The organism is Rahnella sp. PAMC25617, from assembly GCF_050606005.1.
Classification (GTDB): domain Bacteria; phylum Pseudomonadota; class Gammaproteobacteria; order Enterobacterales; family Enterobacteriaceae; genus Rahnella; species Rahnella variigena.
In genome coordinates this window covers 57,672-115,342 of sequence record NZ_JBOCUM010000006.1, presented here as the reverse complement: position 1 = coordinate 115,342, position 57,671 = coordinate 57,672, and the positions used below count along the sequence as shown (strand labels likewise).

General features: G+C 51.1%; 51 protein-coding genes and 1 CRISPR repeat array (2 of these 52 cut by a window edge). Of the genes, 29 read left to right on the top strand and 22 right to left on the bottom strand.

The annotated features are described in order from the left end of the window. Positions 1–448 carry the 3' portion of a VOC family protein gene (locus tag ACM615_RS06495; RefSeq protein WP_431011666.1) on the top strand. The gene continues 113 nt to the left of window position 1, outside the view, so the window shows 448 of its 561 coding nt (coding positions 114–561); the start codon falls outside the window, past its left edge; it ends in the stop codon at positions 446–448. Here ACM615_RS06495 and ACM615_RS06490 read toward each other — a convergent pair. Next, a complete protein-coding gene (locus tag ACM615_RS06490; RefSeq protein ID WP_431011665.1) occupies positions 445–1,593 on the bottom strand; it encodes a MalY/PatB family protein in 1,149 nt (382 codons plus the stop codon). The two genes, ACM615_RS06495 and ACM615_RS06490, sit on opposite strands and share 4 nt — an antisense overlap. 113 nt (positions 1,594–1,706) lie before the next feature. Here ACM615_RS06490 and cutC point away from each other — a divergent pair, with 113 nt between their 5' ends. Continuing rightward, positions 1,707–2,465 (top strand): copper homeostasis protein CutC, encoded by a 759-nt coding sequence (cutC, locus tag ACM615_RS06485; RefSeq protein WP_112288240.1) that lies wholly within the window; start codon positions 1,707–1,709, stop codon positions 2,463–2,465. Positions 2,466–2,873: 408 nt separating this feature from the next. Here the strand turns inward: cutC and ACM615_RS06480 are convergent, their stop codons facing one another. From ACM615_RS06480 to ACM615_RS06455, 6 genes are all read right to left on the bottom strand, one after another. Next, complete coding sequence (locus tag ACM615_RS06480) at positions 2,874–3,077, bottom strand: hypothetical protein (protein ID WP_112288239.1); 204 nt, start codon at positions 3,075–3,077, stop codon at positions 2,874–2,876. 170 nt (positions 3,078–3,247) lie between these two features. Further along, a complete protein-coding gene (gene cmoB, locus ACM615_RS06475) occupies positions 3,248–4,219 on the bottom strand; it encodes a tRNA 5-methoxyuridine(34)/uridine 5-oxyacetic acid(34) synthase CmoB (protein WP_112288238.1) in 972 nt (323 codons plus the stop codon). Continuing rightward, positions 4,216–4,959, bottom strand: coding sequence for a carboxy-S-adenosyl-L-methionine synthase CmoA (gene cmoA, locus ACM615_RS06470; RefSeq protein WP_120162666.1), 744 nt, complete (start codon positions 4,957–4,959; stop codon positions 4,216–4,218). Before cmoA ends, cmoB begins: the two co-directional genes overlap by 4 nt. A 136-nt stretch (positions 4,960–5,095) precedes the next feature. After that, positions 5,096–5,491 (bottom strand): MAPEG family protein, encoded by a 396-nt coding sequence (locus ACM615_RS06465; RefSeq protein WP_431011664.1) that lies wholly within the window; start codon positions 5,489–5,491, stop codon positions 5,096–5,098. A 108-nt stretch (positions 5,492–5,599) separates the two neighbouring features. Next, positions 5,600–6,418 (bottom strand): DUF72 domain-containing protein, encoded by an 819-nt coding sequence (locus ACM615_RS06460; RefSeq protein ID WP_112288235.1) that lies wholly within the window; start codon positions 6,416–6,418, stop codon positions 5,600–5,602. Positions 6,419–6,505: 87 nt separating this feature from the next. Then, a complete protein-coding gene (locus ACM615_RS06455) occupies positions 6,506–7,081 on the bottom strand; it encodes a hydrolase (protein WP_112288234.1) in 576 nt (191 codons plus the stop codon). 335 nt (positions 7,082–7,416) lie between these two features. Between ACM615_RS06455 and aspS the strand changes: the two genes are divergently transcribed. The 6 genes from aspS to ruvB all read left to right on the top strand — a co-directional run bounded on the left by aspS (position 7,417) and on the right by ruvB (position 12,777). Beyond that, entirely contained in the window at positions 7,417–9,213 is a 1,797-nt protein-coding gene (gene aspS / locus ACM615_RS06450; RefSeq protein WP_112288233.1) for an aspartate--tRNA ligase, read from the top strand. After that, positions 9,213–9,659, top strand: coding sequence for a dihydroneopterin triphosphate diphosphatase (nudB, locus tag ACM615_RS06445; protein ID WP_120162670.1), 447 nt, complete (start codon positions 9,213–9,215; stop codon positions 9,657–9,659). The genes aspS and nudB overlap by 1 nt, the downstream gene beginning before the upstream one ends. A 25-nt stretch (positions 9,660–9,684) precedes the next feature. Then, positions 9,685–10,428 carry a YebC/PmpR family DNA-binding transcriptional regulator gene (locus tag ACM615_RS06440; protein ID WP_013575035.1) on the top strand — a complete coding sequence of 248 codons (744 nt, stop codon included), beginning with the start codon at positions 9,685–9,687 and terminating at the stop codon, positions 10,426–10,428. 109 nt (positions 10,429–10,537) lie between these two features. Next, the gene (gene ruvC / locus ACM615_RS06435; protein ID WP_015696865.1) at positions 10,538–11,059 is read left to right on the top strand and encodes a crossover junction endodeoxyribonuclease RuvC; all 522 of its coding nucleotides are present in this window, start codon (positions 10,538–10,540) and stop codon (positions 11,057–11,059) included. 87 nt (positions 11,060–11,146) lie between these two features. After that, complete coding sequence (gene ruvA / locus ACM615_RS06430; RefSeq protein ID WP_013575037.1) at positions 11,147–11,761, top strand: Holliday junction branch migration protein RuvA; 615 nt, start codon at positions 11,147–11,149, stop codon at positions 11,759–11,761. 8 nt (positions 11,762–11,769) lie between these two features. Continuing rightward, complete coding sequence (gene ruvB / locus ACM615_RS06425) at positions 11,770–12,777, top strand: Holliday junction branch migration DNA helicase RuvB (RefSeq protein ID WP_120162671.1); 1,008 nt, start codon at positions 11,770–11,772, stop codon at positions 12,775–12,777. A 65-nt stretch (positions 12,778–12,842) separates the two neighbouring features. Here ruvB and ACM615_RS06420 read toward each other — a convergent pair whose 3' ends face one another. Beyond that, the gene (locus tag ACM615_RS06420) at positions 12,843–15,221 is read right to left on the bottom strand and encodes a glycoside hydrolase family 3 N-terminal domain-containing protein (protein WP_431011663.1); all 2,379 of its coding nucleotides are present in this window, start codon (positions 15,219–15,221) and stop codon (positions 12,843–12,845) included. Positions 15,222–15,676: 455 nt separating this feature from the next. On the opposite strand from ACM615_RS06420, the gene bglF reads away from it, so the two are divergent. From bglF to ACM615_RS06385, 7 genes are all read left to right on the top strand, one after another. Beyond that, positions 15,677–17,551: a PTS beta-glucoside transporter subunit IIABC gene (gene bglF / locus ACM615_RS06415; protein WP_431011662.1), complete on the top strand. Its 1,875-nt coding sequence runs from the start codon at positions 15,677–15,679 to the stop codon at positions 17,549–17,551. A 22-nt stretch (positions 17,552–17,573) separates the two neighbouring features. Further along, on the top strand, positions 17,574–18,971 hold the full coding sequence (locus ACM615_RS06410) for a glycoside hydrolase family 1 protein (protein ID WP_132963882.1): 1,398 nt from the start codon (positions 17,574–17,576) through the stop codon (positions 18,969–18,971). A 122-nt stretch (positions 18,972–19,093) separates the two neighbouring features. Beyond that, entirely contained in the window at positions 19,094–20,500 is a 1,407-nt protein-coding gene (locus ACM615_RS06405; RefSeq protein WP_132963883.1) for a carbohydrate porin, read from the top strand. Positions 20,501–20,624: 124 nt separating this feature from the next. Beyond that, positions 20,625–21,473 carry a transcriptional antiterminator BglG gene (gene bglG / locus ACM615_RS06400; protein ID WP_112288226.1) on the top strand — a complete coding sequence of 283 codons (849 nt, stop codon included), beginning with the start codon at positions 20,625–20,627 and terminating at the stop codon, positions 21,471–21,473. A 231-nt stretch (positions 21,474–21,704) separates the two neighbouring features. Next, on the top strand, positions 21,705–23,186 hold the full coding sequence (gene ansP / locus ACM615_RS06395) for an L-asparagine permease (RefSeq protein ID WP_129638645.1): 1,482 nt from the start codon (positions 21,705–21,707) through the stop codon (positions 23,184–23,186). A 158-nt stretch (positions 23,187–23,344) separates the two neighbouring features. Next, a complete protein-coding gene (locus ACM615_RS06390) occupies positions 23,345–23,542 on the top strand; it encodes a hypothetical protein (RefSeq protein ID WP_112288224.1) in 198 nt (65 codons plus the stop codon). Further along, positions 23,542–24,348: a hypothetical protein gene (locus tag ACM615_RS06385; protein ID WP_129638646.1), complete on the top strand. Its 807-nt coding sequence runs from the start codon at positions 23,542–23,544 to the stop codon at positions 24,346–24,348. Before ACM615_RS06390 ends, ACM615_RS06385 begins: the two co-directional genes overlap by 1 nt. A gap of 20 nt (positions 24,349–24,368) precedes the next feature. Here the strand turns inward: ACM615_RS06385 and ACM615_RS06380 are convergent, their stop codons facing one another. Both ACM615_RS06380 and ACM615_RS06375 read right to left on the bottom strand, forming a co-directional pair. Beyond that, entirely contained in the window at positions 24,369–25,058 is a 690-nt protein-coding gene (locus tag ACM615_RS06380) for a fumarylacetoacetate hydrolase family protein (protein ID WP_129638647.1), read from the bottom strand. Positions 25,059–25,150: 92 nt separating this feature from the next. Next, positions 25,151–25,945: an SDR family NAD(P)-dependent oxidoreductase gene (locus ACM615_RS06375; protein WP_129638648.1), complete on the bottom strand. Its 795-nt coding sequence runs from the start codon at positions 25,943–25,945 to the stop codon at positions 25,151–25,153. Between the two features lie 100 nt (positions 25,946–26,045). Between ACM615_RS06375 and ACM615_RS06370 the strand changes: the two genes are divergently transcribed. From ACM615_RS06370 to ACM615_RS06360, 3 genes are all read left to right on the top strand, one after another. After that, the gene (locus ACM615_RS06370; RefSeq protein ID WP_129638649.1) at positions 26,046–26,492 is read left to right on the top strand and encodes a winged helix-turn-helix transcriptional regulator; all 447 of its coding nucleotides are present in this window, start codon (positions 26,046–26,048) and stop codon (positions 26,490–26,492) included. Between the two features lie 204 nt (positions 26,493–26,696). After that, a CRISPR array of direct repeats spans positions 26,697–27,144; the repeat unit is 28 nt; unit sequence GTTCACTGCCGTACAGGCAGCTTAGAAA. Between the two features lie 400 nt (positions 27,145–27,544). Further along, positions 27,545–27,937, top strand: a complete 393-nt coding sequence (locus tag ACM615_RS06365) for a hypothetical protein (RefSeq protein WP_431011661.1) — start codon at positions 27,545–27,547, stop codon at positions 27,935–27,937. Next, complete coding sequence (locus tag ACM615_RS06360) at positions 27,934–28,152, top strand: helix-turn-helix domain-containing protein (protein WP_120162682.1); 219 nt, start codon at positions 27,934–27,936, stop codon at positions 28,150–28,152. The genes ACM615_RS06365 and ACM615_RS06360 overlap by 4 nt, the downstream gene beginning before the upstream one ends. A 168-nt stretch (positions 28,153–28,320) precedes the next feature. Here the strand turns inward: ACM615_RS06360 and ACM615_RS06355 are convergent, their stop codons facing one another. From ACM615_RS06355 to ACM615_RS06335, 5 genes are read right to left on the bottom strand one after another with little or no spacing between them, the layout of a single operon-like run. After that, entirely contained in the window at positions 28,321–30,348 is a 2,028-nt protein-coding gene (locus ACM615_RS06355; RefSeq protein WP_431011660.1) for a CocE/NonD family hydrolase, read from the bottom strand. Continuing rightward, positions 30,345–31,988 (bottom strand): ABC transporter ATP-binding protein, encoded by a 1,644-nt coding sequence (locus ACM615_RS06350; protein WP_431011659.1) that lies wholly within the window; start codon positions 31,986–31,988, stop codon positions 30,345–30,347. Before ACM615_RS06350 ends, ACM615_RS06355 begins: the two co-directional genes overlap by 4 nt. Continuing rightward, on the bottom strand, positions 31,985–32,812 hold the full coding sequence (locus tag ACM615_RS06345) for an ABC transporter permease (RefSeq protein WP_120162685.1): 828 nt from the start codon (positions 32,810–32,812) through the stop codon (positions 31,985–31,987). Before ACM615_RS06345 ends, ACM615_RS06350 begins: the two co-directional genes overlap by 4 nt. A 12-nt stretch (positions 32,813–32,824) precedes the next feature. Further along, entirely contained in the window at positions 32,825–33,772 is a 948-nt protein-coding gene (locus tag ACM615_RS06340) for an ABC transporter permease (protein WP_431011658.1), read from the bottom strand. Further along, positions 33,772–35,355, bottom strand: coding sequence for an ABC transporter substrate-binding protein (locus ACM615_RS06335; RefSeq protein WP_431011657.1), 1,584 nt, complete (start codon positions 35,353–35,355; stop codon positions 33,772–33,774). Before ACM615_RS06335 ends, ACM615_RS06340 begins: the two co-directional genes overlap by 1 nt. Before the next feature lie 218 nt (positions 35,356–35,573). Between ACM615_RS06335 and ACM615_RS06330 the strand changes: the two genes are divergently transcribed. Next, complete coding sequence (locus ACM615_RS06330) at positions 35,574–35,855, top strand: CBU_0592 family membrane protein (protein WP_013575058.1); 282 nt, start codon at positions 35,574–35,576, stop codon at positions 35,853–35,855. 118 nt (positions 35,856–35,973) lie between these two features. On the opposite strand, the gene ACM615_RS06325 is transcribed toward ACM615_RS06330, so the two are convergent. Both ACM615_RS06325 and ACM615_RS06320 read right to left on the bottom strand, forming a co-directional pair. Further along, positions 35,974–36,864: a LysR substrate-binding domain-containing protein gene (locus tag ACM615_RS06325; RefSeq protein WP_132963889.1), complete on the bottom strand. Its 891-nt coding sequence runs from the start codon at positions 36,862–36,864 to the stop codon at positions 35,974–35,976. 24 nt (positions 36,865–36,888) lie between these two features. Beyond that, positions 36,889–38,307, bottom strand: coding sequence for a PLP-dependent aminotransferase family protein (locus ACM615_RS06320; RefSeq protein WP_112291991.1), 1,419 nt, complete (start codon positions 38,305–38,307; stop codon positions 36,889–36,891). Positions 38,308–38,475: 168 nt separating this feature from the next. Here ACM615_RS06320 and ACM615_RS06315 point away from each other — a divergent pair, with 168 nt between their 5' ends. Continuing rightward, complete coding sequence (locus ACM615_RS06315) at positions 38,476–38,748, top strand: DUF1127 domain-containing protein (RefSeq protein ID WP_132963890.1); 273 nt, start codon at positions 38,476–38,478, stop codon at positions 38,746–38,748. A gap of 202 nt (positions 38,749–38,950) precedes the next feature. On the opposite strand, the gene metG is transcribed toward ACM615_RS06315, so the two are convergent. After that, on the bottom strand, positions 38,951–41,023 hold the full coding sequence (metG, locus tag ACM615_RS06310) for a methionine--tRNA ligase (RefSeq protein ID WP_431011876.1): 2,073 nt from the start codon (positions 41,021–41,023) through the stop codon (positions 38,951–38,953). A gap of 111 nt (positions 41,024–41,134) precedes the next feature. On the opposite strand from metG, the gene apbC reads away from it, so the two are divergent. The 4 genes from apbC to asmA all read left to right on the top strand — a co-directional run bounded on the left by apbC (position 41,135) and on the right by asmA (position 45,551). Beyond that, entirely contained in the window at positions 41,135–42,247 is a 1,113-nt protein-coding gene (apbC, locus tag ACM615_RS06305) for an iron-sulfur cluster carrier protein ApbC (protein WP_120162691.1), read from the top strand. Positions 42,248–42,393: 146 nt separating this feature from the next. Continuing rightward, positions 42,394–43,035: a uridine kinase gene (udk, locus tag ACM615_RS06300; protein ID WP_431011656.1), complete on the top strand. Its 642-nt coding sequence runs from the start codon at positions 42,394–42,396 to the stop codon at positions 43,033–43,035. Positions 43,036–43,072: 37 nt separating this feature from the next. Further along, positions 43,073–43,654 carry a dCTP deaminase gene (gene dcd / locus ACM615_RS06295; protein ID WP_112290978.1) on the top strand — a complete coding sequence of 194 codons (582 nt, stop codon included), beginning with the start codon at positions 43,073–43,075 and terminating at the stop codon, positions 43,652–43,654. A 43-nt stretch (positions 43,655–43,697) separates the two neighbouring features. Next, complete coding sequence (gene asmA, locus ACM615_RS06290) at positions 43,698–45,551, top strand: outer membrane assembly protein AsmA (protein ID WP_129638657.1); 1,854 nt, start codon at positions 43,698–43,700, stop codon at positions 45,549–45,551. 90 nt (positions 45,552–45,641) lie between these two features. Here the strand turns inward: asmA and ACM615_RS06285 are convergent, their stop codons facing one another. Then, entirely contained in the window at positions 45,642–47,231 is a 1,590-nt protein-coding gene (locus ACM615_RS06285; RefSeq protein ID WP_431011655.1) for a TerC family protein, read from the bottom strand. A 461-nt stretch (positions 47,232–47,692) separates the two neighbouring features. Here ACM615_RS06285 and galU point away from each other — a divergent pair, with 461 nt between their 5' ends. After that, positions 47,693–48,580 carry a UTP--glucose-1-phosphate uridylyltransferase GalU gene (gene galU, locus ACM615_RS06280; protein ID WP_112290982.1) on the top strand — a complete coding sequence of 296 codons (888 nt, stop codon included), beginning with the start codon at positions 47,693–47,695 and terminating at the stop codon, positions 48,578–48,580. A 125-nt stretch (positions 48,581–48,705) separates the two neighbouring features. Here the strand turns inward: galU and rfbA are convergent, their stop codons facing one another. Then, positions 48,706–49,572 carry a glucose-1-phosphate thymidylyltransferase RfbA gene (rfbA, locus tag ACM615_RS06275; RefSeq protein ID WP_431011654.1) on the bottom strand — a complete coding sequence of 289 codons (867 nt, stop codon included), beginning with the start codon at positions 49,570–49,572 and terminating at the stop codon, positions 48,706–48,708. 20 nt (positions 49,573–49,592) lie between these two features. Then, positions 49,593–50,657 (bottom strand): dTDP-glucose 4,6-dehydratase, encoded by a 1,065-nt coding sequence (gene rfbB, locus ACM615_RS06270; RefSeq protein ID WP_431011653.1) that lies wholly within the window; start codon positions 50,655–50,657, stop codon positions 49,593–49,595. A gap of 583 nt (positions 50,658–51,240) precedes the next feature. Here rfbB and rfbC point away from each other — a divergent pair. From rfbC to ACM615_RS06250, 4 genes are all read left to right on the top strand, one after another. Next, on the top strand, positions 51,241–51,777 hold the full coding sequence (rfbC, locus tag ACM615_RS06265; RefSeq protein WP_431011652.1) for a dTDP-4-dehydrorhamnose 3,5-epimerase: 537 nt from the start codon (positions 51,241–51,243) through the stop codon (positions 51,775–51,777). Continuing rightward, positions 51,774–52,646 carry a dTDP-4-dehydrorhamnose reductase gene (gene rfbD / locus ACM615_RS06260; protein WP_431011651.1) on the top strand — a complete coding sequence of 291 codons (873 nt, stop codon included), beginning with the start codon at positions 51,774–51,776 and terminating at the stop codon, positions 52,644–52,646. The genes rfbC and rfbD overlap by 4 nt, the downstream gene beginning before the upstream one ends. 120 nt (positions 52,647–52,766) lie before the next feature. Next, a complete protein-coding gene (locus tag ACM615_RS06255; RefSeq protein WP_431011650.1) occupies positions 52,767–53,600 on the top strand; it encodes a glycosyltransferase in 834 nt (277 codons plus the stop codon). 49 nt (positions 53,601–53,649) lie between these two features. After that, entirely contained in the window at positions 53,650–54,546 is an 897-nt protein-coding gene (locus ACM615_RS06250; protein WP_431011649.1) for a glycosyltransferase family 2 protein, read from the top strand. Positions 54,547–54,611: 65 nt separating this feature from the next. On the opposite strand, the gene ACM615_RS06245 is transcribed toward ACM615_RS06250, so the two are convergent. Further along, positions 54,612–57,671 carry the 3' portion of a glycosyltransferase gene (locus ACM615_RS06245; RefSeq protein ID WP_431011648.1) on the bottom strand. It continues 573 nt past the right edge of the window, so 3,060 of the gene's 3,633 nt are visible here — the last part of the coding sequence; the start codon falls outside the window, past its right edge; its stop codon occupies positions 54,612–54,614.

Sequence of the window (57,671 nt, the reverse complement as noted above, 5' to 3'; positions counted from 1 at the left end):
TCATATTTCAGTGCGCTGTCACCAGAATACGACAGCGGACCGGTGGCGCGCCGGGCTGGAAAAATGCGGGCAACTGCTTAATGAAACGATGATTAACGGCAGGCCGATTTGCCTGTTTACTCTCAACGAGCCGCTGGTTGTCGGGCCGCTGAGTATCGATCTGGTGGAATTGCCATATCCGGGAGATAAGCGCTATCCGCATGAAGGCTGGGAGCACATTGAGATTGTCCTGGAAGGTGACGAGGACGATTTGTATACGCGGGCGCTGGCACTGATTGCCGACGAAGCGCTGATGACGCCCGGTATAAAACTGAAACAAAGTGCGCCAAAGGGCGAGAATGAGCGGTTGCCTAACCCGACGCTGGCGATCACCGACGGGTCAGTGACCATCAAATTCCATCCCCACAGCTTGCGCGATATTGTTGCCAGCGAGAAGGCTGAAGGCTAACGTTCGAGCGACTGCAAGGCGGCCTCCATGCGGTCCATTGCCTTTTCCAGCAATGCCCGCTGGCAACCGAAATTGATGCGCACAAAACCGGGAGCACCAAATGCTGCGCCGCCGGAAAATCCGACGCCAGCTTCTACAAAGAACCGGTACGGATCCTGAACCGGCAATGCGCTGGCATCAATCCAGCCGAGATACGTGCCTTCCGGTGGCAGCATGCGTAATCCCGGCATGGCGTTGATTCTGGCTGTCACTAATTCCCGGTTTACGCGCAAATAGTCGAGTTGTGCGCTGAGCCATTCTTCTCCATCACGGTAAGCGGCGGTCGCAGCGACATAGGCCAGAATATTGACGTGCGGAACGATGCCTTCGCTGGTATCGAGAAAGTTTTTCCGTAACTGAGGATTAGGGATGATGGCCATTGAGGCGCCGAGACCGGCCAGATTGAAGGTTTTCGACGGCGACAGCAGGGTAATGGAACGCTGTTCTGCATCGGCATTGAGCGAGGCAAACGGGATATGTTTCAGCCCCGGTTCGAGGATCAGGTCGCAGTGAATTTCATCGCAGCACACCACTAAGTTGTGGCGTCGGGCGAACTCCTGTTGTTCCAGCAACTCTTCGCGGCGATATACCGTTCCGCCCGGATTATACGGGTTACATAACATCAACAACTTTTCGCTGCCATCCATTTGATTTTCGGCAGCGGCGACATCGGCCACCCAACGCTGATTCTGCTCAATTACATTAACCGATTTAAACTGACGCCCTTCGGATTGCGCTGCCTGCATAAACGGCGGGTAAATCGGCGTGGGCATCAGGCTGGTCTCATGCTGACTCACGTTGGCGCGCACGGCGACGTTTAATCCGCACACCAGCCCTGGTAACCAGACAATCCATTCGGGCTCAATAGCCCAGCCATAACGTTCTGCCAGACGTTTTACCACTAAATCAATCAGTTCCGGCGGCGTAAAACCATAACCGAACACGCCTTCTGCCACGCGTTGCTGCAACTCTTTGATAACCTGAGGCGGAGAAGTGAAGTCGGTATCGGCTACCCAAAGTGGAATGACATCCTGATTATTGTATTTATTCCACTTAACGCTATCACTGTGACTGCGGTCTACCCATAAATCAAAATTGAGTGTCATAGTTAGCTTTCCTAAGCAAGCAGGTTGGGCGGGGATGCTCATCTCAAAGCCTACGCGACATGGCCGGTTACAGACAAGTGTTGTAGCATAATGCCGTAATCAGGAGAGATCACATGACTAAATTAGAAGTGTGTTGTTACAGCGTAGACTGTGCGTTGACAGCAGAACAAGCCGGAGCCGATCGCGTCGAATTATGTGCGAGTCAGGCTGACGGCGGGATTACGCCGAGTTACGGTACCCTTAAACTGGCGAGGGAAAAAGTGACAATCCCGGTACATCCGATTGTACGTCCAAGGGGGGGTGACTTTTGCTATAGCCAGAGCGAATTTGATGTGCTGAAAAGTGACATCGCCTGCATTCGTGATCTCGGTTTTCCGGGACTGGTCGTCGGTATGCTGGATGCGGAAGGGCATATCGATATGCCGAGAATGTGGGAAGTCATGGCGCTGTGCGGCGATATGGCCGTGACATTCCATCGCGCGTTCGATATGTGTCTCAATCCGAAGATTGCGTTAGAGCAGTTGACTCAGTTAGGGGTGGCGCGCATTCTGACTTCCGGACAGCAACAAAATGCAGAAGTAGGTTTACCGATGCTTCGGGAACTCAACCAGCTGACGCGTGGTCCAATCATTATGGCTGGCGCGGGCGTGCGACTGACCAATCTGCAAAAGTTTGTGGATATCGGGCTGACTGAATTGCACAGCTCGGCTGGACGTCAGGTGCCTTCTTCTATGCGTTACCGCAAAGCCGGTGTCACGATGAGTTCTGACACCGATTTTGATGAATTCAGTCGTTATTGCGTGGACGGCGATATTGTTGCCGCAATGAAAAGAACATTGCAGTTCGACGATGAAGTATCCCGCTCGGCGTAATAACTCTAAAGTTTAACCGGGTCACACGACCCTTATTGCGTCGCCCTGCGCAAGTACCAGGCCCCGTCACTTTGGCGGGGCTTTTTTTATTCTTCGTTCTTTATAAGTGCGGGATAACTGCGGGAGATTACAGTCGTCATTAACCGGAATGACTTCTCAGCCCCAGGTCAGCAATGCCACGCCAAACATCCCTGCTTTAACGACCAGACACATGACAAAAAGACCTAAAACAATAACGGCGCGGTCCATGAGGAAACGAATTCTTCTGCGCATTGATTTCTCCGCGAAATAATCGCGTACGGATAAATTGGTTGGCCGAATTTATACACGAAAAACTATCAATCAATCCAATGTTATAACGTCAAAACGCGAAGCTTTACAAAGGGCTTTGACAGAAGAGGGGAACCGCTACTTTTCGTAGAAGTTTTTAATCCTGATCGCGACGTCAATATTGGCCCAGTGTAATTCGTCCTCTTTATGCAGACTGCTGCTGCCATCTTCCCAGGAAACGAAATAGGACACGGTGCCTGTCTGTGATTCGAAGGTATTCATAATGCGACCTTTGATATCTCCGGATCTGTGTTTAACGATGCTGCCTTTAGGGAATTTCATACTTCCTCCCAATACGTTAACGACGATCTCTGTCAGAACAAACAGATAGCTTCAATAAAGGTTAGACCTTTTTACGGCGCGATGTACAGAGCCATGTGGCTGAAAGTGAGGGTAAAGTGTGAGCAATAAATTCCGCCAGACCGGAGGATGTCTGGCGGAGGAAGAGGGAGTTAAGGCTTGCGGGCGATAAGCAGGGCGCGACGCGGTGCCGGATAACCTTCGATGGTTTTGGTCGGGTCATTCGGATCGAGGAATTCAGCCAGTGACTCACTGGTCATCCAGTCAGTACGGCGTTGTTCTTCCAGCGTGGTGACGCTGACATCCGCAATGCGTACATCAACAAAGCCGCATTTGATCAGCCAGTTTTTCAGTGCTGCTGCAGAAGGGATGAAATAGATATTCCCCATCTGCGCGTAACGGTCGCCCGGTACCAGTACCTGCTCGCTGTCGCCTTCAATCACTAAGGTTTCCAGCACCAGTTCGCCTCCGCTGACCAGCTGATTTTTCAGCTGCAGAAGGTGATCCAGCGGCGAACGACGGTGATACAAAACGCCCATCGAGAACACCGTATCGAACGCGTTCAGCTCAGGTAATTGTTCGATACCCAGCGGCAAAAGGTGCGCGCGTTGATCGCCGCCCAGTAATTTACGTACGGCCTCGAACTGGCACAGGAACAGCTGCATCGGGTCGATACCCACGGCCAGATGCGCGCCTGCGCCAATCATGCGCCACATGTGGTATCCGCTGCCGCAGCCGACATCAAGAATAGTGCGGCCTGCCAGCGAAGAGATATGCGGCAGTACGCGATCCCATTTCCAGTCAGAACGCCATTCGGTATTGATTTCAACGTCGTACAGCGAAAATGGCCCTTTACGCCATGGCATCATATTGCGCAGCAGATTTTCAATCCCTTCGCGCTGACCGGCTGGCAAAGGCACTTCCATATTTGCGCTGACGCTATGCAGCAAATCCAGACGTTCTGGCTGCAACAGTGGCAAACGATCGACGGAGTTAAACCACAGTTTGAACTTGCCGTGCAGCGATTCTTTCTGCCATGCAGTCAGTTGCGATGGCAGGGTATTAAGCCACGGGCTCAGCGGCCCTTTGGCGATAACGCGATAAAAATCACCGAAATCAATCATTCTGCTTCTCCGGCTTTCAGCGCAATCAGTGAGCCGAAGTTAAAGCACTGGAACCAGACTTCTGTGTGCTGGAAACCGGCCTGGTGCAGGCGGGCTTTGTGAGTTTCAACCGAATCGGTCAGCATTACATTTTCGAGCATGCTGCGTTTCTGGCTGATTTCCAGCTCGCTGTAGCCGTTCGCACGTTTGAAATCGTGATGCATATTGAACAGCAGTTCGCCGACGTCTTTATCTTCAAAGCTGAATTTTTCAGACAGTACCAGCGCAGCACCCGGACGCATGCCCTGATACACCTGATTCAGCAAGCGCTGACGGTCAGCCGGTTCAAGGAATTGCAGCGTAAAGTTAAGCACCACCATCGAGGCATTTTTCAGCTCGATATCCAGAATGTCGGATTCAATCACGTTAACCGGCGTATCGGCACGGAAAGCATCAATGTGGCGGCGGCAGCGTTCCACCATGGCGGGAGAGTTATCGACAGCAATGATTTCGCAGCCCGGAACCTTGATGTTGCGACGCATCGACAGCGTGGCAGCACCCAGCGAACAGCCCAGATCGTAGACATTCGAGTCGGGCTGAACGAAGCGCTCGGCGAGCATACCAATCATCGAAATAATGTTGGAATAGCCCGGAACTGAGCGTTGGATCATGTCAGGGAAAACTTCAGCAACGCGTTCGTCGAACGTCCAGTCGCCCAGCTTATCTATTGGTGCAGAAAACAGCGTATCGTGGTTTGCCATAGCGGTGAGTCAGGCCAAAAAGAGTGTGGGTAAAAAGTTGAGGGCAGATTTTAGCAGATACTGGCGCAGGCAGATACCTGCGCGCTCGGGAGTTGTTTCAAAACTGCATCAAAACAGCCTGGGAAAAGCGGGGCGATCAGTCGAAGTTCAGAAATTGTGACCATGGCAGATAGATAATATTCACCACGACCATCAGCACCAGCGAGATATACGTCGCACCCATGCCGTTGCGGCGCCAGGCAAATTCGCGGTTCTTCAGCCCGTAATAATGGAATAACCGGCCCAGAATCAACAACAAACCGCAGGCGTGGACTGTCCAGATGGGCGAACCGTTCATTTCCATATACAGCAGCAGTAAACAGCCGATGGGCAGATATTCTACGGCGTTACCGTGGACACGGATGGCGGTTTGTAATTCATAGGAACCGCCGTCGCCGGTGGCAATGTGGTATTGCATCCGCAGGCGGACAACATCGAAAGAGAGTTTGATCAAAAGTATGGCAGCAAGCACGACATATAACGCGCTAATCATGATGACTTCCTTGGTTAATCCCTGTTTTCTGGCGGAACTAATGCCTTCCGCTTCGCCGCTATGATAACGGGCTGCCGTAAGACTGTCGTCAGAAAATCCTGAATATTCTCAGAACAAGGTGTCCTGTTCTGGCCAGTCAGGTGCGGGCTGAACAGAGGGCATCTGCCGGTGCAAATCCTGCCACAGGCTGCGCGCCTGCTGCGGAGCATCTGTGCAGTCAGGCGTATGAATAAACAGATACGGTGATAATCCCTGAGATTGCCAGTCGTCGAGTTTTTTAATCCACTGCCCGAACAGCGGACGGTTAGCGTCCAGACTGTCGCCGCCGATAAAACGCACAATGGGCCGGGATGATGTCGCCAGCGCGTGCAGCGGCAGAATCGGTTTTTTGCGTTTAGCTTCGAGCACTGCTTCAGTTGTGGATTTCGAACTGTGAACCGGACGGCTGTCGAGAATGGCGCGGTTAATTCCACGCTGATGTAAGCCCTGATTCAGCGCACGTTCTTCCCCGCCTTTGTTGAAAAAATCTTGATGGCGCACTTCAACGCCGTAATCGAAACCCGCGGGAAGGGCATCCAGAAATTGCCACAGTCGGTCGAGGTGAACGGGGGCAAACGTGGCAGGAAGTTGCAGCCAGAGCTGACCAATGCGTTCACCGAGCGGTTCGAGCGTGCGGTAAAACAAATCGACGTTTTCCTGACAATTCGTCAGTGCCGCTTTATGGCTGATGTCCGATGGGAATTTGAAACAAAAACGGAAAGATTCCGGCGTCATGTCGCGCCAGCGCATCACCACTTCCTGTTTGGGCAGGGCGTAAAAGGTGGTATTGCCTTCGACGCAATTGAAATACCGCGCGTAATCGGCCAGATCACGCAAACCGATTTTTGCCCAGGCGTTGTGGTGCCATTGCGGTAAACCAATATACATAATCATGCTCCCTGTTTTCTGAGCCGGAATTCCCAAATAAAACGCCGCCTCAGCGGGCGGCGTTCAGGCAAGAAATTCAGGGTAACGTTACTCCGGCAGAGCGGCAAGCACTTCGGCAGTTGAACGTACGCGACTGATACGCGGGAAGATAAATTGCACGCTGGACTGATGATGGTCATTGTTGTGCGCGCTGCAGGCGTCTTCAGCAATGACCAGTTCATAGCCGTGTTCCCAGGCGTTACGCGCAGTGGATTCCACGCCGATGTTAGTGGAGATACCGGCCAGCACGATGCTTTTGATGCCACGACGACGCAGTTGCAGATCCAGATCGGTGCCGTAGAACGCGCCCCACTGGCGCTTAATCACCAGCAGATCATTGTCGGTGACGCCCAGCTGTTCCGGGAATTCCCACCAGCTTGCGGGTAAACCGCCCTCCGGTGCAGCCGCAGGGATATCAACCGGTTGTTTCAGCGCTTCGTCAAAAGAATTTGACCAGCCCACGCGAACCATGACGACCGGCGCGCCCAGTTTACGAAAACGATTTGCCAGTTCAGTAGCATTATCCAGCACCTGCTGTGCGGTGTGCGGGCCACCAGCGAACGGTAAAATCCCTTTCTGTAAGTCGATCAATACCAGTGCGGTAGTTTTTGGGTCAAGTTTCATGTGTAGCTCCCGGTTTTCAATAGGGGTAATGAGAGAAAGGAATTATTTACTGCGTGTACAAAGGGGATGGCGCGAGTCTATTCTAACGGGCAGACTGAAATGAGATAATTTTGTTAAATTATGTGTAGCTTGCAACACGAATGAATTTCCGCGTCAGCGTTGACGTGTTCGTACTTATCCTTCGCCGGAAATTCCTTTATAATAGCCGCCTTTTTTCGACCTGAATAAAACCCATTCCGAGCGCTGCTGAGTTTTGCGGCGAGCGACCAGAGTCAATAACCGTTTCTGTGCCTGTGCGCCATGAGGCCGGGTAGTGGGATCAAAAGGATACCGTTATGCGTACTGTATATTGTGGAAAACTGAATGCGTCCAATGTGGGCCAGGAAGTAACATTGTGTGGCTGGGTTAACCGTCGCCGCGATTTGGGTGGTTTGATTTTCATCGATATGCGTGACCGCGAAGGCATCGTTCAGGTTTTCTTCGACCCGGATCAGGCTGAAGCCTACAAACTGGCGTCTGAACTGCGTAACGAATTCTGTATTCAGCTGACCGGTACCGTGCGTGCGCGTCCTGAAAGTCAGTTCAACAAAGACATGGCGACCGGCGAAGTGGAAGTGTTCGCCAGCAATCTGAACATCATCAACCGTTCTGAATCGCTGCCGCTGGACTCCAACCACGTCAACACTGAAGAAGCGCGTCTGAAATACCGCTATCTGGATCTGCGTCGTCCTGAAATGGCTAACCGCCTGAAAGCCCGTGCAAAAATTACCAGTTTTGTGCGCCGTTTCATGGACAGCCATGACTTCCTCGACATCGAAACTCCGATGCTCACCAAAGCCACGCCGGAAGGTGCGCGTGACTATCTGGTGCCGAGCCGTGTGCATAAAGGCAAGTTCTACGCCTTACCGCAGTCTCCTCAGCTGTTCAAACAGCTGCTGATGATGTCCGGTTTTGACCGTTACTATCAGATTGTTAAATGCTTCCGTGACGAAGATTTACGTGCTGACCGCCAGCCTGAATTCACCCAGATCGACGTGGAAACCTCCTTCATGAGCGCTGAACAAGTGCGTGAAGTGATGGAAAAACTGGCCCGCGAACTGTGGCAGGAAGTGAAAGGCGTGGATCTGGGCGATTTCCCGATCATGACTTTTGCAGAGGCTATGCGTCGTTTCGGCTCTGATAAACCGGACCTGCGTAACCCGATGGAAATGGTCGATGTGGCCGACCTGATGAAAAACATCGAGTTCAAAGTGTTTGCTGATCCGGCTAACGATCCAAAAGGCCGCGTGGCTGCGCTGCGTGTTCCGGGTGGTGCCTCCCTGAGCCGTAAGCAAATTGACGAATACGCAAAATTCATCGAAATCTACGGCGCGAAAGGTCTGGCATACATCAAAGTGAATGAAGTGGCGAAAGGTCTGGAAGGTATCCAGAGCCCGGTCGCGAAATTCCTTAACGAAGAACTGCTGGCAGCCCTGATCGAACGTACCGGTGCGCAAGATGGCGACATGATCTTCTTCGGCGCAGCCAGCGCGAAGATTGTGACTGATGCGATTGGCGCACTGCGTCTGAAAGTTGGCCGTGACCTGAAAATCACTAAAGAAGACATGTGGGCACCGCTGTGGGTTATTGACTTCCCGATGTTTGAAGACACCGACGAAGGCGGCCTGAGCGCCATGCACCACCCGTTCACTGCGCCAAAAGACATGACGGCAGAAGAACTGGCGGCTAACCCGGTTTCCGCTATCGCAAACGCCTACGACATGGTGATCAACGGCTACGAAGTGGGCGGCGGTTCTGTGCGTATTCACCGCAGCGAAATGCAGCAAACCGTGTTCAGCATTCTGGGTATTAACGAGCACGAACAGCGCGAGAAATTTGGCTTCCTGCTCGACGCCCTGAAATACGGTACGCCTCCTCATGCGGGTCTGGCATTTGGTCTGGATCGCCTGGTGATGTTGCTGACCGGTACCGACAATATCCGTGACGTGATCGCCTTCCCGAAAACTACCGCGGCTGCGTGTCTGATGACCGAAGCGCCAAGCTTTGCCAACCCGGCTTCACTGCTGGAACTGGGCATCGCAGTGGTGGCGAAAAAAGAAGTGACGCCAGACACAAATACAGAGAATAACTAATGAGCTATAAGCGTCCTGAGTCGATACTGTGCGTCATCTACGCCAGAAACACCGGCAGGGTGCTGATGCTCCAACGAAAGGATGACCCAAATTTCTGGCAGTCGGTGACCGGCAGTCTGGAAGGCGGGGAATCCCCGAATCAAACCACGCAGCGTGAAGTCATGGAAGAGGTCGGTATCGACATTGCAGGTGAAAACCTGACTCTGCAGGATTGCCAGCGCTGCGAGGACTTTGAAATATTTGCGCATTTGCGCCATCGCTATGCTCCCGGCGTGACCCGTAACAAAGAACATTGGTTCTGTCTGGCGTTACCCGACGAGCGTGATGTGGTTCTTACAGAACATCATGCGTACCGGTGGCTCGATAAATCCGCAGCGGCTGCGCTGACGGTGTCTCCGAGCAACCAGCAGGCGATTGAAGAATTTGTAAACTATTCGGTCTGTTAAGACTTTAGACTTTTTGGAGATATTTATGGCAGGTCACAGTAAGTGGGCCAACACCAAGCACCGCAAAGCGGCGCAAGATTCTAAACGCGGCAAAATTTTTACAAAAATCATTCGTGAGCTGGTGACAGCGGCACGTCTGGGCGGCGGCGATGCGGGTTCAAACCCACGTCTGCGTGCGGCAATTGATAAAGCGCTGTCGAACAACATGACCCGCGATACCCTCAACCGTGCTATCGCACGTGGCGTGGGCGGTGACGAAGACACCAACATGGAAACCATCATTTATGAAGGTTACGGTCCGGGTGGCTCAGCCATCATGGTTGAATGTCTGAGTGATAACCGCAACCGTACCGTGGCAGAAGTGCGTCATGCCTTCACCAAAACCGGTGGCAATCTGGGTACCGACGGTTCCGTGGCTTACCTGTTCTCCAAAAAAGGCGTGATTACTTTCGCTCCTGGCCTGGATGAAGACGTGCTGATGGAAGCCGCGCTGGAAGCGGGCGCTGAAGACATCATTTCTTACGATGACGGCGCTATTGATGTCTTCACTGCCTGGGAAAATCTGGGCGAAGTGAAAGATGCGCTGGAAGCTGCCGGTTACAAAGCTGATTCCGCTGAAGTTACCATGATCCCATCGACCAAAGCCGACATGGATGCAGAAACTGCACCTAAACTGTTGCGCCTGATCGACATGCTGGAAGATTGTGACGATGTGCAGGAGGTTTACCACAACGGTGAAATCTCCGACGAGATCGCAGAAACTCTGTAATCTCAGTGCCGCCGGTGGCTACCACCGGCTGGCTATCCTGTTGTGCCTCAGCAGTTTATACTCTCCCCCAACTTTCCAAAAAAGCGACAACACAAGGCGTTGACTGGCTATGGCTATTATTCTGGGGATCGACCCCGGTTCGCGTATTACCGGCTATGGCATTATCCGCCAGACAGGGCGTCAGCTCAGCTATCTCGGCAGCGGGTGCATCCGCACGGTGGTGGACGATATGCCGGGACGTCTGAAACTGATTTACGCCGGTGTGTCGGAAATCATTACCCAGTTTCAGCCTGATTTTTTTGCCATCGAATCGGTGTTTATGGCGAAGAATGCCGACTCGGCTTTAAAGCTCGGGCAGGCGCGTGGCGCGGCGATCGTGGCAGCGGTGAATCAGGATTTGCCGGTGTTTGAATACGCGGCGAGGCAAGTGAAACAGACTGTCGTGGGTACCGGTGCGGCTGAAAAATCGCAGGTTCAGCATATGGTGCGTTCAATCCTGAAATTACCGGCCAATCCCCAGGCGGATGCCGCCGATGCGCTGGCGATTGCGATTACACATTGCCACATGAGCCAGAACGCCATTCGTCTGAGCTCAGACAAATTACAGATGGCTCGCGGACGTATGCGATAGACGCCGCAAGTCCATTAGGCTGGATATTCATCCAGCCTTTTTTATGATATAAACATCGCTGCTTTTGACCTGATAAGGAAAATGAACGTGATAGGCAGACTACGAGGCATTATTCTGGAAAAACAGCCCCCTTTGGTGCTGCTTGAAACTAACGGCGTGGGCTATGAAGTGCATATGCCGATGACCTGTTTTTACGAATTGCCGGAGCTGGGTCAGGAAGCTATCATCTTCACGCAATTTATCGTCCGTGAAGATGCCCAGTTGCTCTACGGATTTAACGATAAACAAGAGCGCGCGCTGTTCCGTGAACTGATCAAGGTGAACGGTGTGGGGCCGAAGCTGGCGCTGGCGATCCTGTCAGGCATGTCGGCACAGCAGTTTGTCAGTGCGGTGGAAAAGGAAGAAATCACCGCATTAATCAAGTTACCTGGCGTCGGTAAGAAAACCGCAGAACGCCTGGTCGTTGAAATGAAAGACCGGTTTAAAGGATTAAACGGTGATCTATTTAACAATCATACTGATATCACGCTACCTGCATCGGCGTCGAAAGCTAAAGAATCTGATGCCGAAGGCGAAGCCGTTGCAGCCCTGATATCCCTCGGATACAAACCACCTGAAGCCAGCCGTATGATCAGCAAAGTGGCCAAGCCGGGTGCGGAATCTGAAACGTTGATTAGAGAAGCGTTGCGCGCAGCGCTGTGAGGTAAACGATGATTGAAGCTGACCGCCTGATTTCTTCCGAAGTTTTCAGTGAAGAAGAAGTCATTGACCGTGCGATACGCCCGAAGTTGCTCAGCGAATACGTCGGGCAACCGCATGTGCGTTCGCAAATGGAAATCTTTATTCAGGCGGCTAAGCAACGCAAAGATGCGCTCGATCACCTGCTGATTTTCGGCCCCCCTGGGCTGGGTAAAACCACGCTGGCCAATATCGTCGCTAACGAAATGGGCGTGAATCTGCGCACGACGTCGGGACCGGTGCTGGAAAAAGCCGGTGATCTGGCCGCGATGCTGACCAATCTTGAGCCGCACGACGTGCTGTTCATCGATGAAATCCACCGTCTGTCGCCGGTTGTTGAAGAAATTTTGTATCCGGCAATGGAAGATTATCAGCTGGATATCATGATTGGTGAAGGCCCGGCGGCGCGTTCCATCAAACTCGATTTACCCCCTTTTACCCTGATTGGTGCCACCACCCGCGCAGGTTCCCTGACGTCACCACTGCGTGACCGTTTTGGTATTGTGCAACGTCTGGAATTTTATCAGGTGGCAGATTTACAGCACATCGTCGGGCGCAGTGCGTCTTGTCTCGGGCTGGAATTGTCGGAGGAGGGCGCGCATCAGATAGCCCGCCGTTCACGCGGTACGCCGCGTATCGCTAACCGCCTGTTGCGCCGTGTGCGTGACTTCGCGGAAGTCAAAGGCGATGGCACCATTAACGGTGATGTGGCTAACGGCGCGCTGGACATGCTGGATGTCGATGCCGAAGGTTTCGATTACATGGACCGCAAACTGTTGCTGGCGATTATTGATAAGTTCACCGGCGGGCCGGTCGGGCTGGATAACTTAGCTGCGGCGATTGGTGAAGAGCGCGAGACGATTGAAGACGTCATCGAACCGTTCCTGATCCAGCAAGGCTTTATTCAGCGCACACCGCGCGGGCGTATGGCGACCAATCATGCGTATAAGCACTTCGGGATTACCAGAGAATCAGAGTAAGCGATTTTGCACGCATAAAAACGGACGCCCTGAGCGTCCGTTTTGCTTATTTCAGCCAGCAGAAATTACTGACTGACTTCACAACGGCTGACCATCCGCCAGTGACGTGGCAACTCGCGCACTTCACCCGCCAGAATCACCTTTCCTGTTGCATGAATATCGGCGCTTGAAGAGCCCACCTGAACTTCAACAGAACCCGGTTCGACGATGCGCTTACCGGCGTGACTGGTGAAATTCAGCATGTCGGTCGGGATGCTGAAATTCAGCGTTGCGGTTTGTCCGGCCTCCAGCTCTACGCGCTCAAAAGCTTTGAGTTCCTGCATCGGGCGTACCAGTGATGCCATACAGTCACGCAGATAAACCTGCACCACCTCGCTGCCCGCCTGATTTCCGATATTGGTGACTTTGATTTGTACTGCAATATCGCCATTTTCGATAGCGACCGGTTGCTGATTGAGTTGCAGATCGTGATAGCGGAACGTGGTGCCGCTCAGCCCGAAGCCAAACGGGTATTTTGCACCGAAGTGGAACGCAATCGGCGTACCGCCACTTTTCAGTTTGTGATTGTAATAATAGGGCATGGCACCGGCGCTTTTCGGTACGGAAACCACCAGCCTGCCGGACGGTGCTTCTTTGCCGCTGACGATATCGGTAATTGCACGTCCGCCTTCCTGACCGGGCGCAAATGCCATCAGGAACCCGGCGACTTTTTCCTCCAGTCCGCCAAGGGAATACGGACGACCGCCGGTCATGACCACAATGGTCGGTTTGCCGGTCGCGACAATCTCTTCCAGCAACTGTTGCTGAACACCCGGTAATTGCAGGCTGTCCGTATCAGAACCTTCACCGACGGTGCCGCTCTGGAATAATCCGGCCAGATCGCCGACAAACACTAACGCGACATCACTTTCCTGCGCCAGTTTCACGGCCTGTGGGATAAGCGCGGTACTTCGTGATACCGGCGATTTTTGCATGGCTGAGCCGGCATCGCCGGGGAAGACCGGCGCGCCCGCTGTGCGTTTTTCAAGAATATGACAACCTTTTGCATACCGGATATTTTGCTCGCCGTAGGCGTCACGCAAGGCCTGTAACGGCGTGGTGACCTGTTCCGTCTGTGCCTCCATTTCGCTGATGATCAGATGCACGGGGAAGCTGTAACCGCTGAGTAACGCCAGCGGATCGTCTGCCGTCGGGCCGATCACTGCGATTTTCTGCCCGGATTTGGGTTTCAGCGGCAGGATGCCATTATTCTCCAGCAGGGTGACGGAACGGACGGCGGCTTTCCAGGCCAGCTCCCGTGTGGCGGGTTGTTGCATTTGTGGCTGCGGATCAAGGGCGTAAGGCTGTTCAAACAGCCCGAGGCGGAATTTTTCGGTCAGCACGCGGGCGACGATCTCGTCAATTTTCGCCATATCAATCAGGCCACGTGAAACCGCATCGGCAAGATGCTGCGCGCAATCGCCTTTCGGCAACTCGATATCCAGTCCGGCATTAAACGCCAGCGCGGCGGATTCCGCGTCGTCATGGCTGACACCGTGATGCTGATGCAGCAGGCTGACGCCGCCGTAATCGGCAACAATCAGACCATCGAATCCCCACTGTTCGCGCAAAACTTCTGTCAGCAGGAAGTGATCGCTGTGACAAGGCTGCCCGTCGATGTCGTGATAAGCCGGCATCACCGAACCGGCATTCGCCAGCTTTACCGCCATCTCAAACGGCAGCAGAAAGGTGTCATTCAGCTCGCGAAAACCCAGATGTACCGGCGCATGATTGCGAGCCCCTTCGCTGAATGAATGCCCGACATAATGTTTCAGCGTGGCCAGCAGGTCACGTTTTTCACCCTGCAAACCACGCACGTAAGCCGTCGCCATGATGCCAACCAGATAAGGATCTTCGCCAAAGGTTTCCTCAGTTCGTCCCCAGCGGACATCGCGGGAAACATCCAGCACCGGCGCCAGGCCCTGATGACAACCAACGCTTTGCGCTTCATCGCGGATAGCGCCTGCAATTTGCTCCACCAGTTGCGGATCCCACGTCGAGGCATAACTCAGGGAAGAGGGGAACAGTGTGGCGTCTTTGCACAATAAACCGACCAGACATTCTTCGTGGAACATCGCCGGAATGCCCAGCTGTGTTTCTTCAACCAGCATTTTTTGCAGCCGGTTCAGGGCGCGCACGCCTTCTGCCGGGCTGACCACGTGCGTTCCCAGGGGGCGCGTGATTTGTCCCGCGCCCAGCGCCAGTTGCTCCTCCAGTGCCAGAGTCTGTTTATGCCCGGCAAAATCATCGCTCAGATCGGACCGTTCTTTATGCTTCCCGTTGCTGTCGAGGATCAGCCAGAACGCGTGCATCTGGGCATATTTCTCAGCGGGCGTCATGCGGGCAAGCAGGTCGGCGACGCGGGTAGCGACGGGCTGTGAAGCATCCTGATACAGGTGAGTCATTTTATATCTCCTTGATTTTCCGGATGGGAACGCAGGGATAACGCGTTAAAAGGCGAAATATAAACAGAAGTATTGAGAATGGACTGCGCGTAAACAATTGAGGAAACGAATATGCATTTTACGTTATTTAATTTTGTTTCCGGTTTGTGAGCAGGATCAGATTGAGGCTGCTCCGGTCAGATGCCTGCTTTTAGCACGAAATCTGAAGCCGATCACAGTTTCATCATCCGGCGAATATTACGACTTGTTTCTGTCTGCGATTCGCCAGAGAATCCGTTTCAGAAAGCAGGATTGTTACTGTCTGACAGGCAAAACCTAAACTTCTCGTTTCTTCGTGTATGACGAAGAGACCGGACGTTTAGGTTTTTTTTTGGCCTGAATTCAGGGGCAGGCCGCCCCTTTGAAATACACCGGCAATGTCGTGCACGACGCCATTACTCTGATGAGATAACACCATGGAATACAGTACATTAGCCGATGAAATTCTCCGCGGAGTGGGCGGAAAGGATAACGTCAACAGCGTGGTGCATTGTGCCACCCGCTTACGTTTTAAATTAAAAGATACCAGTAAGGCCGACGCTGCCGGGCTAAAAGAAAACCCGGGTGTCATCATGGTTGTCGAGAGCGGCGGCCAGTTTCAGGTGGTGATCGGCAACCACGTCGGTGCGGTGTATGAAGCGCTGGTGAAAGGCAGTGCGCTTTCCGACAGCGGCGACGATGACAGCGGTGATAAGGGCAGTTTATTTGCCCGGGCGATTGACGTTATCTCCGGCATTTTTACCCCGTTTATCGGCATCATGGCCGCGTCGGGGATCCTGAAAGGTTTTCTGGCACTGGCGCTGGCGTGCGGCTGGATGGTGCCGGAAAGCGGTACCTATAAAGTCTGGTTCGCCGCCAGTGACGCCATGTTTTACTTCTTCCCGCTGGTGATCGGTTTCACTGCCGGTAAAAAATTCGGTGGTAACCCGTTCGTTACCATGATGATTGGCGGGGCAATGGTGCATCCGCTGATGATCGCCGCGTTTGAGGCACAGCAACCTGGTGCGCAGGGCGAGCATTTCTTCGGTATTCCGCTGGTCTTTATTAATTACGCCTCATCGGTGATCCCGGTGATCCTGGCTGCGTGGGTATCAAGCTGGCTGGAAAAACGGGCCATGAAAATCCTGCCTTCTGCGCTGCGTAACTTTATCACGCCGCTTATTTGCCTGATGGTCGTGGTGCCGCTGACCTTCCTGATTATCGGCCCCGTCGCCACCTGGGCCAGCCAGCAACTGGCTAACGGCTATCAGTTTGTGTATCACATCAGCCCGATGATTGCCGGTGCCTTTATGGGTGCACTGTGGCAGGTGTGTGTGATTTTCGGTCTGCACTGGGGGCTGGTGCCGCTGATGATCAACAACTTCAGTATTCTCGGTCACGACACCATGCTGCCGCTGTTATTGCCCGCCGTGATGGGGCAGGTCGGGGCAGTGATTGGCGTGATGCTGCGCGCCAGAGATGCACGAACGAAGGCGCTGGCGGGTTCAGCCATCAGCGCGGGGATTTTTGGGATTACGGAACCCGCGGTTTACGGCATCAATCTGCCGCGTCGGCGTCCGTTTATTTTCGGTTGCGCCGGTGGTGCACTGGGTGCGGCGGTCCTCGGGTATTTCCAGACCACGGCGTATTCCTTCGGATTCGCCAGCATCTTTACTTTCACGCAAATTATTCCGCCAACCGGCTTTGATAAAACGGTGACCGCCGCCATTGCCGGGACGCTGATTGCCCTGGTGTTTGCTGCGCTGGCAACTTACTTCTTCGGCATGAAAGAAGAAGCGGCAACGCCGGAAATCACCGAAAAGGCCAAAGCGGAGGCCGTTCAGGCGCCACGCGGAAAAACCCTGATTGCCAGCCCGATGACCGGTGCCTGTATCGCACTCGATCAGGTTAAAGACCCGACGTTCGCCAGTGGTTTGCTGGGCAAAGGCGTGGCGGTGGTGCCAGCAGTGGGGCGGGTTGTATCGCCGGTAAATGGTACCGTGGTTTCCCTGTTCAAAACCCATCACGCCATAGGGATTGAATCTGACGAGGGTGCAGAGATTCTGATCCACGTCGGCATCGATACGGTGAAGCTGGACGGCAAATTCTTTACGCCACGCATCGCGGTTGATGCGGTGGTGAAGCAGGGCGATTTGTTGCTGGAATTCGATATGCAAGGCATTTCCGATGCCGGCTATGACCTGACCACGCCCGTGCTGGTCACCAACAGCGATGACTATCTTGATGTCATTCCGGCAAGCGTTGGTCAGGACACCAGCGAACAAGCGCCATTACTCACTTTATTACGATAACGACCAGAGCCAGGAGGTTCACATGAACAAGCAATTCCCAGACAGTTTCTTATGGGGCGGCGCAGTCGCAGCCAATCAGGTGGAAGGTGCATATCTGACTGACGGTAAAGGCTTATCAACATCTGACCTGCAACCGCAAGGCGTTTTTGGTCCGGTGCAGGAACGTACTGAAGGCGATTTCGGCGTGAAAGATGTGGCGATTGATTTCTATCATCGTTATCCGGAGGACATGAAATTGTTCGCCGAAATGGGCTTCACCGTGCTGCGTACCTCAATTGCCTGGACGCGTATTTTCCCGCAGGGCGATGAATTGCAGCCAAACGAAGCCGGTCTGGCCTTTTATGACCGCCTGTTTGATGAAATGGCAAAATACGGGATTACACCGCTGGTGACGCTTTCTCACTATGAAATGCCGTATGGTATCGTGAAAAACCACGGTGGCTGGGGCAGTCGCGACACCATCGGTTTCTTTGAAAACTACGCCCGTACGGTGTTCAGCCGTTATAAAAATAAGGTGAAACACTGGCTGACGTTCAACGAAATCAACATGTCGCTACATGCGCCGTTCACCGGGGTCGGCTTGCCGGAAGACAGCAGCAAACAGGAAATTTATCAGGCCATTCATCATCAGCTGGTGGCCAGCGCCAGAGCGGTAAAAGCCTGCCACGAGATCATTCCTGACGGCAAAATCGGCAATATGCTGCTCGGCGGAATGTTGTATCCGCTGACCTGCAAACCGGCCGATATGATGGAAACCTTGCAGCAAAACCGCGACTGGTTATTCTTTGGCGATGTTCAGGTGCGCGGCGCTTATCCGGCATACATGAAGCGTTTCTTTAAAGATCGTGGCATGGAAATTAATATTACTGCTGAAGATAAAGCGGCACTGAAAGAAACGGTCGACTTTATTTCATTCAGTTATTATATGACCGGTTGTGTAACCACTGACGAAGAGCAAAATATTAAAGCGCGCGCCAATATATTAAATATGGTGCCTAACCCGCATCTGCAAAGTTCCGAATGGGGATGGCAGATTGATCCGGTAGGTTTGCGCTTTTTAATGAATGAACTTTATGATCGTTACCAGAAGCCATTATTTATTGTGGAAAACGGATTAGGTGCACGTGATAAAGTCGAAGCAGATGGCAGCATCAACGACGATTACCGCATTGAATATATCAATGACCATCTGGTTCAGGTACGTGAAGCCATTGAAGACGGTGTGGAAGTGATGGGCTACACCAGCTGGGGGCCGATTGATCTGGTCAGCGCCTCGAAAGCCGAGTTCTCCAAACGCTATGGTTATATCTACGTTGACCGTGATGACCAGGGGAATGGCACGCTGGAACGTCGCCGTAAGAAAAGCTTTTTCTGGTATAAAGAAGTGATCAATTCAAACGGCGCGGCTTTAAAATCCTGATCTGAACTTAACCTTTAATAATAAATAACTGATGCGGCTTATAAATTTATAAGCCGCCTGTCCGCCCTTGTATTGCCCAAAAAAATAATGATGATTTAAAATAATAAAACGGAAATATAAAGATGAAAATTTCTCAGACTTCTGCAACACCTACCTGTAAAGTTAAAAATAATAACCGGTTACTAAAAACCAGTGTTCTGGCGCTGTGTATTTCAATCACAGGTATTCATTCAGCACAGGCTGCGGATAACTGGAATGGTACGGTATTAGGTTTTGAAGCGCCCGGCGAAGGCATGTTCGGCGATATGCTGGGTATTCGCCCGATTATTGAAGACCATGGATTTCATTATCAGCTTGGTTATCTGAGCGAGTCGTCTTATAACGCAGGCGGCGGTTATAACCATGATAAACATCTGGCGTATATCGATCAGTTCTCGCTGACGTTTACCCAGGATCTGGAGATGTACACCGGTATTCCCGACGCGGCCATTGAAGGGAACATTGTTAACCGTAACCACGATGACAACCTGACGTCCAAACGTACGCAGGATCCGCGCGTCGGGTTTAACGATCTCGCCCAGGAAAGCTGGGGCGGACAGTCGATAACCCGTCTGGGCTGGCTGACATTTGGCCGTAGTTTCGATGACCGTAAACTGCACTGGCGCATCGGTATGATGAACAAGAATCAGGATTTCGATCAGATTATCCCGTGTGATTTCCAGCTGCTCAGCCAGTGTGGCGGTAAATCGGCTAACTCGATGACCTGGTATAACTGGAATAAACATTACTGGGGCACCACTTTCCAGTACAAGCTGACGCCAGAACTGACGCTGAAAACCGGTATTATGGAACAAAACCCCGATGCCTCTGACCGCAAATACGCCTGGAGCGGTTCGCTGAAAGGCGCACGCGGCATTCTGTTGCCGATGGAAGCCGAACTGAAAACCAAAGTGAATGGTTTGCCGGGCATTTATAACGTGGGTTTGCTGTATACCAACTCGCCGCAAACCGATTTATCGGAAGGGAAAACGCAGAGCGTGGGCGCAACAGATCCCGAAGGTTATCGCAAACACAGCAGCACCTGGTTTATGTATACCGGTTTCAACCAGCAGGTGACACAACGTGGCGACGATCCGAACCGTGGCATGAGCGTGTCATACAGCCTCGGGCTGGGGGATCAGCGCAGCAACGCCATTCATCATACGCAGGCTGCTTCCATGCGCTATCGCGGGTTGTTTGATGCGCGTCCTGACGACTGGCTGGGTTTTGGTATGACGTATATTAAAATGAGTAATCATTACCGCCAGAATCAGGAAAACCTGAATACGATTTATCAGGTGGATGATTACGGCAATCCGCTCTATACGCCGCTGTCCGGTCACTCGGTGAACGCCGATTTGTACTATCAGATAAAAGTCCGTTCGTGGCTGATTCTGCAACCGGATTTGCAGTACTGGTACCGTCCGGGCGGGGTGAAGGAAACGCAGGATGCGTGGGTGACAGGATTGAAAGCCATCGTCACGTTCTGAGTGCAAATTTTACGTCTGGCTGAGGATCGGATCTGGTAAAATTATCAGGCAGATCCAAAGACTGCGGCAGACAAAACCTGACCATCCATTCGGACGGTCGGGTTTTTCTTTTCAGGGAATAACAATGAAAATCGCCAAAATACTCAATAATAACGTGGTGGTGGTTGTCAACGATCAGCAGCGGGAACAGGTCGTCATGGGCCGCGGGCTGGCGTTTATGAAGAAAACCGGAGACGAACTCGATGACAGTAAAATCGAAAAAATCTTCGCATTACAAAGCGACGAACTGGTCGCGCATCTGACAGAACTGCTCTCGCATATTCCGATGGAAGTCATGACCACCTGCGACCAGATCATCACGCTGGCGCGCGGACGGCTGGGGAAATTGCAGGAAAATTTATACATTGCGCTCACTGACCACTGTAACTTCGCCATTGAGCGACAGAAAAAAGGCGTGCCGATCAGCAACGCGTTACTGTGGGAAACCCGCCGCCTTTATCCTAAAGAGTATGCGCTGGGACTGGAGGCGCTGGAGATTATCCATGCGCGCCTGGGTGTGCGCCTTCCGGTGGATGAAGCCGGGTTTATCGCACTGCATCTGGTAAACGCTCAGCTTAATGGTGAAATGCCGGAAGTGGCGCAAATCACCCGCGTGATGCAGGAAATCCTCAATCTGGTGAAATACCAGCTGCGTATCGAATATGACGAAGAATCGCTGAGTTATCAGCGTTTCGTCACCCATCTGAAATTCTTCGCACAGCGCATGCTCAGCCGCACTGTTGTCGCGGATGACGACATGACCCTGCATGTGGCCGTGAAAGAGAACTATCCGCAAGCCTGGCAGTGTTCGGAGAAAATCGGCGATTACCTTGCCGCCCAATATCAGCGGGATCTGACGACGGAAGAGATCATGTATCTGTCGATCAACATTGAGCGGGTGAGAAAAGAATGTTCGCCTAAAGAAACCCCGTAACCGCACGCATGCGCAAAATTCGTTGCGCGAAATATGACTGTTCACAATTTTTTATGACGGTTTTTTTTGCCACGGTTAATGAGAAAAGGTAGCATCCTTCGCCGTTATTGCACCAAAACAGTTCCGGCTAAAAAAACTACAGTGGGTAAACCCCATAAACGTTGAGGCTTGCAATCGTTTGCTTGCAGCACCCGACGTCAGGTGAAGGTTATTTTTGGAGAACAAGATCGAATGAAGTCTCATAAAAAATCGGCAGAGGCGAAGCACGCGGCGAAAAGACGCTGGCTGGACTCGCACGAACACGGGTATCACAAAAGTATGGGCAATCGTCAGGTTCAGATGATTGCCATTGGTGGTTCTATCGGCACCGGTTTATTTCTCGGCGCGGGCGCGCGTTTACAGATGGCTGGCCCGGCGCTGGCAATCGTGTATGCGGTGTGTGGTATTTTCTCATTCTTTATTTTACGTGCGCTGGGTGAACTGGTTTTACACCGTCCGACCAGCGGCAGTTTCGTCTCTTATGCCCGCGAGTTCCTGGGCGAAAAAGCCTCTTACGTTGCAGGCTGGATGTACTTCCTCAACTGGGCGATGACCGGCATTGTCGATATCACCGCAGTGGCTCTTTACATGCACTATTGGGGAACCTTCGGTGATGTCCCGCAATGGATGTTTGCGCTGGGCGCGCTGGCGATTGTCGCCACCATGAACATGATCGGCGTGAAGTGGTTCGCTGAGATGGAATTCTGGTTTGCGCTGATCAAAGTCGCGGCGATTGCCCTGTTCCTGGTTGTCGGCGTGGTGTTCCTCGGCACCGGCAAACAGCTGGACGGCAATACCACCGGTTTCCATCTGATCACCGATAACGGCGGTATTTTCCCGCACGGGTTGTTACCGGCGCTGGTTCTGGTGCAGGGCGTGGTCTTCGCGTTCGCGGCCATCGAACTGGTCGGTACGGCGGCAGGTGAAACCAAAGATCCTGAGAAAGTGCTGCCGAAAGCCATCAACAGCGTGATCTGGCGTATCGCATTATTCTACGTCGGTTCCGTGGTGCTGCTGGTTCTGCTGTTACCTTGGAATGCGTATCAGGCGGGGCAAAGCCCGTTTGTGACCTTCTTCAGCAAGCTGGGCGTGCCTTACATCGGCACGATCATGAACATCGTGGTACTGACTGCGGCGCTGTCGAGTCTGAACTCCGGCTTGTATTCCACCGGTCGTATTCTGCGTTCCCTGTCGATGGGCGGTTCTGCGCCGAAATTCATGTCGAAGATGAGCGCACAGCAGGTGCCTTACGCCGGTATTCTGGTCACTGTGGGTATTTATGTCATCGGCGTGGTACTTAACTACTACGTGCCATCGCAGGTATTTGAAATTGTCCTGAACGTCGCGTCACTCGGCATCCTCAGTTCATGGGCTTTCATCATCGTATGTCAGATGAAACTGCGTAAGGCTATCAAAGAAGGCCGTGCGAAAGACGTCTCCTTCAAAATGCCGTGGGCACCGGTCACCTCGTGGCTGACGCTGGCATTTCTGGCGGGCGTGCTGATACTGATGGCGTTTGACTATCCGAACGGCACTTACACCGTGGCGACGATTCCGGTACTGATTATCCTGCTGGTTCTGGGCTGGATTGGTCTGCGCAAGCGTGCGGCGGAAGTCCATGCTGAGCAGGCCGCTCACGAAGAAGCACATCACGAAAGTCTGGATGCGAAGTAATTAATTTACTTCAGAGATTTTCAGCAAAGGGCTGCCGCAAGGTGGCCCTTTTTGTTACATGCAGCACTAAAAATGTTGTTGCCTGTAAAAAATCCGAAAGCGTGAAAGTATCTCTCATCTTTGACTAGGCTTACTCTTTAGTTAAAAGAGGCAAACCTATGTTTAAGATTATGTTACAGATTTTCTCCAGCCCGGAAAAATTCCTCGGGCTGTTCAGTGCAGCAGACATGGAAGATACGATTGAGGAGGGTGAGCGTATTTTGATTGATGAAAACGGTACCGCCTCGGTGAATCCGGCAAATCAGGATATGCGTGAAGACTTCGACCGCCACGTCAAACGCATGAGCGTGCTGTAATGGCGACAGCGGTTTTCATGGTGTTAATGGTTTGCGGGTACTGGTACACCACCCGCGACATCTCATCGCGCTTCAAACTCAAACGTACCTTCGGCTGGGACGTCTATTTTCTGGTGGCGTTATACGGCTGCATTTTTGTCCTGCAGGGTGTGCTGGTGATTGCGCTGGTTTATATGGCGCTGTGGGGAATTTCAGAAGTCGTTAACTGGCTGCCTGCTATCCCGCATTTGCATCAGGATGTGCATTACCACAGAGATTTCATTAACTGGAGTTTCTTAGGCATTCAGGCGCCGGTCGTCATCATGCTCGGTGTTTCCGTGATGCTGTGTCTGGTGCGCACCACCTGGTCGCCGGGCTTGCGGCTCAATACTGCCGGACGCAAACAGTTGTACAAACAGCTCACCCGCGCCAACGGTGTGGAAGGGCTTTTGTATCAGTGCATGGAAGAGGGCGATATGGTGTTTATCACCTTACAGTCGCGGCGCGTCTATATTGGCATGGTGCATACCGCGCGATGTGAAACCAGTTCGTCGGACAATGTGGTGGTGATCCCGATGGTCAGCGGGTATCGCGATAAAGATACACTGGAGCTGCGCGTCGAGCATAACTATGCCCGTTATTATCAGGAACACGGCATTACGCCGGTATCGGATCCGGTGAATGCGCTGAAATTTCGCAAAGTGATTTTACTCAGTCAGATTGAAACGCTGTCGCTTTTCGACCCTTCAAGCGCCTGTGCATTTGAGAAGTTAATCCCGATTATCGAGGAAGAGAATCAGAGAAAAATCGGAGAGAAGGACGCCTGAAGCCAGACGTCCTGAATGAATCACACGATGGTGAAGCTGAAATCGCTCAGGCCTTCGATACCACCGGTAATCACATCACCGCGCACCACAGCGCCAACGCCTGCCGGTGTGCCGGTGTAAATCAGATCGCCAGGTTTAAGTTCAACGGCCTGCGACAGATAACTGATGACATCCGCCACCTGCCAGATCTGATCACGTAAATCACCGCGCTGACGTTTTTCACCGTTCACATCCAGCCAGATTTTACCGCTGGCAGGATGACCGGTCTGACTGACGGGCAGCAGCGGGTTGGCCGGTGCGGAATCATCAAAACCTTTGGCGAAATCCCACGGACGACCTTGCTTCTTGGCCTGCGCCTGAATATCGCGCCGGGTCAGATCCACGCCGACGGTATAACCCCAGACATGCGACAGCGCATCTTCAGCCGTGATATTTTTGCCACCTTTGGCAATCGCGACAACCAGTTCCACTTCGTAATGCAGATCTTCGGTCAGTGTCGGATAAGGCACGTTACCGCTGGCAGGGATAACGGCATCAGCGGGTTTGCCAAAGAAGAACGGCGGCTCGCGATCCGGATCATGACCCATTTCGCGGGCGTGCTCGGAATAGTTACGGCCAACGCAGTAAACGCGGCGCAATGGAAAACGGGCGCTCTGGCCTTCGACGGCGAGAGACGGAACTTCGGGTGCAGCAATTACATATTCGGTCATCGTATTCACTTCACAAAGTTGTCGAATTAACATATTTGCAAAGCGAATCAATATTGACCAGTAAATTTATGTTACTGGTCAATGTCTCACTGTCAGGCTTTGTAACGTGGTGCCGCGTGAGCTTGCAGGAAGTTCGGCACCATCGCGCCGCGCAGGGCATCAAAGTCGTCCCACTGTTTTTCGTCCTGCAATGGCGGAATAGTGATTTTTTCTTTGCGGTCGAAGCCCAGCAAGGCAGCATCCACCAGTTCACCGACTTCCATTACCCCTGGTACTTCATCAATATTTTTACCCGAACGTTCCCAGATTTCTGTACGCGTTGCGGCAGGTAATACGGCCTGAACGTACAAACCGCGCTCTGCCATTTCAAATTGCAGCGTCTGGCTGAAGGTCAGCACAAAAGCTTTCGTCGCGGAATACACAGCAGATTGCAGCTCCGGCGTCAGCGCCATTACCGAGGCGATATTAATAATCGCGCCGTCTTTATGCTTGATCAGACCATCAAACGCCACGCGGGAAAGGCGTGCCACCGAGGTAACGTTCAGGGTGATCAGATTCTCGATGGCATCGGCATCACTGTTCTCAAAACCGGCTTTGAGTGACGCCCCTGCGTTATTGATCAGCAGGGAAATTTGCGGCGTCGCGCGGATAAAATCTTCGACCCGTGACAGATCTTCGCTGCGGGTTAAGTCTGCGGGTAACACAGTCACTTTTACGCCGGTGTCCTGTTGCAGCTTTTCAGCCAGCGCATTCAGGCGCTGTGCATCACGGGCCACAAGAATAAGATCATAGCCGCGTTTAGCGAGACGATCGGCGTATGTCGCACCAATACCGGTGGATGCGCCGGTGATTAACGCCAAAGACTGAGAACGAATGGAATCTGACATGAGAACCTCTGGGTTGATTAAGTGGTTTAATAATGAAACCAGATGATTTTTAGCACTGGTAGTTTTATAATGCAACCAGATTCTTTAAGCAGGAGGTGCCATGAAACGAACACGTCTGGAAAACACGCCTTGTCCGGCTGGCCGCGCATTGGATCTCATTGGTGACTGGTGGACGCTGCTGATTGTCCGCGACGCCATGCGTGGCATTTCGCGTTTCAGCGAGTTCCAGCGCAGTCTGGGTGCTGCAAAAAACATTCTCAGCGCACGCCTGAAAGCGCTGGTGGCCGAAGGCATTTTGAAAATTGAACCGGCGGCCGATGGCTCGGCGTATCAGGATTACGTGCTGACCGAAAAGGGGCTGGCGCTGCAACCGGTGCTGGTCGCGCTGGGGCAGTGGGGAAGTGAATACCTGTTTGAGGAAGGCGAAGCCTGTACGCAGCTTGTGGACAGTGAAAACCGCCAGCCACTGCGCAAACTGGAAATCCGAGCGCAGGACGGACGGGTGCTGGAGAGCCGGGATATTACGGCGATCATTCCTGAGATTTAAAATTTGAACTCGATCCGCTCCCTCACCTGCGAAGGGGAGGGCTGGGGTGGGGTATTAATGGCATCTCAGTCACAACCCTTTTTTTCGAGCTGTCTCTAACTCTTTGATTTTAATAAAACACACGAGCCGCACAAAAAAGAGGGTATTTCTGCCAAAACAGGGATAATTTCTTGCAGTTCAAAGCATAAACATTAAAACTCAACAGTTCACTGCCGTACAGGCAGCTTAGAAAATTCCCGAACAGGCGCGCACCATGCTCTTCCGGTTCACTGCCGTACAGGCAGCTTAGAAATGAATCGATCGGGCCGCTCGCTAACCAGTGCGGTTCACTGCCGTACAGGCAGCTTAGAAAAACCATATAGACGGTTACATTACCGGTGGCGGGTTCACTGCCGTACAGGCAGCTTAGAAATCCAGTTTCTGGAAGTTGGCACCGGCGAAAAGGTTCACTGCCGTACAGGCAGCTTAGAAACAGAATCGGAATGCCTTCACTGCGCATCTGACGTTCACTGCCGTATAGGCAGCTTAGAAACTGTATTGTTATAAATCAGCATCGTGCCGTTAGTTCACTGCCGTACAGGCAGCTTAGAAATTACCTCGGCAACCAGCTGGAACCATATTACGGTTCACTGCCGTACAGGCAGCTTAGAAATCAGGGTAACCTTGCCGCGTTCGGCGTATCCGGTTCACTGCCGTACAGGCAGCCGCGTGCAACTCACTGCAAACCATAAAAACTCTCTGGAAGCAGTATCTCATCCCAGCATTTTGCCCATTTTCTATGTGTGGATATCCAGTTATTGTCTGCTCGCTGCGGCAAAATCCGCAGTCAGGCTTAGGAACCTGTGCACAAAGGTGGCACGTTCATTGTGTCGGCGCTTAGTCTCAACTTTATAAAGTAGTTTCAATACTGCATTATGACGTTCTGGTGACTCAGGCGGGGCAGCTTTTTGGCTGGTCGGTAACCTTTGGCCGATTCCTAACCTTGTCTGAGTTACCACCCGCGGGCTTAGGAACTCCGGTGGTAGCTGTTGTTACCTAAAGGAGAATTTGTGATGGAAATACGAACCAACGAAACATCCCCCGATTCATGGACGCTCACCGATCGCTGTCGTTTGCTGGCAAATGCGCTGGTGAATCCGCAAAATAGAGCCGCGCAGGATCAGCTGTGCATGATGCTGCACAACCAGCTCGAAATTCTTGAAGTGGCGCTATCGGAGCCGATTCCCGAACATCGCAAGAATTTAGGTATCCCGGAAGATGATGGTTTATTTGATTACGCCGACTCTGAACCTGATGAATTATGCGATCAGTGCATGGCGCTGAACTTCACGCTAATGACGCTGCATGACCGAAAAATAAAAGAAATCATCGCGTATATCTTGTGGGAACGGTTCGAGATGCTGCGCTGCTCGCTGTATTCCTCATCTGAGGAGCTTGCCGCATGAACAAAGACTGGCATCAGGCTGACATTATTGCGGCAATAAAAAAGAAGGGCACCACGATGGCGGCGGTTTCACGCCGCGCTGGTTTAAGCTCATCGACGCTCTCGAATGCGTTAATCCGTAAATGGCCGAAAGGTGAAAGGTTGATAGCGGAAGCCATCGGCGTAAAAGCCGAAACCATCTGGCCGAGCCGTTACACCGAAATTAAATACAACTAAGATCGGCTCCCTCCCCTGCGAAGGGGAGGGTTGGGGTGGGGTATTAAAGCGAAATCAATAAGTTGAAGTTTTCTCACACGAGGTGTCAGTCCTTAAAACCCCCTCCCAACCTCCCCCTTCGCAGGTGGAGGAGCAAGGTAAAACCACAGTTTGCGGGAGTAAAAAACCTTACCTCGCAATCCTCTCGTGCCAGTATTTGGTGAACTCTTCCTCGCCGTTCAGGCTGACCACCATATCGCCGCTGACGATAAAGTGCGTCAGGTCGCTGCGCAGTTCGAGGGTGATTTCAGCTTCCATCCACCAGCCTTCACGTCCCATTTTCATGCTCTGCGTCAGCAGATAACGGGCGGAAAGCGGATCGCTGTTGCTGACCGTCAGTTCCCGGCGCAGATTATGATCGACCGTCGTGTCGATATCATCGAAGCGGTAAACGCCTTCACCGAAAACGCCACCCACGCCGTTGGTCACGCTGGTCCAGCTGTCGGTGAGGAAATCGTAAGTGATGTTGCGATCCACGCGCCCCGGCGACAGCAAGGTTTGCGGCGTCAGCGGCGCGCTTTGCGGTTCTTTGATCGGACCTGCAATTGAAACCGGCTGCTCACACACCGGCAGGCTGAGCTGCGCGCTGTGCAAATCTAACGTCAGCGTCGCCGCTTCTGCCATCGGCCAGATCATCGGCCAGAAGGTGGTCGCCAGCGAGATACGCATCCGGTGACAGGTAGCAAAACGGTGCGCGATACCATCGAGTTGTACCGGTACTTTGACTTTCTGACCGGGGAGCAGCGGTACAGATTTGTCGTGACCTTGCAGATGGGAAAGGTTCAGCCAGCCGTGGGTGACGCGGTGTACTGAGCCGTCCGGCGCAACGTCTGACAGCCGGACGTACAGCATCGCCGCCGGTTTATCGCTGCTCAGTTCGACGGTAAATTCGGGGAAACCGAAAATGGTCAGCGGTTCGGCCAGCGGTTCGCCGTCGAAGATTTCTGCCATGCCGTCATCGACACGCTGGTCCGGCGGCATTTCACCGGGCACGCCTGCGCCCATCCATTCACCTGCCATCAGACCGTGATTCTGCGGCGAACAGATATTGATTACGCCCGCGTCAGCGTCGGGCTGGGTATTGAGCTGTCCGCGTGTCAGCCAGCGCGGGCTGTGATTGATATTGCTGGCGGTGCCGCGATCAAACCCCACCCATTCGCCACGACTGACCGGACGCATCGCCGATGGCGGCTGGCTGTCCTGCAACCAGGTCTGGATCATCGGGCCTTCCATCGCGCCGTTGTCTGCGCCTTTCAGCCAGTGATCCCACCAGCGCACGGCTTCCTGTAAGAAGCCAATCGCCGGTTCCGGCGTGCCGTCCTGCGGATAGATATGTGCCCACGGGCCGAGAATGGCGCGGCGCGGAACCTGCAAATTATCCATCAGACGGAATACGGCATTGCTGTAAGCGTCTGCCCAGCCGCCGATCGCCATCACCGGACACTGAATGGCAGACCAGTCTTCGCACACGGAACCGTGCTGCCAGTACGCATCGCGCAGCGGATGTTCCATCCACAGCGCCGGGAAGAACGGCATGTTTTCCAGACGGTTCAGCCAGTCTTTGTACCAGTTATCGCCGACCAGCGCAGGATCGGAAGGGCGGCTCTGGTACGCCAGCATAATGCCGCCCCACCAGAGGTTATCATTGAGCAGGCAGCCGCCTTTGTAATGAATATCGTCGCGGTAACGGTCATCCGTTGAACAAACCGTGATGATGGCTTTCAGCGCGGCGGGTCGGCGGGCGGCAACCTGCAAACCGTTAAATCCGCCCCAGGATTTCCCCATCATGCCGACGTTGCCGCTGCACCAGGGTTGTCCGGTGATCCACTGAATGACTTCCAGTGCGTCATCCTGTTCCTGCAACAGATATTCGTCGGCCAGCAATCCGTCGGATTCGCCGCTGCCGCGCATATCCACACGTACGACTGCGTAGCCATTTCCGGCGAAAAAGCCGTGCATCGGTTCATCGCGGGTGCGTGTGCCGTCGCGTTTGCGGTAGGGAATGTATTCGAGAATAGCCGGCACCGGCTGGCGCTCGGCGTCATCCGGCAGCCATAAACGTGCGGCGAGACGCGTGCCGTCGCTCAGCGGGATCCACAGATGTTCGGTCACGGTGACGGCGTGAGGGAATTCGGTCACGATGCGTTTGGTGCTCATAAGACTCCTGTCGAAGGAATGGCTGCCGCAGGAAGCGCCGTGCCACGCAGGGCGAGAACCTCGTCCAGCCAGCTGGTGCGCATCTCCGGTACGGAGGTCAGCAGTTTTTCGGTATAGCTGTGCATTGGCGCGCTGAAGACCACGTCGGTATCGCCGCTGGCGACCACCTGACCCTGATACATCACCGCTACCTGATGGGCGATACGTTTTACCGTGCCCAGATCATGGGTGATAAACAGATACGACAGACCGAGTTGTTTCTGTAAGCGGCGCAGCAGATTCAGCACTTCTTCTGCCACCAGCGGATCCAGCGCTGAGGTGGCTTCATCGCAGATGATCAGTTCCGGCTGTGCAGCCAGTGCGCGGGCGATACAGACGCGCTGCTTCTGCCCGCCGGACAGTTCACCGGGACGACGGTCGATCAGTTTGACCGGCAGTTCAGTCAGGCGCAGTAATTCTTCTACACGTTCGCGAACCTGCTTTTTGTTCATGCCAAAGTAAAAGGTCAGCGGGCGTCCGATGATGTCCAGCAGCGTCTGGCGCGGATTGAGCGCCACGTCAGGTAACTGATAAATCATCTGCATACGGCGCAGCGTTTCTTTATTGCGCTGGTGAAAATTGTGCGAAAGCGACACGCCGTCGAAATCCACCGTGCCTTCAGTGTCGGGCAGCAATCCGACCAGCGCCCGTGCCAGCGTGCTTTTCCCGCTGCCGGATTCGCCGATAATCGCCAGCGTTTTGCCGCGCGGCAGTTGCAGGCTGACATCGTTTACCACGCGTTTACCATTGTAGCCGGTACTCAGTTTACGCATCGTCAGCAGCGGCTGTCCGGCAGTTTCATGGCCTTCTGCCAGCGGCGTCAGTGCCTGTTCGCGCTCCGCAACCAGCCTGCGGGTATATTCCTGCTGCGGATTTTCCAGAATGGTTTGCGTGTCGCCGGTTTCCACTTCTTTGCCGTGACGCAGCACCATAATCCGGTCGGCAAGCTGGGCGACAACGGCCAGATCGTGGGTGATATACAGCGCGGCGGTGTTGAATTCGCGCACCAGTTTGCGCAGCATCACCAGCACTTCAATCTGCGTGGTGACGTCCAGCGCGGTGGTTGGCTCATCCATGATCAGCAAATCGGGTTTACAGGACATCGCCATTGCAGCCATTGCGCGCTGGAGCTGTCCGCCGGAAAGCTGATGCGGATAGCGTTTACCGATGTTTTCCGGATCCGGCAAATCCAGCGAGCGGAACAGTGAAATCGCCCACTGACGACTCTCTTCTTTGTTCATCAGACCGTGGCGAATGGGGCCTTCGCAGACCTGTTTTTCGATGGTCAGCGCCGGGTTAAACGAGGCGGCTGCGCTTTGTGCCACATATGCCACGCGCCTGCCGCGCCATTCACGCTTTACGCTGGAAGGCTGAGAAACAATGTCAGTGCCATCCAAAAAGACTTCGCCACCGGCAATCCGGCAGCCCTGTCGCGCATAGCCTAACGCTGCCAGACCAATAGTGGATTTGCCCGCACCGGATTCGCCAATCAGGCCGAGCACTTCACCCGCCGACAGCTTCAGGGAAATATCCTGCACCAGCGGTGATCCGTCGAGGGTGTCGATGCGCAGCCCGCGCATTTCTAAAATCGTGCGTGTCATGCTTCATCTCCATGCGGCAGGCTGTTACGCGCCAGCAGCCAGTCGACCACCAGATTGACGCCAATCGTCAGCAGGGCAATCGCCGCCGCCGGATACAACGGCGCGAACTGACCAAAGTTTATCGCCTGCGCATTGTCGCGCACCATGCTGCCCCAGTCGGCATAAGGCGGCTGAATGCCCAGACCTAAGAAGCTTAAGCCAGCGATAAACAGGAAGGTAAAGCAGAAACGCATACCAAACTCTGCCAGCAGCGGTGGCAGGGCGTTGGGCAGAATTTCTTTGAACAGCACCCAGCGTAAGCCTTCACCTCGCAGACGGGCCGCTTCGACGTATTCCTGACAGACAATTGCCTGCGCTACCAGCCTTGCCAGACGAAACACGCGTGTGGCATCGAGCAGGGCGATGGTCAGTACCAGCACCGGAATGGACGTACCCATAACGGACAGCACGATCAGCGCGAAAATCAGCACCGGAATCGACATCACGGTATCAACGATGCGTGAGAGCACCACATCGACCCATTTACCGTAAATCGCCGCCGTAAAGCCGGTGACGATGCCGATGATAAATGAACTGAAAGTGATGGTCAGCGCGATAGCAATGGTGGTGCGCGCACCGAACAGAATGCGGGAAAGCATGTCGCGCCCGAGACTGTCAGTACCGAACGGCGTGGCGGCGGAAGGCAGCAGCCAGATATCGCCGACCTGTTCGGTTTCGCTGTGCGGAGCGAGCCATGGCGCAAAAATAGCCGCCAGCAGGTTCACCGCAATAATCACAATACCAATCCAGGCCGAGAGCGGGATGTTAATGAAATATCGGTTCATGAGTTCCCTCTTTTAGCGCGCATGGCGCAGGCGTGGATTGCACCAGATCGCCAGTAAGTCGGCGGTGGTGTTGAGGAAAATATAGGTGCCGCCAAACAGCAGACCGCAGGCCTGAACCACCGGCAGATCGCGCTTGGTTACCGCGTCCACCATGTATTGCCCGATGCCCGGATAGACAAACACCACTTCCACCAGGATCACACCGACCACCAGATATGCGAGGTTAAATGCCACCACGTTGATGATGGGGGCAAGGGCGTTTGGCAGGGCGTGAGAAACCACAATGCGCCAGCGGGGAATGCCCTTTAGCACGGCGCTTTCGATATACGGGCTGGACATGACTGCCGTCACCGAGGCACGCGTCATGCGCAGCATGTGCGCCAGTACCACCAGCGTCAGGGTGAGCATCGGCAGGGTGCAGACGTAAAGACGGTCAATAAACGACGAACTGCTGTCGACCATCGCCAGACTGGGGAACCACGTCAGGCGGATGGCAAAAGCAATCACCAGAATGTAACCGACGAAGAACTCCGGCACCGAAATGCTGATAAGCGTCAGCGTATTTGCCAGCCGGTCAAAAACAGAACCGCGCCATATTGCCGACGCGATACCCAGACCTACCGCCAGCGGAATGGCGATCACTGCCGCGTATCCGGCGAGGAACAAGGTGTTAGCCAGACGCGGCAGCAGTTCGTCACTGATGGCGCGCCCGTTCGCCAGTGAATGCCCTAAGTCGCCGTGCATAATACCCGCCAGCCAGTGCAGGTAGCGCAGCACCGACGGTTCATCCAGCCCCAGTTGCAGGCGCAACGCGGCAACGGTTTCAGGCGTGGCACTCTGACCTAAAATGGCCGTGGCGACATCACCGGGCAGCATTTCCGTGCCGATAAAAATCAGCACAGAAACCAGCCACAGCGTGATAATGCCCAACAGAACCCGCTGTAAAATCCGTTTTTTCATCATGCCTCCAGCCAGACGCGCTCTGCCAGACGACCACCCATAAAGTTGAACATCGGGTGCGGCTTGATACCGCCGACTTTTTTACTGGCGGCGTCGAGATAATCGCCAAACAGCGGGATCATCGCGCCGCCGTTATCGCGCACAATACTTTGCAGTTCGCCATAGATTTCCGCACGTTTGCCTTCATCAAGCAGTGAACGGGCCTGCAACAGCAGGGCATCAAATTTCTCATCTTTCCAGTGCGTGTCGTTCCATTTGGCGGTGGACTGATAAGCGGTGGAGAACATCTGATCAGCCGTCGGACGTCCGCCCCAGTAACCCATGCTGAACGGCGCTTTCATCCACACATCGTCCCAGTAGCTGTCGGCAGGCTGGCGCTTGATGTTGACCTGAATGCCGCCTTTCTGCGCCTGTCCCTGGAACAGGGCGGCAGCATCGAGCGCACCGGCAAAGGCGGCGTCAGAGGAAGACAGCTCGATCTTGAGATCCGTCAGACCGGCCTTTTTCAGATAGAACTGTGATTTATCCGGATCGTAAACGCGCTGTTCCAGACTGTGGTTGAAGAAGCGGTCGGTTTTCGGGATCGGATGATCGTTACCCAGCGAACCGTAGCCACGCAGTACCGTGTCGAGGATCTTCTGACGGTCGATACCGTGTTTAATCGCCATGCGCACGTCGTTGTTGTTGTACGGTGCGACGCTGCAATCCATCAGGAAGGTGAAGTGCTGGCCGCCGGAAGAACGCACAATGTTGAGCGCCGGGCTGCGTTTGAGGAAATCGACAGTTTTAAAATCGACGCGGTTAATCGCGTGAACCTGACCAGAAATCAGGGCGTTGGTACGTGCAGTCGGGTCGTTGATGACCAGCACTTCTACGGCATCGACAAAGGCGCGATCCGGTTTCCAGTAGTTCGGGTTGCGCTTGAACAGCGAACGCACGCCCGGTTCGTACTGGTCAAAGACATAACCGCCGGTACCAATCGGGTGCGACCAGTCGGTGAAGCCGTCCGGAACCACGACCAGATGGTAATCCGCCAGCAGATACGGCAGGTCGGCGTTACCGCTGTCGAGGGTAATGAGGATCTGGTTATTGCCCTGTTTAGTCAGGCCGGTAATCGGTGCCAGCTGGCTTTTGATGGCACTTTTTGATTTGTCGCCGCGATGCAGGTTGATGGAGTAGAGAATGTCATCGGCATCGAGTTTTTTGCCGTTATGGAAAGTCACGCCATCGCGAACGGCAAACACCCATTCGGCGGCACCCGGTTTGGCTTCCCAGGCGGACAACAGTTCCGGCGTGGCTTTGTTATTTTCATCAATTTCCACTAGACCGTTCATCAGCATATATGCCTGATTTAAGGGCACCCAGTCGCTGAATAATGTCGGGTCGAGCGTATCGCTGGTATTTCCCCCTGACATACCCAGTTTTAATACGCCGCCTTTTTTCGGTTCCGCCGCAAAAGCAGAGAACGGTGAAAAACCTAAGGCACTGGTAATACCCACAGCGGAAGCGCTGGTAATAAAGCCGCGACGGCTAAGTTGTGCATCCTGCATTAATTTCGTCAAAGGGGAATTATTATCTTTCATTAATTATCTCCATAGTACGTGCTGGAATTTTATAGGTGCAGGCGAAATACCCCGGGTGTGTCTAATTGGCGCAATGGATTGCCTTGATGATTTATATCAAAACCCCCTGTTGAACTTGCATGAGAATTTATCATGAGGGTATGCGAAAAATGCGCGGCAGAACACCCTGAAAAGCTTTATTTTTCCAGCTAATCACTATGAGGAAAGGAAAGGGACCCGTGGAACTGCATACGGTTGTCGGCTTAATTGGCGTGTTTTGCTACCTTCTGGCTTATGCGCTGGTTCAGATGCGCAGGCTAGCGGTTGATGCTAACAGTTACGCCTATCTTAATATAATCGGCGGTGTGTTTGGCCTGTATTCGTTAAGCCATGATTTTAACCTTGCATCCTGTATTTCACAGTCATGCTGGCTGTTGTTTACATTAATTGGTATGAATTCTGCGAGAAAACGCAGATATCTGGAGAAAAATAAAATCCCGCCGGCTGATGTCAATTCATAATATTTTATTATGATGTCGGATTATTATTATTTTTTATAAAACACTGTGATCGTGGTCTCGTCAATCCTGCTGAATATTCTTCGCCAGACCGGATATCTGGTCTGGCAAATTTATTCGCTTAAGGCTGTTTTAGCCAGTTAATCACTTTATGCACCACAGGTTTCAGGAACCTGTCCTGAGGCGTCAGCATGTAGCATTTTCCGGCAGCAGCCAGTTTGCCGGGATGCGCCGCAACCAGCTGACCACTGTTAACGTAATCCTGCACCAGTCCTTCCCAGCCCAGCAAAATTCCATCTCCGAGCACCGCTGACTGCACCAGAAACGGATAGTTATTGGCGCGCCAGGTTCTGCGCGGCGTCACGAAACTCACCTCCTGTGAGGCAAACCAGTCGCGCCAGCCGGTCCATTCGCGCTGCGGGTCATCCTGTATAAGCAAGGTTTGTTCGAGTAAATCGGCGGCGCTGGCATCAGGCGGCAGGCGTTTGAGAAATTCCGGTGAACACATCGGATAGCACACTTCATCGAACAACGCCTGTACGTGATAACCGGGCGGCGGCTCGCGCAGATAGAAGATAGCCAGATCGAATTCTGATGACTTGAGATCAGAAAAGCTGTCGGAAATCTTCATGCGGATTTGCAGGTCCGGCAGAAGCTGGCGCAAAGACGAGAGACGGGATGAAAGCCACAGACCACTCATGGCGCTGGTGCAGGCCAGCGTGACCTGCGGTAAACCGTTCCAGCCCATCACCTCAGCGGTGGATTGTGAAATATCCCCCAGCAGCTTTCGCACCTGCTGGGCATAGGTTTCCCCGCGCGGTGTCAGCGTGGTTTTCCGCTGGGCACGCTGGAAAAGCTTACAACCCAGCATTTCTTCCAGCTGGATAATCTGCCGGCTGATGGCGCTTTGGGTGAGATTCAGCTCGTCCGCTGCCCTTGAAAAACTGCAATAACGCGCCACGCATTCAAAAGCCACCAGCGTGTTGAGTGGCGGTAACGGTTCTATCTGCACGGTAAAAATCTCTCCGGATGGCGTTTAGCAGTTTTCCAGCATCTGTGAAATGGTCAGGCCAACCTGCTGAACGGCGCGCTCAGTTTTCGCCGTCAGCGTCTGGGCATAGTTGATGCGCAGACAATTGCGATATTTCCCTGAGGCAGAGAATATCGAACCGATGGCGATTTGCACTAAATGTTCTTCCAGCAGCCGGTTCAGCCGCTGCGTATCCACGCGTTCGTCGAGTTCGATCCACAACAGAAATCCTCCCTGCGGACGGCTGACACGCGTGCCACATGGGAAATATTTCATCACCCAGTCGGTCATGGTGCACAGATTGCGCTGGTACTGATTACGCATGCGGCGCATGTGTTGCAGATAATGCCCCTGTTTGATGAAATCCGCGATGGCGATTTGCGGCAACGTGGCTGATGCGCCGGTGGTGATGTATTTCATGTGCAGGGCGCGGTCATGATAACGGCCCGGCGCAATCCAGCCGACGCGCAAACCGGGCGCCAGCGTTTTGGAAAACGAACTGCACAGCAGCACGCGGCCATCTTCATCAAACGAGGTAATGGTCGCCGGGCGCGGATACTGATAGGCCAGTTCACCGTAAACATCGTCTTCAATAATCGCGATATCGTAGCGTTGCGCCAGACGCAACAGGCTTTTTTTACGGTCATCCGGCATGTTGTAACCGAGCGGATTATTACAGTTGGGCGTCAGCTGTATGGCTTTAATCGGCCACTGCTCCAGCGCCATCTCCAGTGCTTCCAGACTGATTCCGGTAACCGGATCGGTAGGGATTTCCAGCGCTTTCATGCCAAAGCCTTTCAGAGTCTGCATTGCGCCGTGAAAACTCGGGGAGTCCACCGCCACGATATCGCCGTGTTCACATACTGAACGGATGGCGATAGACAGGGCTTCATGACAACCGGTGGTGATCAGGATGTTGCTGGCATCCATATGGCTGCCGCTGTCAATCATCAGACGGGCGATCTGTTCACGTAAGTCTTCGGAGCCATAAATACTGTCGTAATGAAACGCGCTCAGATTCTGATGCTGTCCGGCGCGCCCCATCAGACGGCTGAGAGGTTTGAGCGTGGCGGCAGTGACATCCGGAGAGCCGCGGCCTAACTGAATCACACCGGGACGATGCGGGGAAGTGATCAGCTCCAGTACCTGATCCCACTGGGAAATATCCACCGGACGTTGCGTCGGGCGGCATACCGCAGGAAGAGCAGCCTGAATGCGGGCATCCTTGACGAAGTAACCCGATTTCGGGCGGGCTTCCACCAGCTGTTTTTCTTCCAGCACGCGATACGCCTGCTGAACTGTACTGACGCTGACGCCATGTTCACTGCTTAACACCCGCACTGAAGGCAGACGGATACCCGCCGGATACAGCCCCTGTTCAATGCGATCACTCAGGACATTTGCCAGATTTTCGTAACGATTCATTATCTTTTCCTCAACGCCTGCGCAAAGAAAGCAGTACAGATGAACACAATCTAACGCTGAATCTGTCATCAGATCCAGATCTGTATGGTTGAAATACAAAAAAACTGAATCTGTAATGTTTTTGCCCGTTGTTAGATCCTGATGTCAGGTCGTCAACGGGAGCAGAATATGAAAAATATCATTGAAGAACGGCAGTTTGCCGGTTGTGAGACAAGGGTTTGTGCAGATATCGCGGTGCATGAACGTGCAGTACAGATGCCGGTGAGAAAGGGCAGTTGGCTAAAACAGTTGTTTGCAGTGGTACATGGCTGGAATGAGCGCCGCGTAAGCCGCAAGATTTTGCATTCACTGAGTGCAGATCAGTTGAAGGATATCGGGCTGGCGAAATCGGATATCGACAGGGAGTATCCGAAAGCCATATGGCCAAACTGGCCAAAATAAAATACCCGTCATCTTTCGTGCGCCAGATGCGTTGGCTGCGTTCGTGCGCCCCGGTCACTTACTGATGTAAGCTCCCGGGGACTTTCTCACTTGCCGCCTTCCTGGCACCCGAAATCTATAGGGTATTTGGGGGGATACGGGTTTACAAAATCATAAAAAGCCCGATGAATTCATCGGGCTTTTTCGTCACTCAGAAACTCTCTTACTTCACCTGCATACCAGGCTGTGCGCCGGAATCCGGGCTGAGCAGGAAGATGTCTTTTCCGCCAGGGCCCGCCGCCATCACCATTCCTTCAGAGATGCCGAAGCGCATTTTACGCGGTGCAAGGTTGGCGACCATGATGGTCAGACGGCCTTCCAGTGCTTTCGGATCAGGATACGCAGAACGGATACCGGAGAAAATCTGACGGGTTTCGCCGCCCAGATCCAGTTGCAGACGCAGCAGTTTGTCTGAACCTTCCACGAAATCAGCGCTTTTGATCAGCGCGATACGCATATCCACTTTGGCGAAATCATCAAAAGTGATGGTTTCCTGAATCGGATCATCCGCCAGCGGACCTGTTGCCGGTGCTTTCGCAGCCGCAATGTCTTCTTTCGACGCATCAACCATCGCAGTCACTTTATCCAGCTCAATACGGTTAAACAGCGCTTTGAACGGATTCAGCTGATGCGACAGCAGCGGCTGGGTAATAGCGTCCCAGTCCAGTGTGGTATTCAGGAAGGCTTCTGTGCGCTCTGACAGTGAAGGAAGAACCGGCTTCAGGTAAGTCATCAGCACGCGGAACAGATTGATGCCCATTGAGCAGATGGCTTGCAGGTCAGCGTCGCGGCCTTCCTGTTTTGCGACTACCCACGGTGCCTGCTCATCGACATAGCGGTTGGCCAGGTCAGCCAGCGCCATGATTTCACGGATTGCACGGCCTGATTCACGGCTGTCATACGCCTGAGCGATGCTTTCAGCGGCATCGGTGAAGTTTTTGTACAGCGCTTCATCGGCCAGTTTGTCAGCCAGTTTGCCGTCAAAACGTTTAGCAATGAAACCGGCATTGCGTGACGCCAGGTTAACCACTTTGTTCACGATGTCTGCGTTAACGCGCTGCACGAAATCTTCCAGATTCAGGTCGATATCGTCGATGCGTGAAGACAGTTTTGCGGTGTAGTAATAACGCAGGCAGTCCGCATCCAGATGATTCAGATAGGTGCTGGCCTTGATGAACGTGCCGCGCGATTTGGACATCTTCGCGCCATTCACGGTGACATAACCGTGCACGAACAGGTTGGTTGGCTTGCGGAAACCGCTGCCTTCCAGCATCGCCGGCCAGAACAGGCTGTGGAAATAAACGATGTCTTTACCGATGAAGTGATACAGCTCGGTAGTCGAATCCTTTTTCCAGAACTCGTCAAAATTCAGGTCGCTGCGACGGTCGCACAGGTTTTTGAAAGAACCCATGTAGCCGATTGGCGCGTCCAGCCAGACGTAGAAATATTTGCCCGGCGCATCAGGAATTTCAAAACCGAAGTACGGTGCATCGCGGGAGATATCCCACTGTTGCAGACCGTGTTCGAACCACTCCTGCATTTTGTTCGCTACTTGTTCCTGCAGCGCACCGGAACGGGTCCAGGCCTGCAACATCGCGCTGAATTCCGGCAAATCAAAGAAGTAGTGCTCGGAATCACGCAGCACCGGCGTCGCACCGGAAACCACAGATTTCGGGTCGATCAGTTCAGTCGGGCTGTAGGTTGCGCCACACACTTCACAGTTATCGCCGTACTGATCTGGCGATTTACATTTCGGGCAGGTGCCTTTGACGAAACGGTCAGGCAGGAACATGCCTTTCTCCGGATCGTACAACTGAGAAATGGTGCGGTTCTTGATGAAGCCGTTTTCTTTCAGGCGACCATAAATCAGCCCGGACAGCTCACGGTTTTCGTCGCTGTGCGTGGAGTGATAGTTGTCGTAGCTGATACCGAAGCCGGCGAAATCTTTCTGATGCTCCTGGCTCATTTCGGCAATCATCTCTTCCGGCTTGATACCGAGCTGCTGCGCTTTCAGCATGATCGGCGTGCCGTGCGCATCGTCCGCACAGATGAAATGCACTTCATTGCCGCGCATTCGCTGGTAACGGACCCAGACGTCAGCCTGGATGTGCTCGAGCATGTGACCGAGATGGATGGATCCGTTGGCGTACGGAAGTGCACAGGTTACCAAAATTTTTTTCGCGACTTGAGCCATAGTAAGAGCTTGCTTTCTGTAGTTGAAATCAGGGGCATTGATGTTAACCGAAAGCGCCGCCCCGCGTAAACAAACGGGGGGATCTCCTTACGTGTGTTCTGTTATGCTTATGGGTAGATAAATAGTCTGATAACCAGTTTTCAAGGAGCCGGGATGACATCTCAATCCCCACAGCAGACCACACCCGCAGGGCTGCGCGCACTAGTGACCGGCGTACTGGCCACCTTCCGCCATTCCACATTACAAAAAGATTTACCCGCGATAAAAGCATTGCATCACTGCGTGCTGATGGACGGTGTTTTACATATTGACCTGACGCTGCCGTTTGCCTGGAACAGCGGTTTCGATGTGCTGAAAGATGAAACCAGCGGAGAATTGCTGCGGGTCACCGGCGCTACGGCTATACAGTGGAACCTGCGTCACGATATCGCCACCATGAAACGCGCTAACGATCAGCCGGGTATTAAAGGTGTGCGCAATATTCTTGCTGTCAGCTCGGGTAAGGGCGGGGTCGGTAAATCGACGACTGCCGTGAATCTGGCGCTGGCGCTGGCCGCTGAGGGCGGGAAAGTCGGTATTCTGGATGCCGATATTTACGGTCCGTCAGTCCCGAATATGCTGGGTACGGAAGAAGAGCGTCCGACATCACCGGATGGTGTGCATATGTCGCCGATTATGGCGCACGGACTGGCGACCAATTCCATTGGTTATCTGGTTACCGACGAAAACGCCATGGTGTGGCGCGGCCCGATGGCCAGTAAAGCGCTGATGCAGATGCTTTCCGATACGCTGTGGCCTGATCTCGATTATCTGGTGATCGACCTGCCGCCGGGCACCGGTGATATTCAGCTGACGCTGTCGCAAAATATTCCGGTCACAGGCGCGGTGGTGGTGACGACGCCGCAGGACATCGCGCTGCTGGATGCCATGAAAGGCATCGTCATGTTTGAGAAAGTGCATGTGCCGGTTCTGGGCATCGTCGAGAACATGAGTATGCACGTGTGCAGCAACTGCGGACATCACGAACCGATTTTCGGCACCGGTGGCGCGCAGCGTCTGGCTGAGAAATATCGCTGTGAATTACTGGCGCAATTACCGCTGCATATTTCACTGCGCGAAGATTTAGATCGTGGCGAGCCGACAGTCGTCTCTAATCCTGAAAGTGAATTCACTGCAATTTACCGCGAACTGGCGGCAAAAATTGCGTCGCAATTGTTCTGGAGAGGTGACGCTATCCCGACTGAAATTGCTTTCAGAGCGGTTTAATCCCCCAACTCAGTGAATTATTGCCGGATGTCAGCGATTACACAGCCTTAACGCTGGCATCAGGCAGTGTCTTGTACTTATAATTGGCGCGTTCAAAGCACACGTCTGTGCTTGCCTTCCAACTTCCAAATCAGGTCTTTAATTTTATGTCTGACAAATTCCATCAGTGTGTCATCGTGGGTATCGCTGGCGCATCTGCTTCGGGAAAAAGCCTCATCGCCAGTACGTTATACCGTGAACTTCGTGATCAGGTTGGTGATGAGCACATCGGGGTTATCCCGGAAGATTGCTACTATAAAGACCAAAGCCACATGACCATGGAAGAGCGGGTCAAAACCAACTACGACCATCCAAGTGCGATGGACCACAATTTACTGTTTCAGCATTTACAAGCCATGAAGTCTGGTCAGGCGATTGAATTGCCGAGCTACAGCTTCATTGAGCACACTCGTCTGCCTGAGACGCTGACACTAAAACCGAAGAAAGTGATCATTCTGGAAGGGATCCTTCTCCTGACCGATGCGCGTTTGCGTGACGAAATGAATTTCTCCATCTTCGTCGATACCCCGCTGGATATCTGTCTGATGCGCCGCATGAAACGTGACGTCAACGAACGTGGCCGCTCTATGGATTCCGTGATGGCGCAATATCAGAAGACCGTACGCCCGATGTTCCTGCAATTTATCGAACCCTCAAAACAATACGCAGACATCATTGTGCCGCGCGGCGGCAAAAACCGCATTGCGATTGATATTCTCAAGGCGAAAATCAGCCAGTTCTTCAATTAATCGCGGAACCATTTGCAGAAAACCTACCGGAGATACGATGAGACTTTGCGACCGAGATATAGAAGCCTGGCTCGACAGCGGCAAATTAGGCATTTCACCCCGTCCGCCGGTTGAACGAATTAACGGTGCGACCGTAGATGTGCGTCTGGGTAACGGCTTCCGCGTTTTCCTCGGCCATAACGCGGGTTATATCGACCTGAGTGGCCCGAAAGACGAAGTCAGCGCCGCGTTGGATAAAGTGATGAGCGATGAAATTGTTTTGCCGGAAGGCGAAGCATTCTTCCTGCATCCTGGCGAACTGGCGCTGGCGGTTACTTATGAGTCGGTCACCATTCCTGACGATCTGGTCGGCTGGCTGGACGGGCGCTCTTCACTGGCGCGTCTCGGGCTGATGGTACACGTAACCGCACATCGTATTGATCCGGGCTGGAAAGGGCGGATTGTTCTCGAGTTCTATAATTCAGGTAAGCTCCCGCTGGCGCTTCGACCGGGAATGCTGATTGGTGCGCTGAGCTTTGAACCGTTATCCGGTTCTGCTGCGCGTCCTTATAACAGCCGTCAGGATGCGAAATACCGCGACCAGCAAAGCGCAATTGCCAGTCGTATTGATGAAGACTGATTCAGTTTTTTATCCGCATAACGGATAAAAACGTGAGGAAGGCATGAGAAGACTACTGACAACACTGGTGATTTTACTGGTGGTTATCATTGCCGGCATGACTTCGCTGGTGTTTCTGATCAACCCGAATGATTTCCGCCAGTACATGGTGGAACGGGTCGAGGTGAAAAGCGGATATCAGCTGGCCATCAACGGATCGCTGCGCTGGCATGTCTGGCCACAGCTGAGCATTATTGCCGGTCAGACGTCGCTTACTGCGGCGGGTGCTAAAGAGCCGGTTGTCAGTGCTGAAAACATGCGGCTGGACGTTAAACTCTGGCCTCTTATTTCTCATCAGCTGGCGGTGAAACAGGTACTGTTGAAAAACGCAGTAATACGTCTGACGCCTGAAACTGAAGAGAATCAGCCCGATGCACCTGTTGCGCCGTCAATGCCAACGCCGGTCGCTCCCGGAGCTTCTGAACTTGAAGCTGGCTGGAAGTTTGATATCGATAAAATCAGCATTGCTGACAGTCTGCTTATCTGGCAGCGCGGCGATGATGATCAGATAAACGTTCGTGATATCAATATGGAAATTGATAAAAACGACAACCGTCAGGCCACCATTCAGCTTTCAAGCCGCATAAACCGCAATCAGCGCGACCTTACATTCACCATGAATGCAGACGTGGATATGCAGCATTATCCGCAGGCTTTTTCGGCTAAGATCAGTAAATTCACTTATCAGCTGAGTGGCGCTGACATCCCTGTGAAAGGTGTTCAGGGTAATGGTTCGATGCAGGCCAGTTATCAGCGCGATAATGATTCACTGGAACTCACCCAGCTGGCGTTAACGGCGAATGATAATCAGATTTCAGGGACTGCTTCTGCCACGATGGGTGGCGATATCGGTAATTATCAGCTCAATTTAAACGCTGACAAACTCGATCTGGATGCGCTTTCCGGCTGGCAGCCTAAAACTGCTGAGCAGACGGCGCAGAGCACCCAATCAATCACCTCCGCGCCGGTCATTGCACGTGATGTCGATGAGCAGCCGAACGGCCTGAGCATTTTGCGGACTTTCAATGCGAATCTGGCACTGAAAGTAGCGGATTTAACCTATCGCGGGATGAAGATCCAAAATCTGGCACTGAATGCCAATAACCGGTTGGGTAAGGTTGCGCTGCCGACGTTCAGTGGCAATCTTGGGTCGGGAAGTTTTTCCCTGCCGGGTGATATGGATGTGACCGGCAAAAGCATTCAGGTTCACATGACGCCGGATGTGAATAATATTGAGCTGGCTGATCTGCTGACTGCTTACGGATTGCCAAAAGCCCTGACGGGCAACTTCTCTATGAAAGGTGACGTGAGCGGAAAAGGGCTTTCGGCAGAAGACTTTGCGCGTAACTGGCAGGGCAATGCTGAACTTGCTATGACCAATGCGCATCTGAACGGACTTAATATTCAGCAGCTTATCCAGCAGGCAATCAGCCGTAATACCAGCAGCGTTCAGGGGCTGGATAAATACGAGCATTACAGCCAGATTGATACACTGAAAGCGCAGGGGCAGCTGAAAAACGGCACCCTGAAACTGAACGATCTGGAAGGCCAGTCACCAATGGTTTACGCAAAAGGTGATGGCTCTGTTGATCTCGCCGGCGAAAAAGTAGATATGAATCTGTTGATCCGCGTGACCGGTGGCTGGAAAGGCGACAGCAATTTGATCAACACCCTGAAAACCACGGATATCCCGCTGCGAGTTTACGGGCCGTGGGCGCAACTGGGTTATCAGCTTCAGGTTGATCAGATCCTGCGCCGGACAGTGGAACAGAGTGCCCGTAGCGCCATTCAGAACTGGGTGGATAAACGCAAAGACAGCAAAGAAAAAGACGATGTGCAGAAGTTATTAAATAAATAATCTTTCTGTACCTCAATTTGTACGACTCAGTAAAAATGGGACGCCTCATCAGCGTCCCGTTTTCTTTTTAATGTCCATCTGAACGGAGGATTACACTTCGTAATCATCATCCATGTCGGTTTTGAGCGGCGTAATTTTCACTTTGAGAATACGATGACTGCTGACCTCAAGTGGTTCAAACAGATAGTTATCGATGTGGATTTGCGCACCGACCTGCGGGATGCTCTGCGTATGTTCCATCAGTAATCCTGCCAGCGTGTGATATTCGCGTTTTTCATCAACCGGCAGGGCGATGTACATCACCAGATCTTCCAGCGGCATATAACCGTTGGCAATCCATGTGCCGTCTTCCTGTTGCGAAATATCGTGGCGCGCATCCGGCGTTTCATCAGACTCAGGCAAATTACCGGCGATCGTTTCCATCACGTCAGTCAGGGTCACAATGCCTTCAACTGAACCGAACTCATCGACGACAAATGCAAAGTGAGTTTTGGCCAGGCGGAACTGCTCAAGCGCCATCAGCAGGGAAAGCTGCTCCGGGAAAATCAGCGGCTGGCGGATCAGTGCCTTAAGATCTAACTCATTTTGCAGGAGTTGTTGTTTCAGCAAGTCGACAACATGCACGACGCCCAGCGGTTCATCGGTAGAGTTGTCTTCTGTCACCAGAATACGCGTGTGCTGGTTTTCCGCTATTTGCTGCTTCAGCAGCTCAACCGGGTCATTGAGTTCAAGATTATCGACGTCGTGGCGGGAAGTCATCACGCTGCTGACGGTACGCTGCCCGAGGCCCAGAACGCGCTCAATCATATGGCGTTCCTGCTGATTGAAGATGGCATCCTCTTCGCAAGCACTGTCAGCAATCATATTTGAGGAATGCGTATCAAGTTCGGCTTCCTCATGTTTACCACGAAGAACACGTAAAACGGTTTCTGCAGTACGCTCACGCAGAGAGCGACGTGATGACAAAAAGCGTTTGCGGTTGAACTGCGCCAGCTGATTCAGGCCTTCGATAATGACGGAGAAACCGATGGCCGCATAAAGATAACCTTTCGGGATCGCATAGCCAAAGCCTTCAGCTACCAGGCTAAACCCAATCATCAGCAGGAAACTCAGACACAAGATAACAATAGTCGGGTGCGCATTGACGAAACGGGTCAGTGGCTTACTCGCCAGCAGCATCAGCCCGATTGCAATACATACAGCAGCCATCATGACGGCCAGATGGTCAACCATACCGACAGCGGTAATCACCGAGTCGAGGGAAAATACCGCATCCAGCACCACAATCTGAGCGACAACGGGCCAGAACTTTGCCCCGCGTTGTTGCTGGCTTTGCTCCTCATCCTTACCCTCAAGGCGTTCATTCAACTCCATCGTTGCCTTGAACAACAGGAATATGCCGCCGACGAGCATAATCATGTCACGCGCGCTGAACGGGTGACCCAGCACCGTAATGAGCGGGCGGGTGAGTGTCGATAACCATGAGATTGAAGCAAGGAGCAGCAAACGCATAACGAGCGCCAGCATCAGCCCTGTGACGCGGGCTTTATCACGCTGGCTGCGCGGAAGTTTCTCCGCCAGAATGGCAATAAAGATGAGATTGTCTATCCCCAGAACAATTTCAAGAATTACCAGGGTAGCCAGCCCGGCCCAAATCGACGGATCGGCGATCCATTCCATATAGCGTTTTCCACCTTTAGTTACGCGGCGTTTGCCACACGTTGAATAATGGGCGTCAGGGCATGAAATTTCAAATCTAAAACAGTGGGCTAGGCAAAACCGTTCGACAGAGCAGGGGAGATCCGGGGCAACGCTCAATGGGCAGACACTGATGTTTTCGAAAGCAGCAATTTATGATTATAAAATCACCGAATAGGTTTAACATTCCTAAAATTAGGTCTTTACCTTACCGTTTCGTGCGGCTTACTGGTATCGTAATCAAATACAGAGAATCGTGCTGGAGTCCTAAAGTCAGCAGTATGGCCTCCCTAAAGTAAATGGCAGGGACTATACTCAGGGAAGAAATAGCGTTGCGGGAAATAATTTGTATTTACAATTTCAGTCCGGTGAATTCCCTGACATGTTTGAATTCTAACTGACTGGATTTACACACTAATAGGTTTCAAGGAGTATCCTTTACAATGTTAAAAGCTGTTATCCCTGTTGCCGGTCTGGGCACACGTATGTTGCCAGCGACGAAGGCCATTCCAAAAGAAATGCTGCCGATCGTCGATAAGCCTTTAATCCAGTACATCGTTAATGAATGTGCTGCAGCGGGCATCAAAGAGATCATTCTGGTCACGCATTCTTCTAAAAATGCGATCGAAAACCACTTCGACACGTCATTCGAACTGGAAAGCATGCTGGAGTCCCGCGTTAAGCGTCAGTTGCTGGAAGAAGTGCAGTCTATCTGCCCGAAGGGCGTGACGATCATGAACGTGCGTCAGGGTCAGTCAAAAGGTCTTGGTCACGCCGTTTTGTGTGCAAAACCTCTGATCGGCAATTCGCCATTTGCGGTTATTCTGCCTGACGTTCTGATGGACGATTCCACCAGCGATCTGCGTAAAGACAACCTTGCTGCGATGCTTCGCCGCTTCCAGGAAACTGGCAACAGCCAGGTCATGGTTGAAGAAGTGCCGGAGAAAGACGTTTCTAAATACGGTATCGTTAACTGTAACGGTGTAGAAGTTGAGCCGGGCGAAAGCGCGCCAATGACGGCTATCGTTGAGAAACCAGAGCTTAAAGATGCGCCATCAAACCTCGCGGTTGTCGGCCGTTATGTGCTTTCCGAAGCCATCTGGCCGCTGCTGGCAGTGACGCCATACGGTGCCGGTAACGAAATCCAGCTGACCGATGCCATCGCGATGCTGATGAAAAAGCAAACCGTGGAAGCCTTCTCCATGACCGGCCGTTCACATGACTGTGGCGACAAACTCGGTTATATGAAAGCCTTCGTAGAGTATGGTATTCGCCATAACTCACAGGGTGAAGCGTTTAAGGCGTGGCTGAAAGAGTTTGCTGAAGAGTAATTGCTCTTTTACGAGCCAAAAAAAAGCACCGATTGTCGGTGCTTTTTTTATATCTCAGCTTATCAGAAATGATATTTTGAAAATAATTCAGGCCGTATCAAAACCAGCCCGAATTCCACTTACGGCTATTCTTCAAGAAGTTGAGTTAGATAGGCGCCATAAGCTGTTTTACTCATTAAAGCAGCTTGTTCAGCAACACGTTCTCTGCTCAACCATCCTTTACGGAACGCAATTTCTTCCAAACAGGCTACTTTGAACCCCTGGCGTTTTTCAATAGTATGAACGAACTGCGAAGCTTCTATCAGGCTGTCATGCGTACCGGTATCCAGCCAGGCAAAGCCACGTCCAAGAAGTTCGACTTGCAGTTGCCCCTTCTCGAGATACATTTCGTTTAATGTGGTTATCTCAAGTTCACCACGATGAGATGGTTTAACTTGTTTGGCCATTTCTACAATGTTGTTGTCATAGAAATAAAGCCCGGTTACTGCCCAATGAGATTTTGGTTTTAATGGTTTTTCCTCAATGGAAAGTGCCTTGAAATCCTTATCAAATTCAACCACGCCAAAGCGCTCTGGGTCTTGTACCTGATAACCGAAGACAGTAGCGCCAGTCTCTCTTTTGGCAACGGCTTCGAGTTGTTTGCCAAAGCTTTGACCAAAATAGATATTGTCGCCGAGAACCAGTGCGCAACGCTCACCGTTAATAAATTCTTCACCGATGATAAATGCCTGAGCAAGACCGTCGGGAGAAGGTTGCACGGCATATTCCAGTTTAATACCGAACTGCGAACCATCACCCAGTAAACGCTTGAAAGACGGCATATCTTCAGGGGTAGAAATGACCAATATTTCATTAATACCTGCAAGCATAAGCACAGATATTGGATAATAAATCATCGGTTTATCATAAATTGGCAGCAGTTGTTTCGAGACACCACGCGTCAAAGGGTACAGGCGTGTGCCTGAGCCACCGGCTAAAACAATACCTTTCACTTGATTTTTCTCCTTAAATATTAGTCAGTCAGGCCCAAACGTTCACCAGCATAGGAACCATCCTGAACACGTCGCCACCAGTTTTCATTGTTCAGATACCATTCGACAGTTTTGCGTATGCCACTCTCGAAGGTTTCCTGCGGCTTCCAGCCTAATTCTTTATCAATCTTAGTTGCATCAATGGCGTAGCGCATATCGTGGCCAGGGCGATCTTTCACAAAGGTGATCAGCTCAGAAAAATGGGAGATACCTGCAGGTTTATCTGAGATCAGTTCATCAAGTAATCCACAGATTGTCTTAACGACATCAATATTTTTGCGTTCGTTGTGACCACCAATGTTGTAGGTCTCGCCTACCAACCCCTCGGTAACCACTTTGTAAAGTGCGCGTGCATGATCTTCTACAAACAACCAGTCGCGTACCTGTGCACCATCACCATATACCGGCAGGGCTTTACCCGAGAGGGCATTAAGGATGATGAGTGGAATGAGCTTTTCCGGGAAGTGATAAGGACCGTAATTGTTTGAACAGTTTGTCACAATAGTCGGGAAGCCGTAAGTGCGCTGCCATGCACGAACAAGGTGATCGCTTGAGGCTTTTGACGCAGAGTAGGGGCTGCTTGGTGCATAGGGTGTCGTTTCTGTGAAAAGATCCGTTGTACCGTGCAAATCACCATACACTTCATCCGTTGAAATATGATGGAAGCGGAACGCTGATTTTTTCTCTTCAGACAATGAGCTCCAGAAATGACGAGCTGCCTCAAGAAGAACGTAAGTACCCACGATGTTAGTTTCGATAAAAGCTGCCGGCCCATCAATTGAACGATCTACATGGCTTTCAGCGGCGAGATGCATAACAGCATCAGGTTGAAAACTTGCAAAAACATCATCGAGGGCTGACCGGTCACAGATATTTACCTGAGCAAACTCATAACGGCTGTTATCCGAAACGGAAAGGAGCGATTCAAGATTACCTGCATAGGTAAGACTATCGACCACCAATACATTATCCTGCGTATTATCAATAACGTGACGAACTACTGCTGAACCGATGAAACCGGCACCACCGGTGATCAAAATTTTCATGTATACGTACTCATTTATGAAGTGTTAGCTTTTGATATGCTCAAAAAATAAGCTATTTCGCTTTAGGTTGCGAAGAACAACATAGCCTAGCGCAGAGTCAGGGTAAGCGCAGCTATAATCAGGTTATTCTAGCGTTTTTGAGCTAAATATTTCTTCATACTTTGATTAGATATAATCCATCAGAATTATGATTGAAAAATGCTCTGTTAAGCAGACCATGACTATCCCAACAGCAACGGTCAGAACTTGTGACTTATCATATTACGGGGCGGTAGAAGTTCTTGTAGGAATTGTCCAATTTGCTCATCAGTCAATTTTGTAGGGGAATAACGTACGGAGCCATCTTGAATCTCTCAAAAGCCTGCCAGTTTGGGGTGAAGTATAGTAAAGATGCAGTTAGCACATAAACGGATCATTTAGCCAGATTCTGAGTGAGCCATGATAGTCATTTGTGGTAGGATTTTTAGAAAATTGAGCAAGGATAGCTTCCTTCAAAATTTCAATTTCCACGAACTAAAGCGACAGGTGCTTATACAAGAAAGTTAAGTTTCGCCTGATAATTGGATAACGAGTGAGCAATAAAATGAAAGTGACTGATACAGAAGTTATTGGCGTGAAATTGGTAGAACCTAAAGTTTTTGGTGATGAACGCGGATTTTTCCTGGAAACTTTTCAGCAGGATCGCTACCGGGAAATGTTGGAAATTGATCTGGATTTTGTTCAGGACAATCATTCACGTTCTTCGCGAAATGTCCTTCGTGGCCTGCACTTCCAGACGTCAAAACCGCAGGGTAAACTCGTACGCGTAGTGCGTGGTGAAGTATTTGATGTCGTGGTAGATATTCGTCCTGAGTCCGCTACCTTCGGAAAGTGGGTGGGGGTCCATCTTTCAGAAAGTAATAAGAATCAACTATGGGTACCACCTGGCCTTGCTCATGGGTTCGTTGTGATTTCAGAATTCGCAGATTTTGAGTACAAATGTACTGATTATTATGATCCGAAAAATGAAGGATGCCTCATCTGGAACGATCGGGAAATTGGGATTCAGTGGCCTGTGGAAACCCCATTACTTTCTGAAAAAGATGCTAAAGGTAAATTGTTCGGAGAGCTTTTCAAATGAGGATTTTGTTGACGGGAGCAGAAGGGCAACTGGGGCGTTGCTTTAGTGATCGCGCCGGCGATTCACTGGAAATATTAGCTACTGACAGAAAGCAACTTGATATCACTGATCTTCAGGCAGTCGAAAAAGTTATTGATAGTTTCAAGCCAGATGCCATTGTAAATGCCGCAGCTTACACTGCCGTAGATAAAGCGGAATCAGATTACGATACCGCCTATGCAATTAACTGTGAGGCTGTTAAAAATCTGACAGCGGAGGCAAGCAGGCTCAATATTCCATTCATCCATGTTTCAACGGATTATGTGTTCAATGGCGAAAGTGAAATCGCCTACAGTGAATCAGACAGTTGCGACCCACAAAGTGTCTATGGGACGACTAAGCGAGCAGGTGAACTTGAAGCCTTAAAATCGCCAAAAGGGATTGTGATCCGTACTTCTTGGGTATTCAGCGAGTACGGTAATAATTTCGTTAAAACAATGCTTCGCCTTGGTGCTCAACGCGATGCCTTAAGTATTGTCGGTGATCAGTACGGTTGTCCAACCTATGCGGGTGATCTGGCTCAGGCAATTCTCAAAATGCTTGCGGCATCTGATTTTGAGCCGGGTTTATATCATTATAGTGGCGATGAAAGCGTGAGCTGGTATCAGTTTGCCCAAAAGATATTCACCACGGCGAATGCGTCTGGCCTATATCCCCGGGTTCCGATTTTGTCTTCGATTACTACTGAAGAGTATCCTACTCCGGCCGCAAGGCCACGTTATTCGGTCATGAATACAAACAAACTGAACGCGATGGGTATTACCCCCGGGAAATGGAAGAAGCAACTGGAAGCTATTATTCCGAAAATATTGAATGAAATTGGTGTGTAAGCACAAGAAGGGTAATTGAGGTTGGCAGCGCCACCCTCAATTAATTATCAGTGTTAAAATCATTTTTGTTCTGATTGAATATAAAATCCCTTATGCCCCTGGGGATAGGAAATGTAAATCATGGTTGCTGACTTAGTGAAATCAGACGTCATTGCCTCGATCGTCTTATTCAATCATACCTACGCTCAGATTGAGCGTACTCTGAATTCTCTGCTTAGCGAGCCGCAGATAGCAAAAATTGTGTTAGTCGACAACGGTGGTTGTGACTGGGCTTTTTCCCTTAATAATCCGCGCATTACAGTTCTTAAATCCAACAAAAACTGCGGGTTCGGGCACGGGCATAATCAGGCAATGGCGGAATTTCTGCCCCATTCTGAGTATTTTTTAATTTGTAATCCTGATGTGTGTTTTAATAAAGGCGTCGTTTCTCATTTATTGGAAGAATGCCGGCATCATGGATATAAATTCGTATCCCCGCCAATCAGATATGCCGATGGCTCAAAACAATATAGTTGTAAACTTTTACCGACCCCGCTGAATCTTTTTTTAAGACGCTTCTTACCGTCATTAGCGAAGAAAATGGACCGGAAGTACGAAATACAGGATGCTGATTTTAGCAGAAACTTCTCTGTGCCTTCTGTTTCAGGCTGTTTCATGCTTATTTCCTCGGAGTTACTAATAACTCTCAAAGGTTTTGACGAGCGATATTTTATGTATCTTGAAGATGTCGATTTATGCCGACGAGCACTTGATTATACTGAAGTTATGTATTGTCCAGGCAAAGAAATTATTCACGAGTTTGGTAAGGGCTCGTATAAAAACACATCTTTGTTAATGTGTCATATCAAATCTTCAATCCTTTATTTCAATAAGTGGGGTTGGATTTTTGACAGAAAAAGAAAGGAAGTGAATAAAAATTGCCTGTCTGAGCTCCCGTTGTGCTCAAAGAAATGAACGACATCATGCCTGATGACTTTGGCTGCAGCAAATAGGAAAGTGATGCATGTTGTGTGAGAACTTAAAACCGGTTGCCGTCATTGTCTCTTATCAGCCGATAATCATTGACCTCGTGTGTCTGATTGATTCACTTAAAAAACAGGGCGTAGAATCTATCGTCGTGGATAATGGCAGCTCGGTCTGTGACAAATTTGCAGAGTTGCGCCAGATTTGTCAGTTTATTGAGCTTGAAAAAAATCTTGGGATCGCGGCAGCACAAAATATAGGTATTAAAAAGGCAGAAGAAAAGGGCGCTGAATACATCATATTCTTTGATCAGGACAGTAAAATTGATCAAAATTATGTAGGATCGCTCTCAAAAGATTTTTTGAGTGTCAGACAATATGATCCTAAAATAGCGACGATAGGGCCAGTCTTTACTGACACAAAACATGGTTTCTATTACAAAGTCATTGATATAAACCGCTTCGGATTTCGTAAAAAAATAAGCCCTGAAAATTACTCTGCCCCGTTTGCCACATCGTTGATTATTTCATCAGGGTCAATGATTCCTGTCGATGCTATACGCGAAATAGGTTATATGGACGAATCGCTTTTTATAGATTATGTTGATACCGAATGGTGTCTGAGAGCAGGCAATAAAGGGTATCGGGTATATGTAGGAACATCTGCCTACATGACACATTCGATCGGCGATAAGATTGTAAAATTCCTTTCGTTCAACATTCCTGTGCATTCGCCTTTCAGAAGATATTACCGTGTACGCAACGCTTTCTTTTTATTACGAATGAAACATGTACCAAAGTTCATGGTTCTTCGTGAATTTATCTTCAATTTTATACATCAGACTATTTTGATTCTTACCCAAAAGAATAAAAAGAAAGAGTATATCCATAGTTTTTTAAGAGCTATTAAAGATGGTGTACTGAATCGCAGATTTTGAATCATGTTATTCAGGCAAAATAAAAGCCAACATTTGTTGGCTTTTTTTGTACTAAGTAATTTTAATCAGGATTTTTTTGCGGAAATAATTCCATCGAAAATACCCTGTAATTCAACTGCTTGTTGGTCAAAAGTAGTGATATTGTTACTTGGTAATACAACCTTGCCTTGAGCATAGCGGGTTGAGTAAATATCTATTGTTTTATTAATTGCTGCCAATAGTGCCCCCCCCTTATCTTCAAGCGGAATGATAAACCCATTTTTGCCTTCGATAATATCTTCAGTGACACCGCCGGCATCTGTGACAATGACCCAAACATTACGAATTAATGCTTCGCGAACCGTAAGGCCAAAACTTTCCTTCCACTGGGTAGGGAATAGTAATGCATCTATATTAGCGAAGAAATCATCGATGTTAGCCTGGGTGTACCCAGGTACTAAAAGGGTATTCTCAAAGAAATCTAGATCAGATTTTGTGAAGGAGGAATACCCAAGGTTCGTTGTATTGTCGACAATACTAAGACTGACGTTTTGATCAGTAAGCTTAGTGAATGCTTTTCGGATGAGGTGGAAACCTTTAACCTCGGTATTACCACCGACATAGCCAAATCTCAGAGTGCTACCACAACGTACATGCTCTGTGGATTTAGGTTTCAAAATCCCATTTTTATTAATAATGACATCTTTAAAACCATTGGCAATATGGAAATCGGCAAAATACTTACTCGGTGATAATATAGCAGCGGCTGTATTGAGAGTGCCTCTGACTCGCTTTTCTCGGAGGAAATGCAAATGCTTGTTAGCTATATTACCTGTCTCGCGCTCGGCATCAATCATTGCCTGACCAACATAAACACCATTTTTGTCAATCATGAATTGGTTGGTGCTTAGCCACCATGCATCGTGAAGAGTAACCACGTGAGGAATATTAAATTGATTACAGATGTCCAGCATACTGACACCCATTCCCTGAATACAGTGGAAATGAACAATGTCTGGTTTGGTAACTTTTACAATGTCCTCAAATACGGAAGTGATATTTTGATTATCAAAGCTTTCTCTGGAACTTAAATTATCCGGTATGCCTATGCCAAATGCATTCATTCCATCAGTTTCATAGCGTTTACATTGGTAAGATGCTATGTCGCGGTCAGAGAATGCAGTGACAACATGCACAATTTTACCGCTATCGCGAAGCTGTTTGTTAATTTCCTGAGCAACTATCGTTGCGCCACCGAATGAACGCGGGGAGTAATAACAGTTCACAGACAGAATGGTTTGTGGTCGTTTTTCTGTAAAAATATGGTCAATAAAAGGCTGAACCTGATCTTGTGCAATACTCAGTGGTGAATAATGAGACATTACATTTTGATAGGCTTTTTCACCGACAGTAATACGCTTTTGTTTATCTTCAATTAACGAACTGAATGCCTGGATCCATTCGGATTCACTTTCACAAAGATAACCATTTTCTTCATGCGTAATGGCCTGAGTAAATGCCGAGCGTGGTGAGCATATTGAAGGTATATGAAGTGATGAGGCTTCAATATATTTAATATTACTTTTCGAGTCGTTAAAAATATAGTTTTCCAGAGGTGCGATACTAATATCGCATTCAGAGAGCAATACCAAATACTCTTCATATGTACAGGTAGGGAAAAACTCTATCTGCGAGATATATTTTGATAAATAATCAGGCAGATCTAACTGACCGATCACTCTGAATTTCGTATTAGGATATTTTGCCAAAACTGCTGCGATAGCAGGCGCCGCCTCTTCAAAATCAATATTATGTGTATTAGTGCCTGACCCATAGACTATACGTACATATTCATCGGATTTAGTTGCACTTACATCTGAATTATTGATCTGATCGGCCGTCACCATCGTTTGGTTATCGAGCGCGTTCTCGATGATTACCACATCATTTGCTCCTGCTTCCTGCATTGCTTTTGCCAAGCCGGGAGTCGATGCAATGCCACCATCACACGCCAACATGGTGCTGCGGTAAAGGGTAGCACCATTAATGAGGTCTTTTAAAACTGTAGGATCAAGGCCTTTAAGCGTTTTACTGTTCCTTAGTATCTCTTCATCAAAAATCAGGTCATCTACATCCCAGTAGGTCTTAATGTTGAGTCTTTTCGCTTCTGCAATCACGTGCATGACACTTTCGAAGCCAGGAACTCGGTAGAAAATAACTACGGAGTGGCGCTGCAAAGCTTCGAAAGCTCCGGCGATATCATTCCAGTCGAGAATATTGCATTCATACCCTCGTTGGCGGAACATTTCTTGTTTTTGAAGTACGCGATATTTTTTGCATTGAGGAATACTGAGTTCCCCAATGATTAATATCCGCGGTGCTAAAATCTTTTCAGCAGGTAACGTAATCTGCTCTTTTAAAATAGGATAAGTTGGGTGAACAAAGTTTTCTGATGGCATGTGTTGCGCAACGGTGCGCAAACGGCTACGAATGCCAGCAACGCCATCCCGGCGATAAACGCCGACTGCTTTTCTGAATGTGCTGGATATGCCTCCACCTCTTCTGATAGATGGTCCAATTAACCGAGTCAACAATTTCGCTCTACGCAGGCTAGTGAAAAACCAACGAATAGGTTTGGTAATCTTCCAGCTTTTCGATTTCCAGATTTCATTGATCTGTTTTTCTAAATCAATGATTCGGCTCTCAAGTTGAGATGTGCGGTTTTGCAGATGGCTCGCAGTAGAATTGGCGTTGTCGAGTAAATCATGCAAATCTGCATTATCAGCCAAGACTTCATTACATTTAGTCTGAATCGTATTGTTATCAGTTCTTAGCTGTTCTAATTCGTGTTGACTTTGCTCATGCCTTGTCGTCAGATTAGCTAAACGCTCGTTCATCTCAAGCCATTGTGCTGCAGGAGAATGCAGCATAGTTGACCAGATATTATCATTCTGCGGAGGTGAGTTCAGGAGAGTTTTGTGATAATTCTTGTTACCCACAACAACGGATTCTTCTTCCCCGGCAATATATCGCTCACCTAGAATGTTTTTCTCATGTTCTTTTTTACGAACAACACAGATTGAGTTTATAAACTCAACGGAATGAATTTGCGATAAAAGTTCATTGTCGATTTCAACTTGATAATG

What these genes read in the sequence shown, in the direction of transcription:
- ACM615_RS06355 (WP_431011660.1), bottom strand. Translation starts at nt 30,348, where the DNA reads ATGAGCACCAAACGCATCGTGACCGAATTCCCTCACGCCGTCACCGTG.
- nudB (WP_120162670.1), top strand. Translation starts at nt 9,213, where the DNA reads ATGAGCTATAAGCGTCCTGAGTCGATACTGTGCGTCATCTACGCCAGA.
- ACM615_RS06255 (WP_431011650.1), top strand. Translation starts at nt 52,767, where the DNA reads ATGGTTGCTGACTTAGTGAAATCAGACGTCATTGCCTCGATCGTCTTA.
- ACM615_RS06365 (WP_431011661.1), top strand. Translation starts at nt 27,545, where the DNA reads ATGGAAATACGAACCAACGAAACATCCCCCGATTCATGGACGCTCACC.
- ACM615_RS06410 (WP_132963882.1), top strand. Translation starts at nt 17,574, where the DNA reads ATGAACAAGCAATTCCCAGACAGTTTCTTATGGGGCGGCGCAGTCGCA.
- ansP (WP_129638645.1), top strand. Translation starts at nt 21,705, where the DNA reads ATGAAGTCTCATAAAAAATCGGCAGAGGCGAAGCACGCGGCGAAAAGA.
- ACM615_RS06460 (WP_112288235.1), bottom strand. Translation starts at nt 6,418, where the DNA reads ATGTATATTGGTTTACCGCAATGGCACCACAACGCCTGGGCAAAAATC.
- rfbC (WP_431011652.1), top strand. Translation starts at nt 51,241, where the DNA reads ATGAAAGTGACTGATACAGAAGTTATTGGCGTGAAATTGGTAGAACCT.
- ACM615_RS06380 (WP_129638647.1), bottom strand. Translation starts at nt 25,058, where the DNA reads ATGACCGAATATGTAATTGCTGCACCCGAAGTTCCGTCTCTCGCCGTC.
- ACM615_RS06480 (WP_112288239.1), bottom strand. Translation starts at nt 3,077, where the DNA reads ATGAAATTCCCTAAAGGCAGCATCGTTAAACACAGATCCGGAGATATC.
- ACM615_RS06370 (WP_129638649.1), top strand. Translation starts at nt 26,046, where the DNA reads ATGAAACGAACACGTCTGGAAAACACGCCTTGTCCGGCTGGCCGCGCA.
- ACM615_RS06405 (WP_132963883.1), top strand. Translation starts at nt 19,094, where the DNA reads ATGAAAATTTCTCAGACTTCTGCAACACCTACCTGTAAAGTTAAAAAT.
- galU (WP_112290982.1), top strand. Translation starts at nt 47,693, where the DNA reads ATGTTAAAAGCTGTTATCCCTGTTGCCGGTCTGGGCACACGTATGTTG.
- dcd (WP_112290978.1), top strand. Translation starts at nt 43,073, where the DNA reads ATGAGACTTTGCGACCGAGATATAGAAGCCTGGCTCGACAGCGGCAAA.
- ACM615_RS06375 (WP_129638648.1), bottom strand. Translation starts at nt 25,945, where the DNA reads ATGTCAGATTCCATTCGTTCTCAGTCTTTGGCGTTAATCACCGGCGCA.
- ACM615_RS06440 (WP_013575035.1), top strand. Translation starts at nt 9,685, where the DNA reads ATGGCAGGTCACAGTAAGTGGGCCAACACCAAGCACCGCAAAGCGGCG.
- bglG (WP_112288226.1), top strand. Translation starts at nt 20,625, where the DNA reads ATGAAAATCGCCAAAATACTCAATAATAACGTGGTGGTGGTTGTCAAC.
- ACM615_RS06285 (WP_431011655.1), bottom strand. Translation starts at nt 47,231, where the DNA reads ATGGAATGGATCGCCGATCCGTCGATTTGGGCCGGGCTGGCTACCCTG.
- ACM615_RS06250 (WP_431011649.1), top strand. Translation starts at nt 53,650, where the DNA reads ATGTTGTGTGAGAACTTAAAACCGGTTGCCGTCATTGTCTCTTATCAG.
- ACM615_RS06345 (WP_120162685.1), bottom strand. Translation starts at nt 32,812, where the DNA reads ATGAACCGATATTTCATTAACATCCCGCTCTCGGCCTGGATTGGTATT.
- ACM615_RS06335 (WP_431011657.1), bottom strand. Translation starts at nt 35,355, where the DNA reads ATGAAAGATAATAATTCCCCTTTGACGAAATTAATGCAGGATGCACAA.
- aspS (WP_112288233.1), top strand. Translation starts at nt 7,417, where the DNA reads ATGCGTACTGTATATTGTGGAAAACTGAATGCGTCCAATGTGGGCCAG.
- rfbD (WP_431011651.1), top strand. Translation starts at nt 51,774, where the DNA reads ATGAGGATTTTGTTGACGGGAGCAGAAGGGCAACTGGGGCGTTGCTTT.
- ACM615_RS06360 (WP_120162682.1), top strand. Translation starts at nt 27,934, where the DNA reads ATGAACAAAGACTGGCATCAGGCTGACATTATTGCGGCAATAAAAAAG.
- ACM615_RS06320 (WP_112291991.1), bottom strand. Translation starts at nt 38,307, where the DNA reads ATGAATCGTTACGAAAATCTGGCAAATGTCCTGAGTGATCGCATTGAA.
- ACM615_RS06315 (WP_132963890.1), top strand. Translation starts at nt 38,476, where the DNA reads ATGAAAAATATCATTGAAGAACGGCAGTTTGCCGGTTGTGAGACAAGG.
- ruvB (WP_120162671.1), top strand. Translation starts at nt 11,770, where the DNA reads ATGATTGAAGCTGACCGCCTGATTTCTTCCGAAGTTTTCAGTGAAGAA.
- cutC (WP_112288240.1), top strand. Translation starts at nt 1,707, where the DNA reads ATGACTAAATTAGAAGTGTGTTGTTACAGCGTAGACTGTGCGTTGACA.
- ACM615_RS06420 (WP_431011663.1), bottom strand. Translation starts at nt 15,221, where the DNA reads ATGACTCACCTGTATCAGGATGCTTCACAGCCCGTCGCTACCCGCGTC.
- udk (WP_431011656.1), top strand. Translation starts at nt 42,394, where the DNA reads ATGTCTGACAAATTCCATCAGTGTGTCATCGTGGGTATCGCTGGCGCA.
- ACM615_RS06465 (WP_431011664.1), bottom strand. Translation starts at nt 5,491, where the DNA reads ATGATTAGCGCGTTATATGTCGTGCTTGCTGCCATACTTTTGATCAAA.
- rfbB (WP_431011653.1), bottom strand. Translation starts at nt 50,657, where the DNA reads ATGAAAATTTTGATCACCGGTGGTGCCGGTTTCATCGGTTCAGCAGTA.
- cmoA (WP_120162666.1), bottom strand. Translation starts at nt 4,959, where the DNA reads ATGGCAAACCACGATACGCTGTTTTCTGCACCAATAGATAAGCTGGGC.
- asmA (WP_129638657.1), top strand. Translation starts at nt 43,698, where the DNA reads ATGAGAAGACTACTGACAACACTGGTGATTTTACTGGTGGTTATCATT.
- ruvC (WP_015696865.1), top strand. Translation starts at nt 10,538, where the DNA reads ATGGCTATTATTCTGGGGATCGACCCCGGTTCGCGTATTACCGGCTAT.
- ACM615_RS06455 (WP_112288234.1), bottom strand. Translation starts at nt 7,081, where the DNA reads ATGAAACTTGACCCAAAAACTACCGCACTGGTATTGATCGACTTACAG.
- apbC (WP_120162691.1), top strand. Translation starts at nt 41,135, where the DNA reads ATGACATCTCAATCCCCACAGCAGACCACACCCGCAGGGCTGCGCGCA.
- ACM615_RS06385 (WP_129638646.1), top strand. Translation starts at nt 23,542, where the DNA reads ATGGCGACAGCGGTTTTCATGGTGTTAATGGTTTGCGGGTACTGGTAC.
- cmoB (WP_112288238.1), bottom strand. Translation starts at nt 4,219, where the DNA reads ATGATTGATTTCGGTGATTTTTATCGCGTTATCGCCAAAGGGCCGCTG.
- ACM615_RS06350 (WP_431011659.1), bottom strand. Translation starts at nt 31,988, where the DNA reads ATGACACGCACGATTTTAGAAATGCGCGGGCTGCGCATCGACACCCTC.
- ACM615_RS06490 (WP_431011665.1), bottom strand. Translation starts at nt 1,593, where the DNA reads ATGACACTCAATTTTGATTTATGGGTAGACCGCAGTCACAGTGATAGC.
- ACM615_RS06390 (WP_112288224.1), top strand. Translation starts at nt 23,345, where the DNA reads ATGTTTAAGATTATGTTACAGATTTTCTCCAGCCCGGAAAAATTCCTC.
- bglF (WP_431011662.1), top strand. Translation starts at nt 15,677, where the DNA reads ATGGAATACAGTACATTAGCCGATGAAATTCTCCGCGGAGTGGGCGGA.
- ACM615_RS06340 (WP_431011658.1), bottom strand. Translation starts at nt 33,772, where the DNA reads ATGAAAAAACGGATTTTACAGCGGGTTCTGTTGGGCATTATCACGCTG.